Consider the following 57,671-nt stretch of genomic DNA (forward strand, 5'->3'; position numbering starts at 1 on the left):
TCTGGCTCATAGGCGGCTCGGATCAGGTGGTCAGGCGTATTTCAGCACATTTGAAAACTTGTTCGGAGATTCCTTAGCGGAGCGAACGCCATGCAGTTATTCAAAAAGCTGTTGAATATTTTGGGGCAGGCTGAGCGCAGCCGTGCTCACGTGGATAACCCTTTTCTGGTACCGCTTGAATTTGAAAGCCTCAAGCGTGAGCTGAATATCGTCGAGCAAGCCCGGCGCCATGGCGAGCAGGGCTATCCCCCCGTGGAAGCCACCCGGCTGACGGCCATTGAAGAACAGATCCGCACGACCCTTGAGTCAGAACGGCACAAGGTGCTGGCCTGGGCCGAGGCGCGCATCGCCCTGGTGCAAACCCGCCTGACAGCACTGGATATTGTTGGCACGGTAAAACGTTGCGGCGAATTTGATCAGGCGTTCGAGCGGGCGGCACAGGACCTGCTGAACAATTACGCCGTACGCCTGCAACGTCTGGAATACCGCGCACGGGAGCGCGAGGCTGAATTGTGCGCCTTGCGTGCGCAAAATCACGCCGGGTATGGCAAACAGCAGAAGCGTCGCAACGAAGCACTGGGTGTGTACCAGGACGAAATTGCAGATGTACGCAACGAACTGATGGCACTCAAGCATGAGTTCCTTGAACAGTTGGAGTCCGATGTGCTGGCCTGCAATGAGCAACTGGTGAGGTATCAGTCAGTTCTGGACGAAAAACGCAATCTGAAACCGCGCCTGGCCAGTGGCCTGAACAAGGCCGAAATGGTCATGGCGGGGCTTGTGCAATGCTATCGCGCCGAAAACCAGCTGCACCGTAATGGTCGGCGGGTGCCGGCTTACTTCAGTGACAGTATTGTGTTGCAGTCGCTGGCACTGCCCGACAGCAATACGGCCGAGGATGAAGTGAACCTGGCTTTGCAACAGCAGGCACTGACGCAGCTGATTGAGCAGCTTGAGCCGATTCGCGGGCGGATCCAGTCCTCGTTCTTTCAAAAGTACAATCAGCTGATGCCCCTGTCCTGGCTGCCTGAATACCCTCCGGCCATGGAAAACCGCATCGCCGCAGAGCCGGTTTGACACCCCGCAGGCTGGTTGTCTAGGACCAGCCCAGGGTTGCCGCGGTCAGTAGCAGGTACCGGGTACCTTTGGCCAGGGTGACGATCAGCACGAAACTCCACAGCGGTTCGCGCATGACCCCGGCGATCATGGTCAGCGGATCGCCGATAATCGGCATCCAACTCAGCAGCAGTGACCAGCGCCCGTAACGCAGATAGAACTGCTGGGCCCTGTCGAGCTTTTGCTCGCTGACCGGAAACCAGCGCTTGTGCCGAAAGCGTTCCACCGAGCGGCCCAACAGCCAATTCAGTACCGAGCCCAGCACATTGCCCAGGGTGGCGACAGCCAGCAGGGTCAGGGCTGCATATTTGCCTGACAGCAGCATGCCGACCAACACGGCTTCCGACTGCATGGGCAGCAGCGATGCTGCGCCAAAGGCGGCGAGGAACAGACCCAGATAGCTGGTTAATTCAAACACGTAAACTTCCAGGGTAGATGGACACCGCCGCATACCTTGTGGGAGCGGGCTTGCTCGCGATACAGGCGCTGCAGTCTGCCAGACCAACCGAGGCGCTGCCATCGCGAGCAAGCCCGCTCCCGCAAAAGTTGGCTGGGCTGGCAGCGGCTAAAAGTTTTGCAATACCCGCCGCAGCGAAGCCGGCAGGGTTTCGCCGTGGCTCATGCCGTCGAATGTCTGATAGTCAACCGCCAGTCCCGGGATATCACTCAGTTCACCCGCCAGTTGGCGGATCAGTCTGTCTGGCTCGCCGTCGCTCGGGCCGCGCGGGTTAGCGGGTTCGGCCGTGCCGCGCATCAACAGCAAATCGGCCTTGTGCCCGTTCATGCGTTGCTTGAAGTCCGCGCCGGGGTGGATGTCGGCCCACCACAGCGACGGGCTGGCCGCTGCGTAACGGGCAAATTCGCCGGGGCGGGTGAGCAGGGCGTGCAGCACCAGCAGGCCGCCATAGGAATGGCCCCACAAGGTTTGCTCCTGCAGGTTGATCGGTGCCTTGGCCGCCACCGCCGGGCGCATGCGCTCGCGCAACAGGTCCAGGAAGACATCCGCACCGCCACTGGGCAGCCCGCTCAGCGGGTCGGTTTGCACGGTCAGGCCAGGCCTGTTCGGGGTGTAGTCGTAAGTGCGGGCAGTGCGCTCGATGCGCAGTGGTGTCTGGTAGCCGATGGCGACCAGTAATGGTGCCTTGCCACGGGCAAGATCCCGCAGCAGGTCGGCATCCAGTGCGCCGATGGCGGCATTGCCGTCGAGCATCCACAGCACCGGGAAACCGTTTTTCGGCGGCGCGGCATTGGGTCGACCGATCCATAGCTGATAATGGCGCTGGCCATCGGCGGAGTCGATCAGCAAGCGGCTGAAGCGGTAGTCCATATCTGTACGCTGCAGCAGGCGGGTGTCCATCAGTTGGTCAGGCGCGGGCCGGGCCTGGGCAGCTTGCCCGGGGAGGGCCAGGGCAAGCAGCAGCGTCAATGGCAGGGTCAGGTTTCTCATCAGGCGATCTCGTTATGCTTTAAAACGACGCGGTCAGGCTGGTGTAGAGCGTACGCCCCGGCTCGTTGTAAGTCGCCGCCCCGGCCCCGGCGATATTGGTCACACCTTGGGCGTTGCCCTCACGGAACAGGCGCTTGTCGAACAGGTTATCGATACCCGTGGTCAGGCTCAGGTTGGCGGTAATGGCGTAGGTACCGCTGATGCCGGCAATGGCATAAGGCGAAAGCTGGTTGTTGGCGGTGCCGGTGACGCGGTCGCCGTGGTAGTCGAATTTTTTCGGTGTCTGTTTGCCGTACCAGGCCACGCTCGCTTGCAGCGACAGGTCATCGGTTGCCTGCCAGTCCAGCATGGAGTTAAGGGTGTAGCGCGGGGTGACGGACAGGGCGTCACCGGTCTGCTTGTTTTTCGATTGCAGCATATAGGTGAAGTTGTTGGTCCAGGTCAGTTGCGGCGCCAGGGGCAGGGTAAGGGTGCCTTCAAGGCCTTCGACCAGTGCCTTGGGTACGTTTTCCCACTGGTAGATCGCGGCATTGGCATAGGTGCCTGTTCCGCCCACGGCATTGCCGATGGGGCTCATGCCGGATTCGATCTTGTTTTTGTAATCGTTGCGAAAGTAAGTCAGGCCCGCGACGACGCCGTTTTCCTTGTACTCGATGCCCAGTTCCTTGTTGACGCTGGTTTCGGCTTTCAGGTCGGCGTTGCCTTGCAGGTAGCAACTGGTGCTCTGGCCATAGCAACCCTGGCCGCGGCTGTAGAGCAGGTAATCGGGGTTGAGCTGGTACAGGTTAGGCGCTTTATAGGCGCGGGCGATGCCGGCCTTGAGGGTGACTGTTTCGGTCAGGGCATGGGACAGGTTAAGCGACGGGCTCCAGTTGTTGCCGACCACGCTGTGGTGGTCCAGACGCAGGCCGGGGGTGAGCATGGTGCCGGGTAGCAGCTCGATATTGTCGGCGGCAAACAACGAGAAAATCTGCGCCGAGGAGGTGGTGCTGCGATTGCTGCTGCTCAGGCCGCTGACCGAACCGCCTTCGCTGGTGGACTGGGTGTTGGCGCTGGGGTCGTCGAGCTTTTGCTGGGTCCATTCGCTGCCCAGGGTCAGTGTCTGGTCGAAACCTGCGTGCAGCGGCAGATTGACCTCGCCGTGGGCGGTCAGGTCGCGCAATACCGCAGTATAGAAATCACCACTGCTGAAAATGCCTTCGGTGCCGCCTGCCAGGCCTTCGTTGATCCGCGTATTGCGGGTTTTTTCGTATTGCAGGTAGGCCATGCTGTTACCAAAGTCCCATTCACCACGGTGGGTCAGGGCATAGGTTTCGCGGTAGGTACGGTTGGTCTCGTGGCCCAGCAGGCTTTTGACGTAGGCGTTGCTGTTGGTGTTTTGCGTATCGCCGGTATAGAGGTTGCCCTGACGGCTGTAACCAGCCTCGAAGTCGAGGGTCTGCTGCGGGGTCATGCGCCAGCTGAGCAGGCCGTTGACATCCTTGTTGCGCACGCCTTCGCGGCCAGCGGGCAGCGGGCAGGGTGCCGGACTGGTTGCCGGTGCGCTCTGATTCATGGCCTGAGTTGATGTCCCAGTCATCCGGGTCGGTCTTGGCGATATTGCCGTATACGCGATAGCTCAGGTTGTCGGTGAGCGGGCCGTTGAGGCCGAAACTCACGCGCTTGCTGGCGCCTTCGTCCTTGTGGGTCGGGAAGTTGGAATAGACCGTGACGTCGCCGTGGGTTTCGGCCCCGGCCTGCTTGGTGATGATATTCACCACGCCGCCAGCCGCGCCGTTGCCGTAGAGGGCGGCGGCCGGACCGCGCAGCACTTCGATGCTCTCTACCTGATCGGCAGGTACCCAGTTGGTATCGCCACGGCTGTCACGCTCGCCGCGCCAGCCGTAGCGCACCGAATTGCGGCTGTTGACCGGTTTGCCGTCGACCAGGATCAGGGTGTTTTCCGGGCCCATGCCGCGGATGTCGATCTGACGGTTGTTGCCGCGCTGGCCGCTGGTGGAGTTGCCCGTGAGATTGACCCCGGGCATGGTGCGGATGATCTGCGACAGATCGTTGGACGGTGGGCGTTTCTTGATGTCCTCTGCGGTGATCACCGAGACCCCGGGTGCCTGTTTGGTTTCTTCCAGGGCGGTGGCAACCACGTTGGTGTTTTCCAGCTCCAGCGCGGCAGCGGCATGCACGGAGCTGGCCAGCAAGCAGCAGCCGGACAGAACGAAGGGAGCGATAGGGCGCAGCGCATGTTGCAACATCGGGTGATCTCCGGGACAGCCTGATACAGGAAGATCACGAATGATAATGACTGCTAATTGAGAGTAAAGCGCATTAACTTTCTAAACACTTCACTGTGGGAGCGGGCTTGCCCGCGATGGGATCGCCGCTGTTTGTCTGTTGAACCGAGTTGGCGGCATCGCGGGCAAGCCCACAGGGTTTTCTGTTTCAGTCAGGAGGACGCGCCACCGGCAACAGCACATGCATGTACAGCCCCGGCTGGCCATTGCTGGCCCACAACCGGCCCTGTTGCAGTTCAATGGCACGTTGGGCGATGGCCAGGCCCAGGCCGAAGCCTTCGCCTATCGAACCCTTCAGGCGCTGGTAAGGCACGAACAGGCTGGCCAGGTCCTGCGGATCGACGCCGGGGCCTTGGTCGCTCAGGCACAGGTGCCAGGCATCACCTTCACGCCAGCCGCTCAAAGTCACTTTGCCTGCAGGCGGTGAATAACGTATTGCATTGCGCAGCAGGTTTTCCAGGGCCTGGGCCAGGCTGTCGAGATGCACTTGCACGTAACAGTCTTCGCCCAGCAGACAGGGCAGTCGCTCGACCGGCCAACCGCTTTCAAAGCAGGCGTCTTCACACAGGGCTTCCCATACGGACAGTACCAGCACCGGCTCGCTTGCCAGTTGCGGGCGCTCGGTGTCCATCCAGGCGAGGTTGAGGGTGTCTTCCAGCAGGCGCTGCATATCGTCGATCTCGCGATCGAGTCGCTGGCGCATGTGCTCAGCCGGTAAATGGCTGTCGTGGGCGATGCGCAATCGTGCCAGGGGGGTACGCAGTTCATGGGACAGGGTGCGCAATAACAGGCGTTGCTGGTTGAGGCTCTGGCGCAGGCGGCTGGCCATGTGTTCGAAGGCCTGGGCCAGTTCCCCCAGTTCATCCCTGCGTTTGATCAGCGGCAGCGGTGCTTCACTGTCCAGGTCATCGGCACGCAAGGCGTCGGCGCGGTCACGCAAACGGTTGAGTGGCAGCACCAGGTGGCGGTAGATCAGCAGCCCGAGGAGCGCGGCCAGCAGCGTTGGCATCACGCCGTGACTGAGCACATGGGTCCAGGGTGTCAGGCCTCCGGGCAACAACCGCTCGGGAAGCTGGATCACCAGCTGGCCTTGTTGCGGCTGCCCGGGAAAGGGGATGCTGACATAGGGCAGCTCGTCCTGCAGACGTCGGCTCATGGGCCAGTTCAGTTGGCGCATAAAGGTCAACTGGCGATAGTTGTGGGCGGTGAGAGGGGTATTGCTCAGGCTTTGCAGGTTTGGCCCCAGTACCGTTACCCAGGTGTCCTCCCTCGCCATCAGCTCTTCGCTAAAACGTGCCAACCCGGCCGGGCCCTGGTTGTGCCAGATGCCTTCAGCCTGCTGTGCGTAGTCGGCCAGGTACTGCTGGTCGGCGGCCGAAAGAAAATAGGTGCGACGTTCGGCCGACACTCCCCAGATCCAGATGATCCAGGTCAGCAGCAGGCAGAAAGCGATTTGCAGCAGGGCCAGTTTCCATAGCAAGGGATGGCGGCGCATCAGGGGTTATCCATGCTGACCAGGATATAACCCTGGCCACGCACGGCCTGGATCTGCACATGCCGCACGCCAATGGCCGCCAGCTTGCGTCGCACATTGCACACATGTACATCCAGGCCGCGGTCCAGCCGGGTGTAGATGCGGTGAAGCACCTGCTGGTAGAGAAACGCCTTGCTCAAGGCCTCGCCGTCATGTTCGTGCAGGATGCTCAGCAGGCGGAATTCGGAGTGGGTCAGGCCTGCACTCTGGCCGTTGTGCACCACGTCCAGAGCCTCTTCATCAAAGCTCAGCCGCGGGTGGTGCGGCAGCCCCGGCGGGCGCTGGAACATGGCCATGCGCCGCAGCAGGGCATCGGTGCGGGCGTCCAGCTCGGCGAGGCTGAAGGGTTTGGGTAAATAGTCGTCGGCACCTCGGGTAAACCCGGTGATTCGGTCTTGCTCGTTGCCCAAGGCCGACATCAGCATCACCGGGACGTTTTGTTGCAGGCGCAGGGCTTCCAGCAGCGCCAGACCGTCCATGCCGGGCAGCATGATATCGAGCAGCACCAGGTCGAAACACTGCGACTGCAAAGCGCTCAGGCCCTGAATGCCGTCGATGCAGGATGTCACGGCAAAGCCGCGTTGCAGCAGATGTCGCTCCAGATCGTGGCGCAGCCTGAAGTCGTCTTCTACCAGAAGTAGCCGGGGGGATGTGTGCATAGGGGTTCTAATGAGAATATTTCACATTTGCGAATATCCCATCATTGGCCATGCTGCGCAAATGCTATCAAGGAAAGAGGGCAAGATTGCACAGCGGATCTGATCAACTACAGGTCGGATTCGCACAAAAAAGCCGTACCTGTATCTGTTCGAATGTTCCTCAACGACCCGCCTGCCGGCGGCTCCTGACGATCGATCAATGACAGGGACATATGCCATGCAAATGCCGAAAACCATCCAGATAAAGAACGGCGAAAAGGTCACTCCGACGTTCTCGGCCCAGGAGTACGCCAACCGCCAGGGAAAGCTGCGGGCCTATATGGCGCAGAACAATATCGATGCTGCTGTATTCACCTCGTACCACAACCTCAACTACTACAGCGATTTCCTGTATTGCTCATTTGGCCGCAACTACGCGCTGGTGGTGACCCAGGACAGCGCGGTGACCATCAGCGCCAATATTGACGGCGGGCAGCCGTGGCGCCGGACCATGGGCACCGACAACATCGTGTATACCGACTGGCAGCGCGACAACTACTTTGTGGCGATCCAGCAGGCGCTGCCCAAGGCGGGGCGCATCGGTATCGAGTTCGACCACATGAACCTGCTCAATCGCGACAAGCTCGCCAGCCGCTATCCCCAGGCCGAGCTGGTGGACATCGCCGCGCCGTGCATGCGTATGCGCATGATCAAGTCGGCGGAAGAACACGCCATCATTCGCCACGGCGCACGGATTGCCGATATTGGTGGCGCGGCCATCGTCGAGGCCTTGCGCGATCAGGTGCCGGAATATGAAGTGGCGCTGCATGCCACCCAGGCGATGGTGCGTGAAATTGCCCGTACCTTTCCCGATTCGGAGTTGATGGATACCTGGACCTGGTTCCAGTCGGGGATCAACACCGACGGCGCCCATAACCCGGTCACCAGCCGCAAGGTGAACAAGGGCGATATCCTCAGCCTCAACTGCTTCCCGATGATTGCCGGTTACTACACGGCGCTGGAACGCACCCTGTTTCTGGACCATTGCTCCGGCGAGCACCTGCGCCTGTGGGAGGTCAACGTCAAGGTACACGAGGCCGGCCTGAAGCTGATCAGGCCCGGCATGAAGTGTTCGGACATTGCTCTGCAGCTCAATGAAATTTTCATGGAACACGACCTGCTGCAATACCGCACCTTCGGGTATGGTCACTCCTTTGGCACCCTCAGTCATTACTATGGCCGCGAGGCCGGGCTGGAGTTGCGTGAAGATATCGACACGGTGCTGGAGCCGGGCATGGTGGTGTCGATCGAGCCAATGATCATGATCCCTGAAGGTCGTCCGGGAGCAGGCGGGTATCGCGAGCACGATATCCTGATCGTCAACGAACAGGGCGGGGAGAACATCACCTACTTCCCGTATGGCCCACAGCACAACATCATCAAAAAATAGTCATTGCGCTGCATTGTGGGAGCAGGCTCGCTCCCACTCCGAGCTCGATACCAACGTATGCGCACACAGATTGCGCAGCGTTTTCTGACCTGTTTACCCCTGCCAAAAAGAACACAATGAGGGTATCTGTCATGTCCCATGTCGCGACGTTGCTTGCCATTTTTCCATCACGCATCTCTTTCTCAGGAGGTGCTCAATGAGTATCCCCAGCGCAACTATCGCTTTGCCCCTGACCCCCGAACAGCAGATCGAGCGCCTCAGTGAGCGCAAGGCATTGCGCCGTGCCGCCACAGCCAGCTTTATGGGCAACTTTGTCGAGTGGTTTGACTACGCTGCCTATGGTTACCTGGCGACGGTGATCGCCCTGACGTTCTTCCCGCAAACCGATACCACCACCGGGCTGCTGGCCACTTTCGCGGTGTTCGCCCTGTCGTTTATCGTGCGCCCGTTCGGTGGTCTGGTCTGGGGGCATTTTGGCGACAAGTACGGGCGGCGCAGCGCCTTGTCCTGGTCGATCCTGATCATGACCGTGGCGACTTTTTGCATCGGCATGCTGCCCACCTATAACCAGATCGGTCTCTGGGCACCGGTGTTGCTGTTGTTGATTCGTCTGGTGCAGGGCTTTTCGGCCTCAGGGGAATACGCGGGCGCTTCGGCGTTTCTGGCCGAGTATGCACCTGAGGGCAAGCGCGGTTTTTATACCAGCATCGTACCGGCGAGCACGGCGGCCGGCCTGTTGTTTGGCGCGGTATTTGTCGCGGGCATGCATGCCTTGATGACGGTTGAAAACCTCCACGACTGGGGCTGGCGCCTGCCTTTCCTGCTGGCGGCACCCTTTGGCCTGGTGGGGCGCTATATCCGTGTGCATTTGCAGGACTCACCCAAGTTCCTGGAGATGGAAAAGCGTCTGGAAGCCAAGGAGTGTGCGACCCATGCCCCGGTTCGCGAGTTGCTCACGGTGCATCGTCGACCAGTGTTGATCGGCATTGGCGTGACCTGCCTGAATGCGGTGGCCTTCTACCTGTTGCTCAGTTACATGCCGACCTACCTGTCGACGGAAATGGGCATGAGCGAGAGTGATTCCTTTATCGCGTCCACGGTATCGCTGGCGACTTACATCGGCCTGATCTTTTTGATGGGCAAGCTGTCGGACCGCTATGGCCGCAAGACCATGCTGGTCAGTGCCTCGGTGATGTTCCTGCTGCTGACCTTTCCGCTGTTCGGGATGCTGGGCAACCCGTCACTGCTGGTGATCCTGATGATCCAGATTGCCTTCGGTGCCATCCTGGCAATGAACGACGGCACCTTGCCGTGCTTTCTGGCCGAGATCTTCCCGACCCGGGTGCGCTTCAGCGGTTTTGCCTTCAGCTTTAACGTGGCCAATGCCGTGTTCGGCGGGACTGCGCCGTTTATTGCCACCTGGCTGATTCAGATGACCGGCAACAAAATGGCTCCGGCCTGGTACCTGCTGGCCGCCGCGGCAGTGGCACTGGTGGCGATGCTGGCCAGCCGCGAGACGGCGTACAAGGCGTTGCAGGATTAACCTGCCGCCTCCTACCTCCGTAGCAGCCGGACGCAGCCTCGCTCCGCTCCTCAGCTGCTACGGGTGATGTTTTAGTGCAACGCCACCTGCTTGCGCTCACCAATGGGCGATACACCAAACAGGCGGCTATAGCACTTGGAAAAATGCGCCGCCGAGACAAAGCCACAGGCCAGGGCGATATCCCGCACTTGTGATTCGCTGCGCAGCAACAGGCTCCGGGCCCTGGCCAGGCGTAACTCCAGGTAGTACTGGCTGGGTGTGCGTTGCAGGTGTTTGTGGAACAGGCGTTCTAGCTGACGTACCGACACTTCGTTCAACCGCGCCAGGTCTTCCAGGCTGACCGGCTCTTCCAGATTGGCCTCCATGATTGCCACCACCTGACTCAGTTTGGGCTGCGATGTACCCAGCTTCTGGCGCAGCGGTACCCGCTGTTGCTCTTGCGGCCCGCGGGCTCGGTCACACAGCAGCAACTCGGCAGCGTGGGCCGCAATCTCGCGGCCACCCGGTTCGCGGGCAATCAATTGCAAGGTCATGTCCATCGACGCCACGCCACCCGAGCAGGTATAGCGGTCGCGATCCAGTTCGAATAACTGATTGGAAATAATGATCCCCGGGAAATGGTCCTTGAGGGTTTCGATATCTTCCCAGTGGATGGTGCAGCGATAACCCTTGAGCAGCCCGGCGCGGGCCAGCCAGTAGCTGCCGGTGCAGATCCCGCCCAGCGCCACTTGTTCGTGGGCCAGTTTGCGCAGCCAGTTGAGCACCGGGCGGCTGCTGAGGTGGGAGACGATCGGGTTTGAACCCACCACCAGCAAAATGTCCAGTTTTGGTGCATCGCCGATCACATAGTCGGGCAGGATGCGCATGCCGTTGCTGGCCATGACCGGATCAAGGGTGGGGGCAATGATAACGCTGAGAAACATTTCACAACGCGCTGCCATATTGGCCATGCGCAAGGTTTCGATGGCCGAGGCAAAACCGATGGTGGTGAAGTTTGGTATCACCAGAAAGCCCACGGTCTTCACGGCAGGCATATTTATCGGTGACGCTGTAACAGGCGTTGCCATCCTTACGCTCCTTATTATGATCCGGGACGCGTCTGGCGTCGGGGTTCACCCAGGTTGTTGCAGCGCCAGAGCGGAGCCGGCGGTGCAAGGCACTGTGTTGTAGGGCGTAACGAAGCATTTGTTGTGCCAGTGGCTAACAGCTTGTTATTGCGGCAAAAATTTATCGCTGACAAAGGCTGAATAGTCGGGCAGAACGGTTTCGATCTTGCCCTGCTCCTTGAGGAACAGGGCCGTCCCGGCGATATCTTTGGCCGTGCCACCCCCCAGCAACTGCGCCGACTTTTGCTCGGCTGCCGAAGGGAAGTGCGCGCCGTGCAGCAACTCGGGGATGTCTTCGGGGCTGGCGCCGGTCAGCCGGGCGATTGTCTGCACCTGCGGCGAATCGGTAGTCCAGGCGGTCTGGTGGGCGTTGTAGTCGGCGATGGCATCGAGGCTGACTTTGGCGAATTTAGCGACGATTTCCGGATGTTTGTCCGCGAAATCCTTGCGTGCGACCCAGACTTCAAAAGTCGGTGCGCCCCATTCGCTGACCTGGCCGGCGTCGGTGAGGATTTTCCCGGTCTTGCGAATTTCCCCCAGGGCAGGTGACCAGGTGAACGCGCCGTCGATATCGCCACGCTTCCAGGCTGCGGTGATTTGCGCAGGGCTGAGGTTGACCACCTTGACCTGCTGCGGGGTCAGGTTCCAGTGTTTCAGCGCGCCTAGCAGGCTGTAGTGCGACGTCGAGACAAAGGGCGTGGCGATGGTCTTGCCGATCAGGTCCTGCGGGCCGTTGATACCACTGCCGTTACGCACCACCAGGGCTTCGGAACCCTTGATCTGCGCGGTGACGATAAAAGTCACCAGCGGCACATTGCGCGAGGCCGCGGCAGCCAGCGGGCTTGAACCCAGGTTGCCGATCTGCAGGTCTCCGGAGGCCAGTGCCGACACCACCGCCGGACCCGAATCAAAGCGGCGCCAGTCAATCTTTTCACCGATGGCTTTCTCGTAACTGCCCTCGGCCTGGGCCAGTTTGGTGGGGTCGATGCCGGTGATATAGCCGATGGTCAAATCAGCTGCCTGCGCGCCGAAGCTGAGGCCTGCGAGGGAAAGAGCAATCAGGAGTGTGCGCACGGACATGGCTTGGACCTTGTTGTAAGAAGATAAAAAGGAGGTGTCCGGCGGTCCGGTGCAGCGAATCTAAGTGCTTTAAATCAAAGGGGAAAATACCGTTTTGGAACTAGCTTAGAGCGCCCGGCCACACACCCTGGTTGCGGCGTGCATGATCCGGGTCAAACGTCGTGGCGGTAAAAGCCGGTACAAGCGTCCTGTGAGGAGTCCATAACAAAACCAGCACGGCCCGTTTCGAGGGGACCACCCCAGATCGACGCCTTAAAGGAATAACGCGATGCTTTCTACCTTTCCACGTCTGGCATTAGCCGGCTTGACGTTGCTGTGTACCCTTGGGGTGCAGGCCAGCGAGCCGACCCCGGCAGCCAACCCCGAGAAAAACCTGATTGAACGCGGCCACTATGTGGCCCGGCTCGGTGACTGCATTGCCTGCCATACCGCCATGGGCGGGGCCGAGATGGCGGGCGGGCTCGAGCTGAAAACGCCAATGGGCACGATTTACTCGAGCAATATCACCCCGGATCCCGAGACAGGTATCGGCCAGTACAGCTTTGAACAGTTCGACAAGGCCATGCGCCAGGGCGTGACACCTGCGGGGAAAAACCTCTATCCGGCGATGCCGTATCCGTCTTACGCGAAGATGAGCGAAGACGATATGCGCGCCCTGTATGCCTACCTGATGCACGACGTGGCCCCGGTAAAAATGGCTAATCTGGAAGCCGATATGGGCTTCCCGTTCAACCAACGCTGGGGGCTGGCGCTGTGGAACTGGGCGTTTGTCGATAATCAGCCGTTTGTCCCCGACCCGGACAAAAGCGTCGAACTGAACCGTGGCGCCTATCTGGTGCAGGGCTTGGGGCATTGCGGCTCGTGCCATACGCCGCGTGGTATCGCCTTTCAGGAAAAGGCCATGAGCGATGACGGCAGTGCCGGCAAGCACTATCTGGCGGGGGAAACCGTCGAGCACTGGCGCGCCTTGAGTCTGCGCAACCTGTGGACGGTGGGGGACACCGTGCAGTTGCTCAAGACCGGACAAAACCGTTTTGCTACGGTGTCGGGCAATATGGCTGATGTGATCCACCACAGTACCCAGCACTTTACCGATGCAGACTTGACTGCCATCGCCAGCTATTTGAAATCGCTACCTGCAGGCAAGGATGATTTACCGATGCCAGCCGTGGCGATCACACCCGCCAAGGCACCGGATACGCTGTACAGCAGCCGTGGCGGGTTGGGTTACACGCAGTTCTGCGCTGATTGCCATCGCCCGGATGGCGGCGGGGTCAAAGGCATGTTCCCGCCGTTGAACGGCAACCCGGGGATCGTTGCGGCCAACCCGACGACACTCCTGCATATCACCCTGACCGGCTGGAAAACCCCGCAAACAGCAACGCATCCGCGGGTGTACACCATGCCTGGCTTCGCCCGGCTGGGCGATGATGAAATTGCCGAGATCCTCAGCTTTGTGCGCAGCAGCTGGGGCAACGCGGCTCCAGCGATCAAGCCAGGGCAAGTCGCGAAGATGCGCAAGCAGTTGAACCCCGAGACTGTCGACGAGACCGCCTTTGTCACCCCGCGCCTGGCCAATCTGCTCAGTGCCGCCAATGCCGATCAGGTGGTGCGCGGCATGCGCCTGCATCTGCAAACCAAGGCGCTGTTACCGGATAACGTCGGCAATGCCCTGAACTGTACCAGTTGCCACTTGAACGCAGGCACCGTGGCCGATGGCTCGCCTTTTGTCGGGGTCTCGGCGTTCTTCCCCGGCTATGCGCCACGGGCGGGCAAGGAAGTGACACTGGAGGAGCGGATCAATGGTTGTTTCCGTCGCTCGATGAATGGCCAACCCTTGCCCGTAGCCTCGCCGGATATGCAGGCGATGGTGGCGTATTTTGACTGGATGAAAATGAACACGGTAGCGGGGGACAAGGTTGCGGGCCGTGGCGTGGGCAAGGTCGATCCGAAAATCGTCCCCGATCCGGAAAACGGCAAACTGATCTATGCGCAGCAATGTGCGGTGTGCCACGGTGACGACGGCCAGGGCCTGAAACAGGCCGATGGCAGCTTTGTGTACCCGCCGTTGTGGGGCAACGAGTCGTTCAATATCGGCGCGGGCATGGCGCGCACTTACACGGCGGCGGCGTTTGTGAAACGCAATATGCCGATCGGCTTCCACGAGAAATTCCCGTTAGGGCAGGGTGGATTATCGGATCAGGAGGCAGTGGATGTGGCTGAGTACTTCTCCCATCAACCACGACCTGATTTTGTCGACAAGGCCAAGGACTGGCCCAAGGGTGGCAAACCGGTGGATGCGCGGTATTAAGGGCAAGCACTCCTTACCTCAAAACAGCGTTCGTGTTTGTGTGTTTGCCGGGCTTCAGCGAAGCAAAAAAAAGCCCCGCGACCGAATGTACGCGGGGCCAAAAAATGGTTGGTTGCGGCCAACCAAAGGAGCTCGTTGAATCAGTGCGCGCTGGCGACAGTCTCGGCTTGCCAGCCGCCGCCCAATGCTTTGTAAATAGCCACTACGCCGCGATACAGCTCAACCTCGGCCTGGGCCTGGCTGTCTTCTGCCGCAAGACGCTCGCGCTGGGCATCGAGCAGCACCAGAAAGTCCACCGTGCCTTCGCGATAGCGAATGGCTGCGAGGTCAGCTGCTGTACGACTTGACTCACTTTGACGTATTAACGACAGCAAGCGCTGTTGGCGTTTGCCGTAGTCACTGAAGGCGTTTTCCGACTCTTCCAGCGCCAGCAGTACTTGCTGCTCGTAACTGGCCAGGGCGCCATCGGCCTCTGCATCGGCACCGCGCAGTCGTGCCCGCACGCTGCCCAGGTCAAATGCAGGCCAGGTAATGCGTGGGCCCAGTGCCCAGGCATTGGCTGCTGCTGAACCGATTTGCGAGCCACGCCCGGCAGTAAAACCGAGGAAACCGCTAAGGCTGACCCGCGGGAACAGGTCGGCCTTGGCCACGCCGATACGGGCCGTCGCCGCTGCCAGCTTGCGCTCGGCACTCATGATGTCCGGGCGTCGTTGCAGCAGGTCGCCGGGATTGCCGATATTCAGCGCCTTGGCAATGGCCGGTAGCTGTTTGGGGCTCAGATCCACGCTCAATTGCTCAGGTCGCTGGCCCAGCAAGGTGGCGATACGATTGCGCTCGCGCACCTGCTCGGCCTGCAATTGCGGCACGCTGGCTTCAACCGAGGCAAGGCGGGCGTCAGCGCGCACCACGTCCAGCTGATCGCCAACTCCGGCGTCACGCAGGCTTTCAGTGATGGCCTTGGAGTCCTGCTGGTTTTTCAGGTTATCCAGGGCGATGCGCTCGCGCAGCTGTGCACCCCGTAGTTCACCATAGGCATCCACCAGTTCGGCAATCATGGTCACTTGCAGTTGATACAGATCGGCCGCAGCCGCCTGCTCGTCGGCATCGCTGGCCTCCAGCTCGCGCTGGATACGGCCAAACAAGTCGATTTCCCAGGCCATGTCCAGGCCCAGGTCGTAGCGCTCACTGTTGACGCGCTTCTCGGTGGTGCCCGGAATCTGGCCCTTGCCCACATCGCTGCTGGCGCGGCTGGTGATGGTCGGCATGATGTCGTTGCTGACATCATCGCGAATCGCCCGGGCCGCCCGCAGGCGGGCAAATGCCACGCGCAGCTCGCGGTTGCCAGCCAGAGACTGGGTCACCAGCTGGTTGAGGGTCGGATCGTCAAACTGTTGCCACCAGATCCCTTCAAAATGTGCCCGGTCAAAGCCCTTGAGGGTGTCGGCACTGATCTGTGCCGGGGCCGTGGCCGGGGTCTTGTAGTCCGGGCCCACGGCGCAAGCGCTCAGGGCCAGCACCAACAGGCTCGGCAGAAAAACTTTCACGCTCATTGTTGCGACTCCAACGTGAGGTGCTTGGCCGCTTTGCGCGCTTCACTGCGCTCTACATAGCGGCGAATCAATACATAGAACACCGGCGTCAGCAGCAGGCCGAAGAAGGTCACCCCGAGCATCCCGGAGAACACCGCAACACCCATCGCATGGCGCATCTCTGCACCGGCACCGCTGGACAGCACCAGAGGCACCACACCCATGATGAAGGCGAAGGAGGTCATCAGAATCGGCCGCAGACGCAGACGGCAGGCTTCCAGCACCGCTGCCAGCGGGTCGAGGCCTTCTTCCTGTTTGTCCTTGGCAAACTCGACGATCAGAATCGCGTTCTTGCACGCCAGCCCCACCAGTACGATCAGGCCGATCTGGGTGAAGATGTTGTTGTCACCCCCCGAGATAATCACCCCGGTAATGGCTGAAAGCAGGGTCATGGGCACGATCAGGATCACCGCCAATGGCAGGCTCCAGCTTTCGTACTGGGCAGCCAGTACCAGGAATGCCAGCAGTACACAGAGCGGGAACACGAACAACGCGGTATTGCCTGAGAGGATTTGCTGATAGGTCAGCTCAGTCCATTCGTAGGTCATGCCGTTGGGCAGTTCTTCCTTGAGCAGTTTTTCCATCGCCGCCTCGGCCTGGCCCGAGCTGTAACCCGGTGCTGCGCCGCCGTTGATTTCAGCGGTGACAAAGCCGTTGTAGTGCATCACGCGGTCAGGACCTGCGGTGTCGCTGACCTTGATAAAGGTCGCCAGCGGGATCATTTCGCCCTTGTTGTTACGCACCTTCAGCTGGCCGATCTGCTCGGGTTCGAGACGGAACTGCTGCTCGGCCTGCACATTCACCTGATAAGTCCGACCGAAGCGGTTGAAATCGTTGGCATACAGCGAACCCAGGTAGATCTGCAGGGTATCGAAGATGTCGCTGATGGCAACGCCGTGGGTCTTGGCCTTTTCGCGGTCGATAGCGGCATCGACTTGCGGCACGTTGACCTGATAGCTGGTGAACAACCCGGCCAGTTCCGGCACGTTATGGCTCTTGGCAATCACGTTCTGCACTTCTTTGTACAGCTCGTCATAGCCCAGACCACTGCGGTCTTCGACTTGCAGGCGGAAACCGCCAATGGTGCCCAGCCCCTGTACCGGCGGCGGCGGGAAGATGGCGATATAGGCGTCCTGAATGTCGGCAAACTGTGCGTTCAACGCGGCGGCAATCGCCGCTGCCGACTGACTTGGGTCCTTGCGTTCATCAAACGGCTTGAGCGGGGTGAACACGATGCCGCTGTTCGGGCTGTTGGTAAAACCGTTGATCGACAGGCCGGGGAAGGCCACCGAGTTGGCAACGCCAGGTTGCTTGAGAGCAATTTCGGACATGCGTTTTATCACCGCTTCTGTGCGGTCCAGGCTCGCGGCGTCCGGCAGTTGGGCGAAGGCCACCAGGTATTGCTTGTCTTGCGGTGGTACAAAGCCGGTGGGCGTGTGGGCAAAGCCAGCCCAGGTCAGCACCATCAAACCTGCGTAAACCAGCATGGCGATGCCGCTGCCACGGATGATCCGTCGCACGGTACCGACATAGCCGTTACTGGCCTTGACGAAGAAGCGGTTGAACGGGCCGAACAACCAGCCACCGAACATACGGTCCAGCAGACGAGTGAAGCGGTCTTTCGGCGCATGATGGCCTTTAAGCAATACTGCTGCCAGTGCAGGGGACAGGGTCAGCGAGTTGAAAGCCGAGATCACCGTCGAAATGGCAATGGTCAGGGCAAATTGCTTGTAAAACTGGCCGGTCAGGCCCGAAATGAATGCGGCCGGGATAAACACCGCACACAGTACCAGCGCGGTGGCAATGATCGGTCCGGTTACTTCGCGCATGGCCCGCTTGGTTGCATCGACGGGGTTAAGCCCCAGCTCGATATTTCGCTCGACGTTCTCCACCACCACAATCGCATCGTCCACCACGATACCGATGGCCAGCACCAGTCCGAACAGGGACAAAGCGTTGAGCGAGAAGCCAAACATATGCATCACTGCAAACGTACCGATCAGCGATACGGGCACAGCGACCAGCGGGATAATCGAAGCGCGCCAGGTTTGCAGGAACAGGATTACAACCAGTACTACCAGGATCAGGGCTTCAAACAGGGTGTGGACTACCGCTTCAATCGAACCACGAACAAAGATGGTCGGGTCGTAAACGATGTCGAAATCCATGCCCTCCGGGAAGTTCTTTTTCAGCTCGGCCATCTTGGCGCGAACGTCATTGGAGATCTGGATGGCGTTGGAACCCGGACGCTGGAAGATCGGGATCGCCACCGCCGGCTGGTTGTTCAGCAAGGAACGCAAGGCGTACTGGCTGGAGCCCAGCTCAACCCGGGCAATGTCCTTGAGGCGGGTGATCTGGCCATCATCACCGGAGCGGATGATGATGTTCTCGAACTCCTCCTCAGTGACCAGGCGGCCCTGGGTGTTGACCGACAGCTGGAAGCTGGTGGCATTGGGGGCGGGCGGGGCACCGAGGGCACCGGCAGCCACCTGGCGGTTTTGCTCGCGAATGGCGGTCACTACATCAGTGGCTGTCAGGTTGCGCGAGGCAGTTTTGTTTGGATCGAGCCATACCCGCAGCGAGTAATCGCCCATGCCGAACATCTGCACATCGCCAATACCGTTGAGGCGCGCCAGCTCATCCTTGATATTGAGGATGGCGTAGTTGGACAGGTAGAGCATGTCGTAGCGCTTGTCCGGCGAGGTCAAGTGCACAACCATGGTCAGGTCTGGCGAGGCTTTGTCCACCGTGATGCCGATGCGCGTCACTTCTTCCGGCAGTTTGGGCTGGGTGCGCGTCACCCGGTTTTGCACCTGCACCTGGGCGTTGTCCAGGTCCGTGCCCAGGGCAAAGGTGATGGTCAGGGTGATCTTGCCGTCAGCGGTGGACTGCGAAGACATATACAGCATGTTCTCGACACCGGTGATGGCCTGCTCCAGTGGTGCGGCCACGGTGTCACCGATCACCTTGGGGTTGGCACCGGGGAAGTTGGCGCGCACCACAACGGTAGGCGGAACCACTTCAGGGTATTCGCTGATCGGTAACTGGAACAGCGAAATGCCGCCCGCAATCAGGATAAGCAAGGAAAGCACAGCGGCGAAAATCGGCCGCTGAATAAAGAACTGGGAAAAATTCATCGGAGTTATCGTCCCTTAACCGCGAGGAGTCGCGACGCTGGCCAACTTCGGCGCGCCAGTGGCGGGCTTGATTTGTGGCAGGTTGCTGGCTTCCAGGGCTTGTCGTTGTTGTGCCAGGGCGGCGAGGGTCTGTTCGTTGGCCATCGGGATCACTTCAGGCGTTACCGGCGAGCCGGGGCGCACTTTCTGCAGGCCCTTGACGATAATGGTGTCGCCCTTGTTCAAACCGCTGCGAACAATGCGCAGGCCTTCGATTTTCGGGCCCAGGTCCACGGCGCGGTAGGTCGACTTGTTGTCGGCGTCCATCACCAGCACGAATTTCTTGCCCAGGTCGGTGCCCACGGCTTCTTCATTGATCAACACGGCGGAGTAGGTGGCGCTACCGACCAGTTTCAGGCGTGCATACAGGCCGGGGGTAAAGCTGCCGTCGGCGTTGTCGAACACGGCGCGGCCACGGATGGTGCCGGTTTGCGGGTTGACCCGGTTGTCGACGAAGTTCATCTGGCCCAGATGCGGGTTGCCGTCTTCGTTGGACAGGCCCAGGTACACCGGTGTGGTCTGGCCGCGTTGACCCTGACGGGCAAGCTGGTTGTACTTGAGGAACACACGCTCGTCAGCGTCGAAGTAGGCGTACACCTTGTCAGTGGACACCAGGCTGGTCAGCGGCGTGACATCGGCGGTGACGATGTTGCCCGCAGTGATTTCGGCACGGCTGACGCGGCCACTGATCGGTGCAGTGACGCGGGTAAAGCTCAGGTTGAGTTTGGCCAGGTCCAGTTCTGCCTGGATGGCCGCGACGCCGGCACGGGCTTGCTGGGCAGCGGTGGTGCGCGAGTCGGCCAGCTCTGCCGAAATGGCATTGCTCTGGCGCAGACGTTCGCCGCGCTGGGCTTCGTTGTCGGTACGGCTGGCATTGGCGCGGGCCTGTTGCACCTGGGCTTCAAGCTGACGCACGGTGGCCTGGAACGGGCGCGGGTCGATCTGGAACAGCAAGTCGCCCTTTTTCACCAGGGCGCCCTCGGTAAAGGCGACCTGATCAATCTGGCCCGACACGCGTGGACGAATTTCTACAGTCTCTGGAGCTTCCAGGCGACCGGTGAATTCATCCCATTCGTTGACCGGCTGTTCAAGCACCTTGGCCACACTGACTTTTGCAGCTGGAGCCGGAGCAGTCGCTTGGGGAGTTTTGCCGCATGCGCTCATCACCACAATGGCCAGGGCCGCAAGTGGGAAGCGCAAATGTTTAAGTGACTGTTCCATGAGGGGAGTCCGCCGATCTATTGAGATGGGCGGATAATGCTGGCGCGAGTGCTGGCGCACGAATCGAACCCAGCGAAGATCAATATCATCCGGAATGATACAAAGCGTTACCAAGCTCTCTAGCCTGCGCTTTTTGTTAGGAAACTATCAATTAAATTCTGTGTTATTGCCAGCGTAGGGTGTGTTGCACGACGGGTAATAATAACCAATATGTACCACCTGCCACGCTGATTGCTTGCCTAGCTGCGTGCGTCTTTGTGCCAGTCAGGTCACGCATCCATGTCTTCCCTTCATCGATTCACACCCTTACTCACGGCCTTCGATTCCCGGGGCTCAACTGTGCGCACGCTGGCATACCACCGGCAGCGTGCTGGGGACGAACCCCAGGCGCGGCTCCATGCGGTTGATGTTTCGCCACCTTGGCGGGCCGCGCTATCTGGTGGTCGGGGTGCGTAACCCGCACTGATGATGCCCTCGCGTGCAAGCCTGGAGGATGACTATTGTGCTCCGGGCCCGGGCTTGCATCGCGATGTGGTTTGTTCAGCTTGAACCAGGCTCCCAGGTGTCGTTTTCATCTTCGCTGATGCTGTACCAGGTGCAATGGGTCTGGCGGCTTAGATGCCCCCTGGCGTTGAGCTTGCTCGTCATACGGCCCAACGGGTCATAGAACAGCTGATCGCAGTAGCCATCCTTGCGCCGGGCTTCATCATCGATAAAGCGATAGTGATCGGCGAAGTAAGGCCGATAGTTTCGAATGGCCAGGCCCTTGTTGTTGTATTCGACCCTGCCGCTGACCCGCCAGCGATGTTCGCTGAACGCACGCAGGGGCTTGCCGTCACTGTCAAGGCTCAGTCGCCCCGACGGGGCAACCACATACGCTTCACCCGCCGAGGTTTTCTGCTTGGTTTGCAGCTCACGTCCAAAGCCATCGGTGAACGTCAGGCTGATCCGGATTTGCCGGTTAACGCTGTCGTCGCTCGACGGGTAGTTATCGGCTTGCAGCACAGCGGCATAGACCGGTTCGCGGCGTGCCTGGAGGATCTGTTCGTTCAGTTGGCGATTCGCCGTGATGCTCATGTCCAGTGTTGCCAGGCGCATGCGGCCGCTGGCACGAATATATCCGTCCGGAGTCAGATATCCCTGCGTTACCCATTGTGTGCCCGGGGGGGCTGCCGGGATGTGGCCCATCCAGTTGAAAGGGGCGTGGAAGCAGGCGCTGGCAGCATCGAGCAGCGCTGTTTGAGGGTTGTCGATGGCAAAAGCGGGGCTGTCATTGGCTGGGCGCCTGTAGTCCGTCAGCGGGGCGAACCCTGTTGGTTTGCCATTTTCCTGGCCGTAAACACTGGTTACTTGCAACTGGCCGAATGCATCGTAGCGCGCTTGCCGAACAGTCCCCTGGGGGTCGGTGATTTCGATGGGCAACATTAACCGGTAGTCATAGACGGCTTGGGTGCTGCAACCGTCCACGGCCGTTACTGCGGCGATATGGCAACCGTAACGGTCATGGGTGAGTGTGGTCGCTGAGTGGCTTTCAGAGGCTCGCAACTGATTGGCCCGGTAGAAACCATGCACGTCGGTGTAACGGGTAAAGCCCTGTTTGAGTGACCACAGGGCTGGCGCTGCGTGGGTGTCTGTTGGCTCAGGCAGGAACAGTCTCATGGGATGGTAATGCTCCTGGACGAGGGTGCTGGCCAGGTCGAACGGGGTTCCTCCGGGCAGTGCAGGTACATCGTCGTAGGCGGCAAGTGCCTGGTCGTCGAGTTCGGCCGACTCTTTGAAGGCCGTCAGCGCCTGAAAGCTGGCCTGGCCCGCCGGTAACGGGGCGTCACTCTGCGCCAGGCAGTAATATTGCACGGACAACCCCCCCAGAGTGCGCTGTGCCTGCGGTCGCACAGGGTTGTCAGCGGTGTTGCCGATTAACAGTTCATAGCTGGTATGCGCGCTGTTGAGGGCTTCTTTTTCAAGCACCAGTGCATTGCTGCGTTGCCGGTAAGGCAGTTGCAGGCGCCAGCGTTGAGGATTGTCCAGATGAATGAACTGCGCCCGGATTTCACTGATGTAGTGCATCTGCTGGGCCGGATCGTGGGTATCGCGCCACCAGGTCTGGTGATGGTGCTCATCGAATGGCGGCAGGTCGGATGCGCGCTTGCGCCGGGCGTAATTTATGGTTACCCCGTGTGTCAGGCTGCCATAACGATCCCGGCGCAGATTGATGATGTGCTGGCAGGCGGGGTCGGTTGCCTCGCGCTCGTGGCGGTAGACCCGTGACTCCAGGGCAAGTACCAGCAGGGATTCGGGCGTCTGCAATTGACGCAGCATATAGCGGTACTGGCTGACGGTAAAAGGCACTCGTGACGATTCCGGGTCATCGGCCGCAAACACTTCTTCACGCAGTACCAGCCCGCTCAGTGCCAGAGCCATCCTGCGCCCGGAAGCAGGCGGTGGCAGTACGCTGTCTTGCTCCTTATCGGCTTCCAGGCGGGTCAGCAGTGTGTTGCCTGGCGCAAGGGCCAACCTGTCGCCCGCCCAGTATTGGTCCTGCGGCATATCAAGGGCTTTTCCGGTGTGAAACCAGGTCTTGCGCAGCAAGGGTGCGGTTGCTGCCTTGTCGAGTTTCTGGCCGGCAGGGCCCTCGGTGTCGGTTGCCATCAGCAAACCGAAGCCCTGGAACTTGCGTTCGAGACTGTCGTAGAAACCTTCCCTGTAAGTGAAGCGTTGGGTCAGTTGATTGCCGCTGATCTGATCCAGCTGTTGCTGCTCGCTGACCAGATGCAGCGCAAATGGCAGGCCACCGGTGCGCTGTGTCCGTTGCGGTTTTTCGTCCAGCCACTCCTGGGCACTGCTGCGGTAGGTAACCCGGCCTGAGGCTCCCATATTGTTGTCGGTACCGATCAACAAATAGGGTTTTTGCCGAACAAATTCGTATCGCCAGTGACGGGCTGAAGGGAGAAGGACGGAGAGGATCAGGCTGGTACAGCCCAGCCCTTGCAGGTCGGCCACACTGACCTGGCAAAAGCGGTCATGCCTGACCCCCTCGGGCCAGGGCAGCGCTGTCGGCACGGCTTGCAGGCCGTTGCCGCAGAGGTTCATGAAAATCAGTGCCCGATCGGGCTGAAGGTAGATCAGGTCACTGGCGCCGGAGCCATCCAGATCGGCCAGCAGTACTCGCGAGGCCTCGAATTCGGCGTAGGTGAAGGGCAGGGTGGCGAATACGAACCCTTTGCCAAATCGGCCCCGGCCCAGATTTGGCCAGCACTTGATTTCATCATGACGAATGCGCACCAGGTGTTGCTGGCCACTGCCCAGCAGATCGCTGAACGCCATCAGTTCAGTTTCGCTATTGCCGGGCAGTGGCAGATCGTTATCGGGATGCGGCATGTCCGCGGCAGGGGCAAAACCCTGCGAGCCCTTGTTGCGATAGAGCCGCACACTGTTGCGGCCAATCAGCGCCAGGTCGTCAATACCGTTACCCATCAGGTCGGCGAGCTGGGCTGTCGGCTGGAAGAACTCCTGCGGCAATGCTGCAAAAGGCGCGAAGTTTGCCCAGCTCCGGTCGTTTTCCAGGGTGAAAAAGCCACTCATGCCCGGCTGGGCGATGATCCACTCCAGCTGGCCGTCGCCATTGAGGTCCGCCAGGGACTGGTACAGCGCACCGGTCTGCTGTGCCACCGGGATACGCTCCAGCATTTGCAGCGGGCCATAGGCGACGTCATCAGGCTCGACCGGGTTGGCAGCCCGGACGGGTTCGCGGTAGTACCAGCTTTTGTCAGAGCGCCAGAGCACTCCCGGCAAGCCGTCGTTGTAGAGGTCAACCAGTTGATAGCGCTGGTTGTCGTTGATACCGTCCAAAGCGTCAAAGCGTTGATAGCCTGAAGGCATGCCAGTTAACTGGAAGTCGCTGTAAGTCAGCTCCAGGGGCGGCCAGTGGCAGATCTTTGCGCTGGCATCGCAGGCCTGGCTGTGCAGGGCCTGCAACAGGCTGCCTGCGGTTGCGGTGGTCATGTACTCCAGCAGCAGCCGGCGGGTCAACACCGGTTCGCGGCCCATTGCAGGCTCTTCAGGAAAGTAGTGGAACATCAGGACTTGCCGGCAAAGACGCCGGCTCGCCAGTTCAAAGCCATAGGCATAGTTACACATTGGATCACTGCGTTCCGGCCATGGTTGTTGCACCCCATAGGAAGGGAGGCGAGTCAGATCAGTTGTGCGTTCGCCGTAGTCAAAGAGCAATTCAAAATGCCATTGTTTTTGCGCCGGGGTTTCAACTGTCCACAGTTCCAGATGCTCCCTGGGCACGATATTGGTGTAGCCGATACGGGCAAGGTAGCGCTGGGCGCTGTAGTCTCGAGGGCCACTGCCCCGGGTGTCAGCCTTGTACTGATAGTAGATCTGCTCGCCGTGGGGGTTGAGGCTTTCCTCAAGCAGCCATTGGGCAACATGGGCAGGCGCCTGTGGATCGGCGATGCGGGCCGCGTGCGTTTTGCCAAACAGGTGCAGGTTGCCGTCTGCGCCCTGGACCAGCCAGAACCCTGCGGTGTCTGACGTCGATGACCAGTGTTCAATGCGATCGAAAGTGGTTTCGTGGCGTGGCAGGTAGCGCACCACAGTGTAGGTGGTGTTCAGTTGAAGTCCGTTGAAACGGCTGCTGGAACGGGTTTGCAGCATGCCTTGGGCTGTCCGTTCGGGGAGCAGTTCCGTACCTGACGGACCGATAAATACATCCTCACTGTCATAGGCGGGTACGCCCTTGAGCGTGCTGCGTGCAATCGAGCCAGCGAAGGCTGCCCAACCGATTCCGAACGGGCCATTACCCAGGGCACTGTTGTAAGTCAGGCTGATGGCCGGGTCGAAACCCCGGCCCGGCGACAGTGGCAGGGGAACCTCGAACGAGGCCGCACCGGTCATACCGACGGCTCCCCATGTGGTGCCGATACTGTGTATTGCGCCTCCGCCCTTGGGCAAGGACGGTGTTTGCACCTCGCCTGTGCCGTGTTGTTGAGTCGTCATCCCTGACCTCCTGCGCTTCTCGCGGTGTAGCGCACATGTACGATGATGTCGCTGAGGGAATTGAGCATGGATGACTGGGCTGCAGGGTTGGGAAACGCCAGTCGCCATCTGGACACTGCCCCGGTGTACTCGAAGGGCAGATAGCGTTCGTCATTATCGAAGTTGAGGGTGAACAGGCCGCTGTCATTGAGCCCTGTGGACAGTGCGACCTGCTCCCTGACCCGCATGTTGTCGAGCATATCGTCGTCTTTTGCAGACAGGTGGGTTCGGTTCCAGGTCTGGGTCAGGGTCGCGCAAATGTCTTCATAAGGTCCGAGCGTGGCAGGCAGCGAGACGCTGACGCTTTTTATCCGGCGCAGGTAATGACCGGGGTAGTCGTCGTCGAACAGCGCCTTGCTCAACTCAAAATCCACGGTGCCATTGACGATCATTTCGTGCTTCAGCGACGCCCAGTCCTTGTTCAGCGTGGGCACCCGATCCTTGCCATGCAACAGGCGCAAGGACAGGGTTTTGCTGATTTCCAGTTCACGCTGGTTACGTTGCATATAGGCAGTATTCATGTTCTGCAGGTCGAGCTTGAGCGACTCGCCTGCGGTCAGCCCCTTGAATTGATTGTGCCAGTGGCTGCTTTGGATAAAACGAGTGCTCCAGTCCGCACGTTCAAATTGCCAGCATGCCTGTGCGCTCAAGCACAACGAATGGGCTGCGTCGTAGGCCTGATAGTAGAAAGAAGCCAGATGACTATTGAGCCACTGATACAACTGTGCGCTGGAAAAATGCTTGCTGAGCACCTCGTAGGTGAATCTGGCCTGCTCCATAGCTGTTTCCGTGTGTCTGAGTTGCAAGCGCAGCACCGTGTTCTGCTGTTCGTGGGCCTGCAGTTGCAAGTCGGCCTGAATGAGCTCCTGACGGCACTGCTCCAGGGCCTGGGACCACTCCTGGACGCGGCGGTTGAACAGCGCTGTACGATCCAGATGACCGGCATTGGCGCGTTTCTCATTAGCCATATTTCGGGCCGCAGCCTGAATCGCATAAAAGGCGCCTTCATAGCGCATCCCGCCGTTGGAGGTGCCGAAAATATTGGGTGCCAGCATCGCCAGCCCTGCAGCAGCCTCGGCTACGGATGCTTTGGTTTCCCACTGTGCGCTTTCAAGATATTGCTGGCTGGCCTGTGCTTCGGCTGGAGAGATACCCTCATTGAGCAGTTTTTCGAAATACTGCTGGCGGCTTACCAGTACCTGGCGACCGGCCAGCAGCGCCTCGCGGTTGGCTTCGTCAGCCCGCATGCCCTGACGTTGTTGATCGACGGCGATTCTGGCGAGGTCCCAGGCATGTTGTTGCTGTAACTGAAGGTGCTCGTTCTGCTCTTTGCGCTCGAACAGCACAAGCAGGGTATTACCGAGCTGGATGACATTCTCGACCAGGGTCGCGGCATGGGCATGGACAACCTGGTAGCGATAATGGCCGATTTCCCTGGTTTGTTGGCGGGTCGCAGACAATGGGTCAGAGCTGGCATTGTGGGCGTAGTGGCTCAACAGCAGGTGCGGAGCCAGCGCGGGTGCGAACAGTGCCTGTTGCAAGGGTTTTGCGCTGATACTGAGGTGATGTCGAAGGTTGTAGAGACGACTTTCAAGTTTGTCCCAGCGTGACACCAGATCCGGATTCAGGGGCAGGTACAGGGTGCTCTGGCTTGATGCGCCCAGATCCTGCAGGGTTAAGGGTTGCCAGGGATCGGCTCGGCTGATTTGCGGCCTTGGCCCCAGCAGGCTACTGGCCCGAACGTACCAGAGCTTGGCCTCTGCCAGGCGATCGGCACTGGCTTGACGATAAGCGGCATCGCCGCGATTGAGCAGGATGTCCAGGTACAACATATATAACGCTTGGCGGAAACAGGACGGGCTACTGAGGGCTATCTGGTGCGGATCGTCCGGGTTGTCCTGCTGGTAACCCGGCTCTGATTTGTCCTGGGTCAGGGCCGGCACTTTCCAATATCTTGAGTGTTGCTGCGGTTCAGTTGCCCTGCTTTCTGGATCGAAGATGTATTTGAGCCAGGATTGGGCCTCGGCATAACGCTGCTCCATGTTCAATCGGCAGGCCACCAGCCAAGGAAGGAAGAGGAACAACTCCCGGAAATACTTGCCATGGGCGCCATGAAAATCCAGGGAGTGGGGCTTGGCATTGCTGGTAAGCGCCGGTTCGTGCGATTGATTTGTGGCTATCGTAAACAGCCGGTCGAGACTGACATTGGCGGCGGCGCTCAGGTGTCTGCCAATAGTGGTGTTCATGTGGATCGGCGCACGAAGGGTTCTCGGTGAAGCCACATCGCTGTACTTGAGAAGGGAGCCGCTGAAGTCGATAAACTCGGCTGTTCCTTCAGGCTGCGCCGGGCTGCGTGAGATTCTGGGCGCCAGAGGTGTAATGGGGGTGGCGTTATTGGGATCCAGTTTCAGTCTCAGTGACTTCAGTGCATAACCTCGCAGGCTGCGGCTGTTATGGCGTGTGTCCGTGTCGTAAATCAATACTCCGTGAAGGATCGTGATTGGCCGGGTACCCGTGCTTGCAATGCTGCTCACTTCCTCTTCAGGCCGGAGCGTTTCAGGATTGAGTTGAATATGGGCGCTGAACAGATGGGCCGGGGTCAGGCTTGTAAATACGCCGTTGAGTGCGCGGCGGGAGGTATTGGGTTCACCGACGATATAGCTGTTGTTGCGATGGATGTTGTAAGGGTGCGGTGTGTTTTCGTCCCGTGGAGTCATGATCACGGGCTTGTAGTGGCGGGTATATAACGTGGCAATGACACTATCAAATAACCAGTCGTTCTGACTGTTCACTTGCTCATTGAGTGTGGCGTAAAAATGAAGAGTAATGCGGTGGTCGGAATGAGCGTTTTCAAACAAGGTATTGAAAGCGTCGTATTCGATGTATCTGCCTTCCAGCGAAACGTTCCAGTCTTTGCGTACGGCACTTAACCTTTGCGGTTTTACGACGCTGAGGGCGTCGTCGGGAAATTTATATATCAGGCTGGAATAGGTAACGCCGGTTTTGTGACTGGTCATGGAGACCGATACCCAGCTGCAGGGTGGGATCAGTTCGGTCTTGAGAGTCAGCAGCGAGCTAGGTTCCAGCTTGAGTTTGCCGCTGCTACCGGGAAGCGGCCGCAGAAGGGCAAGATGGAGAGTAAGTTCGGCCCGGTTGGTACTCGCCCTGAAGGTGACCGACTGCTGTTCGGGGAATGCTTTTTCAAGCCTGGCGTTGACTTCCAGCGCACAGGATGTGGTGTTGAAGACAATATCGCTGTGGTAGTGCTGGTCACTTATATAAGCCTGTTTGTTCTCGAAGTTCCAACCTGTAAATGCCGGGGTCGGGGTACTGCTGACGATGTCTGTTATTGCGACGGTTTCGCTGGTCGGGGCGTGGAAATTGAAATTTCGCGAATTGTTGTAGATGAACAGGGATAAATAACGTTTTGCCAGTTTTTCGTGTTCAGCGTTGGGTTTAAGGTCTGCCACTGTGCCCCTTGAGAATAACCGCTCACTGCTTAAGTCCTGGTCGAGTCTCACGGCCTGGAAAAAGTCGCTGCGGGTGTGATCCCTGCCGGCGACGGGCTTTTGCGGAGCATGGGCGTTCAGCCCTAAAAACAAGGATGCCGGGCTAGTACTGGTGTCCAGCACTGCCACTGTTTCAGTCGCCTGCATCAAGGCGTTCTGGTCCAGTTTGTTAAGCTCTTTCATCACGCAGTATTCATCACTGCACACCCGTGGCACGCTCCAGCTGCCATCGTATTTCATGTAGGAGAAGTAAAGGCGGAACTGAATGAAACGACTTTTCAGGTAGTTTTCCAGGCGTGCTTTATAGTTTTTTTCCGATTCGTCAGGCTCTGACCAGAAATAATCAGCGCTGTAACTGGCCGCTGCCGGGGATATGCATTGAGCCCAGACAACAAACAGGCGGTTGTTAAAGCAAATCGGACGGACGCTGTGCTCCGGGATGTTTTCCGAGGCAGGCAGAGGTATTTTTTTCCAGTCAGACCAGGCGCCGGGCTGTGGTGCGTCCTGCTTGAGGGCAGGGGCACCCCCTGTGGCGGGATGCAAGTAGCGCCTGGACATATCCAGCGAGCGCCAGTAGTAAGTGTTCTCGACAGTTGATCGGGCAACAAAGTAGTAAGTGCTCTCGGCGAACCTGTCTTTTTCACCATCAATGTAACCATTCAGGGTCTTGAGGCTGCAGATCTCTTCAAATCGGGCCAAGTAGCGTTGAATGGCAGGCAGTATATTGTCCGAGTTAATTCGACATTGATTTATGTCGTTCTCAAGCTGCTGGAAACTTTCGGTTTTATCACGGCGTAACATCGGGTTCAGATAGTTGGCCGGAAAGCTGCGTAACTGTTGAATCGCACGCCAAACCGAATAGGCATGCAGATTGTTGCGCCAGGTGTTTTGTTGTTTGGTTGTCATGCCAAGTTTGTCGTAGCCAGGCTCCAGCCCCACTGAAATGGCGTTGATATATTGCTGCAGGCTGGCAATGGCGCTGGCCACACGACTGGTAGGCACTGCCTGACTGACTTGCACATCCAGCAGCCAGTAGGTGTACAGGTCGTTGGCGTTGTTGATTGTGTGCTTGCGAGCCGGGGTTTGCAGGGTGGTGTCTTCAGGCAGCACGTAGGTGAGGTAGAACGCGAGCAAGGCATCGCGCAGCTGCTCATTGAGTTGCCGGTGGCGTTGGTCAGACATGGACATTCCTCGGAAAGATGTATGAGCGTTGCGCTCATGGGGCGGTGGCGAAGACGGCGCTGCCGACCTGCTGCCAGTCATCGGAACTGAAGGTGGCGGTCAAGCCTGTCGCCATCAGCAACATGCTTGCCGAAAGACCTGTCTGCCTGGCGGTCTCATGGCAGCGCATCAGCCAGTCCAGTTCAGTCATCGAGCGCACGCGTTTTTCCAGCAGGGGCTTTATCAATACCTCTATCTCGCTGGCGTTCCACCCCAGCATCTGGGCCAGCAATTCGCTGGTTTGCGAGTTCAGACCGGTTTGTTCGCCGTTCTGTTTTTGAGGGTTGGCCTGGTTCAGATAATTGAGCAGTGTGGCGTGGTTAATCCCGTAAACGTCGCTGAAATGACTGAACCTCTGGAACAGATACAGGGTGCTCAGGGTTAACTTGAGGGTTGAATGTGCCGATTGCTCGGACTCCAGCCAACCGGGGTCAAGCAGAAAAGCCTGCAGGGCTTCACGGCTGATGGGCAGTTGCAGCTCGGTTTCTGCATGGGGAAAGAACAGCAGCAGGTGTTTGAGGGATTCATTGGGTTTATCACTGCCAAGGGCACTGGCGAAAATACGCGAAGCTTGCCTGAAGGCCTGTTTCATAAGCTCGGGGACCTCGCTGGCCAGGGAGGTATCCTTGAGTAATTGATCTATTTCTTTCTTGAAAGGATGCAATTGTGAGTAGGCTGCGGACAGCTGCGTATTGAGTATCTGCTTGACCCGGGCCTTGAGTGCCTGGTTGCGCCCCGCATCGGGGCTCAGGTTGACATATTTGTCGACCATGTAGGCCACGCCTTTTTCCAGGCTGTCCGCTTTGGGTTGCGCGGGCAGCATGGACTGGACCCGGAGCAGTCCTTTGGCCAGCAGCACATTCCAGGTGTAGGCAAGGGGTTTGCTACCGGCTTCCGGTTGCGGCAAGTCCAGCTCATCGAGTGTGGATTGCGCCAGCAGATATTGGGGCATGCGTTGCAACACCGCCTCGACCTGCGTGAGCCGCTGCTGTACGGAGGAGGGCAGCAACGTGGTCTCGAGTAACAACTGCTGGCGTAACTGTTGAACGCTTTTACCGCTGTCATTGAGCCAGCTAACCGCCCAGTCCAGTTGCATCAACACATCGAGAAAGTCCGCCGGCGAGTTGCTGCCTGACTGACGCAAGCCCGGCTTGACCAGTTGCTGGTGGTAGGTTTTGCCCCCCAGCAACTGGCACAGTTGATCGCAGTCCAGGACTGACAGTCCGAACATTGCGGGTAATGTGGCCTGTCGGTAAAAGCTGGAAAACGTCTCGATATTCCGGCGAGGCGTGGCGAAATATTGCTTGGTACGGGTTTTCAGCAACCCCAGGGACTGTGGTGTGTCTTCGAGGCCCAGAGCGCCACAGGCCCGATACAGAACCCCTTGTGTCGTACCGAGATCCAGCGGCTGGTTGTCGAGAGTCAGGGGGGAGTTGAGCCAGTGCGGCGGGTTGAATACCTGGTCGAATAGCGATGTGTGTTGCCCGACCCCATGAACGGGCATGTGGTAAAGCCATGCCGAAAATGTTCCGGGCGTCAGGCCATAGCGTTGGTTCAGGTAGCGAAAGACACCCATTGCACGCAGGCTGTTGTCGTTGATGGCAAGGTGTTCAGGGCTGCTGCCTTCACAACCGGCGATGCTATAGAGCAAGGTATCCAGATCTGCGAAAGGCATATTGAGCCAGCGTTGCAGGCGGATCATCCGTTGCAAACGGTCATGACGCTGTGGAGTTGTGTCTTGCAGGTGGTTTTTTTTTGATGAGTCGATGCTCAGGCCCAGTTTCTTTTGCCCTGTTCTGTAGGGGCCATTGATAAAGCGAGCGCCTGCAGTGTGATCCCGGGCAATCTGATCTGCCGTCTGCACGACGTTGCCAGACAAGCGCGGCTGATAGCTGGCGTGGGCAAGCAGTTCATGGAACTGCTCGGTGCTCAGACCGGTGTGCTGCATGAACTGTTGTTGGTCAGTGATGGGCTGGCTGTGGCCATAGTGTTTTTTGTAAAAGGTGTCTGTGCCCTGTTCTTCAAAGTCCTCGGTCAACAGGTTTTGTTGTGCAGGGCTGAGCAGGGTGAGCAGACGCCGCGCCTCATAGGCTTGCTGCTGCACCGTGCCGTACTTGTTCTCCGGCTGCTGGTCATAGGGCAGTTTCAGGCTGATGCGATAATTCAATGCACCAAGCCCCGGCTTGTTGCCCGCAAGCCCCAGCACGCATTGCTGATGGGCCAGGTCGAAAGGCAATTCAAAGGGGTAGCGTAATTCGGCCAGCACCTGATGCACCGTGCGGTCGCCGTAAATGTCGCGATGCGTGTCCAGGTAGGTTTTGACCGGTGCGTTCAGGGCCTCGTTGACCAGCGTCAGCAGTGGCAACTGACGGGAAGTGTTTTCAGCATTGATCACCAGTTCCTTGAGCGCAGGTACACGTTGGGCGAGGGTGATTTTGTCTTGAGTGCCTTTGCCGGTTTGCTCCACTTCCAGGGCAAACCGGTAGAGCGCCTGCAGATACGCCGCGGGCGAGTCGACTGCGGCGAGGGAAGTCGGTGAGCAAAAGGTATCCCAGTCGTCTTTGAACAGGGCTGACCAGGTGGGGCCCGAGTCGGGAGAGGCTGTGTCCGTTGGCATGGTAAATCTCCTGTGCACACAGTGGGTGATCCACGGCGCGTGCAGAAAATTAGCATTGCCATACCTGGCTTCTCGGCCAGCTGAAAGCACTGAAAAGCTTGGGAATTGTCGCTGAATGACAAGCGTTCGTGTGTTCCGGACGCAGGCCTTTTATGCAAGAGGGTGAAGGCAGGAGGCTACATGCCCCCTGCAATGCAGCATGATCAGAAGTTGATCGAGGCACTCAACCTTGCCGTCAGCGGCGCCCCCTGGAAGACATAGTTATCGCCCATGTATTCGCCCACATCGCGCCAGTAGCGCTTGTCGAACAGGTTATCGACGGTCAGGCGAAACACGGTGTCGTAACCTTCGATACGGGTGCTGTAGCGGCTGCCGATGTTGAAGATGGCGTAGGCGTCGGCCTGTACCGTACCCACCTGGCTGGCGTATTTCTTGCCGCTGTACTGCACGCCGCCCAGCAGGGCCAGGCCGTCGATCCAGGGCAGGGCGTAGTCGCCGTAGAGGCTGGCGCGCAGGGTGGGTACGTTGAAGGTCTGGTGGCCTTCATATTCGGGCGTGCCGCTACCGCTGACCCGGGAGCGGATCGCCGCGACGCTGGCCGCAATCTGCAGCCGGTCAGTGGCCCAACCGTTGGCCGCCAGCTCAATGCCGGTGTTTTTCTGCTGGCCCTGTTGGACGTAAGTGAACTCGCCATTTTCGGGGCGAGCATACTGGTACGCCTGGCGGATCTGGAACAGTGTGGCGCTCAGGCTCATGCGCTGCCAGTCGTATTTGATCCCGGCCTCTATTTGGCGCGACACGGTGGGTGGCAGGATGTCGAAGTTATTGCTGGCAAACCACGGCGCTGTGCCACCCAGGGACAGGCCCTTGCTGTAGCGGGTGTATAGCGTCATATTTTGCACCGGTTTGTAGATCAGCGCGGCCTGGGGCAGGAATTCATAGCGTTGGGTGTGGCGGGTGGTGTCGCCCTGATTGTCGAAGGTCTTTTCATCCAGACGCACTTCGCGCCCGCCGATCATGGTCTGCCATTGCTCGTTGAAGCTGATCAGGTCATTGAAAAACACCCCGTACTGGCGGCTGTCCAGGCGGCGATGGCTGTCGTTGAGGGCGCCGTTGTAGCGCTCGAGGTTTTCAGGCTCGCTGTCGATATTGCCACTGCCGAGACTATGGTTGATGGCTACACGATTATTCACCACGCGCCGGAATGCACTGCTGCCCACGGTCAGCTCATGACCGATTGCGCCGGTATGGAAGCGACCGCTGAGGGCTGCCTGTACCTCATCATTGCGCCGGGTATCGTCAGGGCTGCGGAAGTCATAGATATCGTAGCCGCCCTCGGGGGTGAAGTAGTTGCCGACATTGGGTGTAACGCAGCCGACAGTACAACCGCCCCAGGCAAACGAGCTGTAGTCGTCGATCACCACCTTGCTGCGTGAGGCGCTCAGACTGCCTTTCCAGCTGTCGTTGAAGCGGTATTCGAAGTTGCCGTTGATATTCAGAGAATCAATGGTCACAGGTTTCGAGCCGCTCTGGTGCGCCAGCAGCTTTTTCGGCGAGGCGTGATGCGGCAGTTCGCTGCCGCCGAGCAACTGATAGCCCGGCACCGAACGCTGCTCCTTGTTCTGATACTCCACGTCCAGTTGCAGCAGGGCATCGGGGTTGATGTTCCAGTCGAACGCCACAGAGGCGAAGTCACGCTGGCCGTTGGCGTGATCGACATAAGAGTGAATATCTTCATGGGCAACGTTGGCACGCAGGCCGAACTGCTGTTCGCTGCCGAACCAGCCTCCCACATCGGTGGCGATGTAACCGCTGCCGCGATCGTCGGTAGACACCGTAACAGAGCGCACATCGGCTGCCCGCTTGGTCACATAGTTGACCGCGCCTCCGGGCTCGGAAACGCCGCTTTGCAGGCCTGAAAGCCCCTTGAGCAGCTCTACCTGCTGCTTGTTTTCCAGCCCGACATTTTGCTCGCCGGTGATGGTGCGGCCATTGATCTTGTAGCTGCTGGCCGAGTTCAGCGAAAAGCCGCGCACTACAAAATTCTCGTAGTAGCCGACGGGCGCGTAGCTTTCGCCGACCGATGCGTCGTTTTTCAGCACATCGCTGAGCAGGCGGGCTTGCTGGTCTTCAATCAGGGCATCGGTAAACACCGCAATGGCGGCCGGCGTATCGAGCAAGGGCGCCGCGTCGAAACCACCGACCCAGGCGTTGTCGGCCTGATAATCGCCGTTGCCCGTGGCCGTCACGGACGTCGCCGGCAGTTCGGTCCCGGCTGCATGTGCCGCAGGCATGGCGCTGCCCAGCAGCAGGCCGAGGCTAAGCAAACTGAGAGAGAATCGCGGGGCGGACTCTCCCTGGCTGAAAGTCCGGTAAAGCATGTTCATGCACAGCTCCTGAACGGTGGGCAGGCTTGAGACCCGAGCCTGTTTCTCAAGCGCGCCATCATACAGTCGCATGCCGGGTTGCGCTTGGCGCTTCGCCATCAGGGAGCCTGCCATGACGGCCTGTCAGGGCCTGGCCCGACGGGTTTTTTGCGCAGCCGTTACAGCCTGTGGCTCAAGGCAATCCTTGATTTAGACGTGTTGCATGGGTTATAGCTAAAAAGGTCAGTCGTAGTATTACAGGAAATTAAAACGCCCTTATGGATGGAATCACACGTATCAATCGCCAGTTGGGCTCACACTTCGCATCCCTGATTGCAAGCTGTGGGCCTCACGTCAAATGCTGCATCAGTGCAGTCACAGGGTTTGTTTCCCGCTTTCTCGCAAACTTCGCTATCCCCCACCTGAGACCCTGCTTCTCGGGCAGCTGCGCCAACTGGCGCCATTGTTACGTCCCTCCGCCTGATTATTTCTGACCGCCAGCCGTTCCGGTGCACTCACGCCCCGCTGTCAATGGTGCGTTCTGCTGCCCGGGATTTGTATTTGAAACCACGTTTTTGATCCAAAGCGTTTCCGCGGGCAGCCAATAATTGCTCGCGCTACAAGGAGCTGTGTTGATGATTTATTTTCAGGGTAAAAGAATTTTCAGTGCCATCTTCGATATGGACGGCACCATGTTCGACACCGAGCGCTTGCGCTTCAAAACGCTCAAGCAGGCCGCCGAGGAGATTTACGGCACGCCACTGAGTGAAGAAACACTGATCGGCTCATTAGGCCTGAGTGCCAAAAAAGCCGAGGCCCTGGCCAGGGCCAACCACGGCGAAGACTTCCCCTATGCCCAGGTTCGCCAGCGTGCCGACGAGCTGGAGCTGGCCCATGTGCGTGACCACGGCGTGCCGATCAAGGATGGCCTGCTGGAAGTGCTGGAGCGCTTGCGCAAATACGGCCTGACCATGGCGGTGGCTACGTCGAGCCGTCGCGCCATCGCCGAGGAATACCTGATCAATGCCAATGTGCTGAAGTATTTCGACGTTACCGTGTGCGGTGATGAGGTGACCCAGGGCAAGCCCCACCCGGAGATTTTCCTCAAGGCGGCCAGCGCGCTCAATTGCCTGCCAGAGCATTGCCTTATGCTGGAGGACTCGCAAAACGGTCTGTTGTCGGCCATTCGTGCCGACGGCCAGCCGATCCTGATTGAGGATATCAAGCCGCCAGCGCCTGAAGTCGCGGACTGCGCCCTCAAGGCCTACACCAGCATGCACGGTTTTTTGGGTGACCTGAACGAATGCATGCCCGATCTCGGTCCTCCCGCGCTGACCGACAGTTTCCCGCCCACCCTCAATCAGTTCAGCGCCGGTATTCATGGTTTTGGCGCAATGGGCGGCGGTTACCTGACGCAGATTTTCTCGCACTGGGACGGCTACACCCGACCCTGCGAGATCATCGCCGCCACCCGCTCACGCATGCTGCGCGAGACCATTCAGGCGTTTGGCCGCTTCAGTGTGCGCTACAGCGCCACGTCCTTCGATCAGACCATCGATAACCTGCGCATGATCGACATGGACGACGCCGAAGCAGTGATCCGCATGTATGACGTGGCGGAAATCATCGGCCTGAGCCTGCCTGAAACGGCAATTCGCAAGCAGGCCGGGGTGATTGCCCGGGGCCTGGTGCGCCGCTACGAGCGCCGGGGGCGTGAGCTGACCATTTTGATTGTGCTGAACAAGGTCGGCGGTGCCGACTTTGTGCGTCGCCATGTGCAGGCGCAACTGGAGTTGCTGGTGTCTGCCGAGCTGTGCCGCAAGATTCTGGATAACACCCACTTTGTAGAAACGGTGGTCAGCCGCATCGTCTCAAAGTTGTCCAACGAAGCGCTGGTGCGCCAGTTGCGGATCAAGTCGAAGATGTTCCAGAACAGCCTCGATGACGAGCCTGACGCACCTCGCGCCGCACCGCGCACTCCGGTGCCCGAGTACGAGCGCCTGATCAGCCGCTTTCGACCTTTTACCCAGTCCAGCAACGCCTTGAGCCAATTGCATCTGATCCTGTTCAACAGCGAGCCGGACATGCCCCTGTACGCCCAGCGCTGCAGCAATCTGCTTGAGCGCTTGCGCCAGGTGAAGACGGTCGACGACATCACCCAGCCACAAGTCATCAAGAACCTGCTGTGGAATGGCCCGCACGCGATCATTGCCTGGTATGCGAGCCTGCTGGGGTACTCCTGGCTGGGGCAGGGCATGGGCGACCCGCGCGTCAGTGAGCTGGCGCAGCGCTTGATCGGTGAGGCAGTCGGCCCGGCACTGGTGGCCGAAAACCCGCAGATGGAAGATGCCGTGGCAGCATTTTCAGCCACCTTTCTGGAGCGCTGCAATACCTCCTTCAAGGACCCCTGTGCCCGTGTCGGACGTGATCCACTACGCAAACTGCAACGTAACGAACGGATCTTTCGCAGTATCGATCTGGCCAGAAAGCACGGGATTGACAGCAGTGCCCTGCAGTTCGGCGCGGCGCTGGCGTTGCACTATGCGCTGCGCAGCACTGACAGCAAGGATCTGGAGTGCCAGCAGATGCGTAGTCTGTATCAGGACAATGGCAGCATCGAGGCGGTCCTGACGTTTACCGGCAGCTATAACGGCCAGCCGTATCCGGGGTTGGACCCGGTCACGGATGCGGCGTTGATTGAGGCAATTGCCGGGTATTTTCATGGCCCGCTCTGTGCTGAATTCGTCATGCGAACGGCCTGAACCGATCAAGCCGTGAGCCTGAGGATGGTCCAGTCTGGAAGGTCTGTTCAAGGAGCTGACCATGAAACGACTGACCCTGGCCCAGGCTTACGAGCTTGCCGAATCGATCCTGTTGCATAACGGTTTCAACCAGGCCCATGCCCGCGCGGTGAGCGCCACGGTGCTGGCCGGGGAGCGCGATGGTTGCGCGTCCCACGGTTTGTACCGGGTGCTGGGCTGTGTCAATTCACTGCGCGCGGGCAAGGTCTCGGCCGATGCCGCGCCGCGGGTGATCGACCAGGCGCCGTCGATAGTGCGGGTGGATGCAGCCGGCGGGTTTTCCCAGCTGGCGTTCCAGGCGGGTTTGCCGCTGTTACAGGAAAAAACCCGGGCCAACGGCATTGCAGCCCTGGCGATCAATCGTTGTGTGCATTTTTCCGCACTCTGGGTGGAAATCGAGCAGTTGACCGCGACGGGGCTGGTAGCGCTGGCCTGTAACCCGAGCCATGCCTGGGTGGCCCCGGCGGGCGGCTGCCAGCCGGTGTTCGGTACCAACCCCATTGCCTTTGGCTGGCCACGGGCGGGGCGTGACCCGTTTGTCTTTGACTTTGCCACCAGTGCCATTGCCCGTGGCGACATCGAGTTGCATCGTCGGGCTGGCAAGGCTATTCCTGAGGGCTGGGGGGTTGACGCTCAAGGACTGCCGAGCACCGATGCCAATGTGGTGCTTGATACCGGCGCGATGCTGACCTTTGGCGGGCATAAAGGCTCGGCACTGGCGGCAATGGTGGAGTTGATTGCCGGGCCCCTGATTGGCGATTTGACCAGCGCCGAGTCCCTGGCTTACGACGCGGGGAGCAAGTCATCGCCTTATCATGGCGAGTTGATTATCGCGTTTGATCCGCAGCGCTTTCTGGGTGCGGCAACCGAAGAGCATCTGGCCCGGGCCGAGGGTTTGTTTGCCGGTATCGAAGGGCAGGGCGCGCGCTTGCCGTCGCAACGCCGGTATGAGGCGCGGGCGCGCAGCGAGGCGGAGGGGGTGCAGATTCCGTTAGCCTTGTTCAATGACCTGCAGGCGCTGCTGAAGGGATAGATTTGCCAGGGTGGCGCTTGTTGTGGGAGCGGGCAAGCCCGCTCCCACAAGGGGGGAGGCGGCAACAGAGTATCTACAGTAAGCCGTTGATCAAAGACCGACATCAGGTAAGTGCGGGCGGTTTGCCAGAGCTTTGGCCATGATTCGTTCGACAAATTCACGATCTTCCCGTGGCAGGGCCAGGCGCGGGGGGCGGGTCAAGGCGCTGCCGCGACCGGCAATGGCTTCGCATAGCTTGATGCACTGCACCAGGTCGGCACGGGCGTCCAGATGCAGGATCGGCATCAACCATTCATAGATCGGCATGGCTTCGGCGAAACGCCCGGCCCTGGCCAGGCGGAAGATGGTTTCGCCTTCCCTGGGGAACACATTGGACATGCCCGAAACCCAGCCTTCGGCACCCACGGCAATGCTCTCCAGCACCACGTCGTCGAGGCCGGCAAACAGCACGAAACGGTCGCCTACTTCATTGCGGATATCGATAAAGCGGCGGGTGTCGCCCGAGGAGTCCTTGAAGCACACCACGTTGTCGCAATCGGCCAGAGAAATCAGGATGTCGGGGGTGACATCGTTTTTGTAGATGGGCGGGTTGTTGTAGACCATCAGTGGCACGTCGGCGTGCTTGGCTACATAGCGGTAGTGTTCGGCGGTTTCGAAAGGCTTGGAACCGTAGACCAGCGCGGGCATCAGCATCACCCCATCGACGCCGACCTTGCGCACGGCATTGGCCACCTTGGCGGCTTGCACGCTGGTGAACTCGGCCACGCCGCAGATGACCGGCACCCGGCCGCCGGAGGCTGCCACAGCGACTTCGGTCACGGCGATTTTTTCTTCGGCGGTCAGGGAGGTGTTTTCCCCCACCGAGCCACAGACTACCAGGCCCGACACGCCGTCACGGATGACGTTGGAAATCACCTGGTGGGTCTTGTCCAGGTTGATGCTGAAGTCATGGTTGAATTGAGTGGTCACCGCAGGGAAGACGCCACTCCAGTTGATGCGCTTGCTCATGTTTGTTGCCTCCGGTCGCTAAGATAGTATTTCGTATACGTTTAATTGCGGTTTTATGTAGATACTCTGTTGCAGGTCAAGCCCTATTGTGGGAGCGAGCCTGCTCGCGAACGATCTTCGCGAGCAGGCTCGCTCCCACAGTTGCAGTGTTCCTGTAGCTGACGAACGCAGCCTCGCTGCGCTCGTCAGCTGCTACGGGTATTGCGTAAATGCTCTGGTCAGTTGGCACCCGGCCAGGTATCGGACAGGCGATAGCCCTGTGGCCACGGGTCGCTCGGGTCTAGAAGGTGTTGATGGGTACCGGTAATCCACGCCCGTCCGGAGATGCACGGGTAGATCGCGACGCGCCCGGCCACTTCGGTCATGGAGTCGATGCGGCAATGAAATTCAGAGCCGATTATCGAACGGCCAATAAAGCGCTCGCCCACCTTGAGCAGCCCCTTGGCCTGCAGCACCGCCATGCGCGCCGAGCAACCGGTGCCGCAGGGCGAGCGGTCGATCTTGCCCGGGCGGATCACGACCGCGTTGGCGCCGCTGGCAATACCGTTCTCATACACCACAGGCGCAGCGATCTGGCAAAACGAGATATGCGACCAGTCCGGGTTCAACGGGTGGGTGAAGCCCAGTTGCTCGTTGGCGGCGCGAGTGATTTTCAAACCGGTCTCAACGATGTCCCTGGCTTCATCCGGGCTGATGGCAAAGCCCAGTTCCTTGGCATCGGCGAGTACGAAGCTGTCGCCGCCATAGGCGGTGTCGACCTTGAGCGATCCCAGGCCCTCGACTTCGATCCAGGCATCCAGGCGGTCGGCGAAGGAGGGCACGTTTTTGATCTCGACCCGTTGTACCTTGCCGTCTCGACAGTCGGCTACGGCCTCGATCAGGCCACCGGGAGCTTCGAGCACCAGTCGGGTTTGCGGTTCGGTCATCGGCAGGATGCCGCTATCGAGCAAGACCGTGGACACGCAGATCGAGTTGGAACCCGACATGGGCGGAGTGTCGGCCGGTTCCATAATGATCCAGGCCATTTGCGCCCGTGGATCCTTGGCCGGCACCAGCAGGTTGACGTGCCGGAACACCCCGCCGCGAGGCTCGTTGAGCACAAAATTGCGCAGGGTCTCGTCCCGGGCGATCCAGCGCGACTGCTCCCATACGGTAGCCCCGGGCGGCGGCGCCACACCGCCGACGATCACGTCACCGACCTCGCCCTCGGCGTGACAGCTGACCACATGAATGACTTTCGATGAACGCATGTTCTGCTCCTATTTGACCGACTTGAGGAAGGCCGCGGTTTCCGCGTGCACAGGGTTGCCGATGACTTGATCGGGGGTACCGATTTCGTGCACCAGGCCATTGCGAAAGAACGCCACGCGGTCGGATACATCCCGCGCAAAGCGGATTTCGTGGGTGACCAGCACCATGGTCATGCCGTCTTCGGCGAGCATGCGCATGGTGTCGAGCACCTCGCCCACCAATTGCGGGTCGAGGGCCGAGGTGGCTTCGTCGAACAACATGTAGTCCGGTGACATGGCCAGGGCGCGGGCAATGGCCATGCGCTGTTGCTGGCCGCCGGACAGTTTGCCGGGGAAGGCCTTGAGCTTGTCGCCCAGGCCCACATGGGTCAGTTGCTGCACCGCCAGGGCCTCGGCTTCGGCCTTGCTTTTGCCCAGCACCTTGCGCGGCGCCAGCATCACGTTTTCCAGCACGGTGAGGTGTGGAAAGGCGTTCCATTGCTGGAACACGATGCCGATTTTCTGGCGCAGGTGGTTAAGGTTGGTGGCCCGGTCGTGGACTGCAATGCCGTCGACGCGGATATGGCCTTTCTGGATCGGTTCCAGGCCGTTGATGCACATCAGCAGGGTCGACTTGCCGGAGCCGGAGCCGCCGATAATCGAGACCACCTCACCCTTGTTCACGGTCAAGCTGACGCCCTTGACCACTTCGAGGTCGCCGAAGGATTTGTAGACGTTGTCGATCTCAATCATTTTCTTGCCACCTTTTTTCCAGGCGAGCACCAAGGCGCGCAACCACCAGGCTCATGACGTAATAGATAAGGCCCGCGATGCACAGCACCAGCATCGGTTCCTGGATGCGGGTGACGATGGTTTGCGAGGCGCGCAGCAGTTCGACGATGCCGATCCACATCACCAGTGCGGTATCTTTCATCACGCTGAGCACCAGGTTGAGCCAACCGGGGAAGGCCACGCGCATGGCAATGGGCAACACGATGTAGCGCAGGTCCTGCAGGTAGCTCAGGCCCAGCGAACGGCTGGCCCGGCGCACGGTAAACGGCACTGCCAGCACGCCGCTGCGCACGATCTCGGTGAAGTACGCGGCTGCGTAGACCCCCAGCACGATGCAGCCGACGCTGAAAGCGCTGATGTTCAGGCCGACGATGCTCTTGAGCGAGTTGAACAGTACGAACTGAATGAGCAAAGGCACGCTGCGAAACACATCCAGCACCCAGGCCAGCGGCAGGCTGGCCCGTGGCAGCAAGGCACGCATCAGGCCGAAAAGCAGGCCGGCAACGGTGCCGAGCAAAATCGCCCAGCTGGTCAGTTGCAGGGTGACCCATGCCCCCTGCAGCAAAAACAGAAAATCGTTCCAGGTAAAGCTGGTGGAAAACATGGGCAGTCCTCAGTAACGGAACAGTCGCCAGGCCATGAGCCGGGCTGCTGCAACGATCGCCTTGGCAATCAGGTAATACAGCACCGCGGCAATGGCGAAGTATTCAAAGGTGCGGAACGTTTTGACGTTGTAGTCCTGGGTCACACCGGTGAGGTCGTTGTTCAGGCCCACGATCACCCCCAGCGAGGTCATCAGCACCGCCCAGACCATCTGGTTGGTCAGCGGGTAAAACACGATGCGCAGCAGCTGCGGTACGACGATCATGCGGTAGGTCTGGAAGGCGCTCATGCCCAGCGAGCGAGCTGCACGTACCTGGGTTTCGGGTACTGCCTTGAGCCCGCCGCGAAAGTTCTCGGCCAGGTAACCTGCGTTGTTGAAGGTGATCCCGGCCAGCAGGGCGACCCATGAACTGACATGCAGGCCCAGGGAGCCGAGCCCGAAGTACAGGACATAAATCTGGAACAACGAGGGCGTGTTACGGGCAATGGACACCCAGGCATTACCGGCGCCGCGCAGCAGCGGGTTTTTGCTTTCGCGCATCACCGTCAGGGCCAGGGCGATCAGTACACCGAAGATCATCGACAGGGCAGCGGTCTCGAAGGTCACCAGGGCGCCTGCGAGCATGTCCGGCAAGGCGCGCAGGGCAGAGCGCCATTGGAAGGTATAGTCAAACATGGGGTGCGTTCTCCAGTGAGGCAGCAGCTTGCAGCCACTGCGGCAAGCGCCCGCTGGCCGTGGCGCTGCACGCCGCATCCACACACTCGGCGAGACTGGCGAAGTGAACCTTGCGGCCCACCAGGCCGGGGGCGTAATGGGCGTATTTGCCCGAGTTGGTCATCAGGTTTCTGGCGGCTGGCGGAATCACCGGTTCACCGAGCATGCACCAGCAGGTATCGCTGATAATCACCGCACCAAAGGCTTCGATCACGGCGATATGCCCGGCGACGCGGGCCTGCTCCAGCACGGTGCGACCACAGGTGATCGCCAGTACCACGTCGGGATGACGGTGGCGGCCCTGGCACAGGCTTGCCAAACGGGCGAACTCGCTGAGGGAAAAGTGCGGGTTGCCCAATGACACCACATCCACCCTGGCATCGCGGGCGCTGTTGAGCTCCTGCCAACTGAGCCGCAATTCCTCCAGGCTGAGTTTGAGCACCGGCAGCGGCCCATCGATCACCCGTGTCGGGTCGAGAGCTTCGGGGGTAACCCCGGCGATATGAAACAGCGCAGCGGCGCTGGTGGTGGCGAAGGCCGCACCGAATGCCTTGAGATCGTCCAGGTTCGGATGCTGCTGGAGCCCGGAAACCAGCGGGATCCGGCTGCCGGCCAGGGCACCGATGTGGTAGCCGAGCAGCGGGTAGAAAGAGTCGTCAAGGTTGGACAGGGGCGGCACTTCTATGTGCAAACGGGCCTTGCGCTGATCTTCCAGATGACAGCCAATCAGCGGTGCCCGGCCGGTGAGGGCGATACAGATATCCAGATAGTCGGGGTACTTGAGGGTGCGTGCGCCGAGCACGCTGTTGGCGTAAACCACCGCGTTGGATTCGGCCCAGACAATCTGCTCGCCGGCCTTGGGCGCACTGTCGAGCAGATAAGGCGCGCAGGTGAAACTCAATTGTGCGCCCATGGCCATATAAGCATCGCCCAGCGCGCTGGCGGGTACACCGAGCGCCGGGTCGATACCCAGTTCGCGCCAACGGCGCTGATCCACGGAAATCGAATTGAGGGTGGTGGGTACCCGCACCTTGGCACCCCATGTCACCAGTTGTTGCGCAAAGCGCAAACTCGCCGGCCCGGTATAGATGCAGCCGTCGATATGGGCCTGGGTGATGTCCACCAGATATTTGGCGCCCTGGATATGCGCCATGCGCAAAACGATCTGCATGGCCACCTGAGCGGCCTTGCCTTGGCTGCCGTCGAGCAGTGCACGGTCGTGTGCGGTCAGCTCGATCGAGCTGTGTGCATCTTCGGTTGGCCTGTCGTTGCGTGGTGCCGGAGTATCGTCAGGCGTTGAATCGTAAAGGCTCAAACCGTTGCCATCGACCCTGGCGAACGCCTTGCCGCGCAATTGGCCAAAGGCTTCCTTGCCGATGCACAGCACCGGCAGGGAACGTTGGAACAGGGTCTGTGCCACCAGCACGCCAAGGGTCAGGATCTCGTCGGCCTCGGCCAGCACCAGCGCAGCAGGAGCATGGCCATTGCTGATCAGTTCCATCAGCACACTGCTGCCGGTACAGGAGCCGCGCCCGCTGGGGATTGCCAGCACACGGCCGGCCAGGCATTCGCCGCTGAGCGGGTGATGGCGGTCGATCACCTCGCCGCTGAACGGGTCGACGCCGCCCCAGAAACTCAGGCCGACCTCGGCGTACAGCAGCGGGGCGGATGCATAACCATCAACCAGGCTGCGGCCTTCAAGAGAACTTATCCCGGACATGCTGGATACCTCAGTAATAAACGTGAGGTACGGTCAGATCAGCCGGTGGAATCTCGGTCCCGACCCATTTGGTCCACAGCTCCTTGTAGCGTCCGGTGCGTACTTGCTGGTTGACGAACAGGTTCAGGTAGTTGAGCAGGCCGTACTCGTTGCGCTTGGCGCCCAGGGACACGTAATCGACCACATAAGGCGCGTTACCGGCGACCTTGAGGTTTTTGTACTTGCCTGATTTAAGGGTAGCCGCAGCCACGGTGTTGGTGACCACGGTCGCCTCGATATGGCCCTGGGCAACGGCCAGCAGGGTGTCGTTCTGCGACTGATAGGCGCGGAATGAACCGCTGCCCCAGTTTTTCACGTCTTTTTCCAGGGCGATGGCTTCATAGGTGCCGCTGGTGTTGCCCAGGGCCTTGCCCTTGAGATCTTCAAAGCTGTTGATACCGGTGTTGTCGCGGGTCAGCACCACCATCTGGAAGGCAAAGTAAGGAATGCTCAGGCCAACGGTCTTGGCCCGTTCCAGGGTGTCGGAAGTGGAGGCCACAATGACATCGGCGCGACCGGAGACCAACGCCGGAATCCGGTCAGGGAAGGGGGTTTCAACGATTTCGGCATCGACACCGAGCACTTTTGCCAGATCGTTGCAGTAGTCCACATCAAAGCCGACGGGCTTGTTGGCCTCGTCACGGGAGCCCATGGGCGGGAAGTCCAGGGTGACGGCGCAGCGCAACTTGCCCGAACCGATAATATCGTCGAGCTTGTCGGCCTGCGCCGTGGCAATAAAGGAGGTACTGAGAACAGCGCTGAGAGCTACGGCAAGTACGGGGTTTTTCATGGAAGCCTCGGAGTCGTTGAAGGGCTGTTGATTAACGGTCTTTGGATTTCGTATACGATATTTGTTTTGCAAGGCGTGTGCCGATTTTTGCCGCAGGCCGCAATAAGTGAGCGAGCGCGGTATTTGCAGGCTTGCGTGATGGCACTCTGGTACTGGAGGGGTTGAGCGGTAGCAGGGGGGTGTTACAGAAGGGAGCATTACTGTGGGAAATGCCCCACAAAGGAACACTTGCTGGCTTTTTGGCGGTATTGGCTATTTTTTGCCCTGCGGGCAGTATGGGCTAGGTACTTTTTTTGGGAGTGTGAAGCCTGTGCCTATCGATGATGACTGCTGGGTGTACTACATCAATACAGACCTGATGCTCACGGCTCCGGTGAATCTGGCGCCCTTGGCACAAGCCATGGCGCCTGGAGATCTGCCCGAGGAATCAATCAGTTGCCTGCATGACAGTCAGGCTGACGGCGACCTCTATCGTTCTGTTTTCGAAGCCTTTGGCCCGCAAGGCAGTTACCCCACCCCTGATGAAAGCATCAGGGCCTTGCTCGATGCCATTGAGCAATTGCCGCAAGCACTGCAGCCGTTATGGCAAGCCTGTACAAAAAAGACCCTGGATATTGGCTACAACAGCGGAGTTACACCACGTTCCGTCAGCCACCCGATCCCGATCGATACCTTGCTGCGCATGCAGTCATTGGGGATCGACCTGTGTATTACGGTGTACTCGGTGGGGGAGTGAAGAACACGAAATCTTGTCGCCGCGGAGGAGCGCAGCGAGGCTGCGATCGATCGCGAAGCGGTCGTAAACCCTGAGCCCCGGATGTACTTGGCCCAACGCATTAACCGATTTTACGACTGCTGTGTCGCAGTGGCGCACCAAACCGATCGCAGCCTCGCTGCGCTCCTCAGCGACTACAAGCTAAAGCGTTGCGCACAGGCTCAATGGCTTTGCGGCAAATGCTCGAACAGGGTTTTGCACACGCCGGCAATATGCTCATCCAGCAACTTGACGGCCAGCTCAACATCGCCAGCGCGGCAGGCGTCAAGGATCTCCCGGTGTTCGTGATCGGCACGGTGTTTACCTGCCGACAAACTCATTTGCATACGCAGGTAGCGTTCCAGTTTGTCATTGACTGAGCGGATCAGGCTGATCATGAACGGTCGCTGCGCCGGCTCGTACAGGCAGGCGTGCAGTTCCCAGTTAAGCTCGGCCCAGCGGCCCACGTCATCTTCCCCGACAAACTCCTGGCAAATGCGTTCGGCACGGGCAAAGGTGTCTGCGGTCATGTTGGGAATGGCCAGGCGCAGCAGTTTGTCTTCAAGGAGCATGCGCACTTCGAACATCTGCGCCAGTTCGGCCTCGGAAATGCGCGTGACCATGGCGCCGCGGTTGCGCTGGAACATCACCAGCCCTTCAGCTTCAAGTCGCTTGAGGGCTTCGCGCACGGGGATTTTGCTGACATTGAACTGGCGGGCGATATCATCCTGGCGAATCGGTTCATCTTCAGCGAAATGCCCGGCGACAATCGCATCGCGCAAATGCAGGGTGATGATTTCCGATGTGGAAGGCGAATTGCCGAGGTCGGGTGCATTGAGTTTTGGATGGGCCACGGTGGTCATCATTCGCTTGTAAAAGATATATGGTATACGAAACTCAGCGGGTAAGCCTTGTGCCAGTCGCCCTGCGGCCTGTTACCTGGCACGGGTCAGCCTGCAAATGCCAGCACATTACAGGCTAGCCTGAGCCCGACTGAAGGCTGGCGACGTAGTCGGGTTAATCCTTAACCTGCTTGATGTCCTTGCGCAGGGGTTCCCCTGCAAGGTGTCAAAAAAACACCTGATCAGGCACCGGGTCATTGCGACCTGATATGCGCTTCCAGCCCCTGTCCATTGCTGCTTTCCTGAGTCATGAGCTTGACAGCGAAGCTGTAGGCATCCGTAATAGGAGAAAATGTTAACGTTAACTTAAATAAGAACAAGAGGGACACCCATGCAACGGACGGTCAAGCGTGATTACTGGCTTATCAGCGGTTTGCTGTTTTTTTTCTTTTTTTCATGGTCTTCCAGTTACTCGCTTTTTTCCATCTGGTTGCATCAGGTCATCGGCCTCAATGGCGCGCAGACCGGCTATGTATTTGCCGCGAATGCAATCGCAGCACTGCTGATCCAGCCGTTCTACGGGGCATTGCAGGACAAGCTCGGTCTGTCCCGCAAGCTGCTGGTATGGATTGGCCTGCTGCTGTGCGCCGCCGCACCTTTCGCGATTTATGTCTATAGCCACTTGCTGGCTCAGAACGTAGTGCTCGGCTCAGTGGTGGGGGCGGTTTTCCTGGCCTTTGCCATGCTGGCCGGGGTTGGCGTGATCGAAAGTTATACCGAACGGTTGTCACGGCACGTGGGTTTCGAGTTCGGCACCAGCAGGATGTGGGGTTCCCTGGGCTGGGCTGCGGCCACCTGCATTGTGGGTGTGGTGTTCAACATCAACCCCAATATTGCCTTCTACATGAGCAGTGCTGCCGGCGTGGCGTTTTTGCTCATTCTGTTTCGACTGGACCTGAGCCGGTTCAACCAACCCGGCTGCGCCAGCGGCGCAAGTGGCGCTGCACCCGTATCTGTCGGTGATCTATGGCAATTGCTCAAGTTGCCGCGGTTCTGGGCCTTCAGTGTCTATCTGACCGGGGTGTGCGGAATTTACATGATCTACGAGCAGCAGTTTCCGGTGTATTTCTCGTCGTTTTTTGCGACCCCGGAACAGGGCATTCAGGCCTATGGTTACCTGAACTCATCCCAGGTCCTGCTGGAGGCCGGCTTGCTCCTGGTTGCCCCTTGGGTGGTTGGCCGTACCGGTGCGAAATACGGGCTGATCCTGGCGGGCAGCATCATGTTTTTTCGCATTCTGGGTTCCGGCCTGGCTACAGAAACCTGGGCCATCGCCGTGTTCAAGATGCTGCATGCGGTTGAGGTGCCGATCCTGCTGGTCTCGGTGTTCAAATATATCGCGTTCAATTTCGACCCGCGCCTGTCTGCCTCGATCTATCTGGTGGGCTTTCACTTCGCCCAGCAACTCACCGCCATGCTGCTGTCGCCCTTGGTTGGCTACGGTTATGACCAATACGGATTTGCCGATGTTTACCTGGCCATGTCCGCTCTGGCTGGCGCCTGCCTGCTGCTGTCCTGGACCCTGCTGCGCAACGATCCACGGCAACCACCGGGCAAAAACGCTGTTGCCGAAGCGCTGGCATTACCCGCCATCACTCAATCAGTTACCCGTTATGAACCCTGACAAGGACCACCCCATGCACGCTGCACGGCTGGACATGGCCCATCGCGCCATTGAACAAACATTGCCCGAACGCGGCAACGACTATCGCCTCGCCTATCACCTGGCCCCGGCAGCCGGGTGGATGAACGACCCTAACGGCCTGGTGTTCTTTCGCGGCCAATACCACATGTTTTATCAGCATCATCCTTTTTCTGCACAATGGGGCCCCATGCACTGGGGGCACGCCAGCAGCGACGACCTGGTGCATTGGCAGCATTTGCCCATCGCCCTGGCACCGGGTGACAGTTATGACCGTGATGGCTGCTTCTCAGGCTCGGCAGTGGTACTCGATGACACCCTGTACCTGATCTATACCGGTCACATCTGGTTGCAAGAGCCGGGTGATGACCAGCACATCCGTCAGGTCCAGTGCCTGGCCAGCAGCACCGATGGCATTACCTTTATCAAGCACGGGCCGGTCATCGACACACCGCCTGACCCGGCCATCATGCATGTTCGTGACCCAAAGGTGTGGCAGCGCCACGGGGCCTGGTGGATGGCGCTGGGGGCACGCCTTGGGGATGACCCGCAGTTGCTGCTCTATCGTTCAGATGACCTGTTGCACTGGGACTTTCTGGGCTGTGCGCTGCAGGGGCAACGTGAACTTGATGGGTATATGTGGGAGTGCCCGGATATTTTCGAGCTGGAGGGGCGCGATGTGTTGCTGTACTCGCCCCAGGGCTTGAAGCCCTGCGGATATGACAATTGGAACCTGTATCAGAACAGCTACCGCATGGGGCAACTGGACGACAAGGGTGTGTTCAAACCCGGTGGGCCGCTCCATGAACTCGATCATGGCCACGATTTCTATGCTGCCCAGACCTTGCTCGCACCAGATGGCCGTCGCTTGTTATGGGCCTGGATGGACATGTGGGAAAGCCCGATGCCCAGCCAGTCCGAGCACTGGTGCGGGGCGCTGACATTACCCCGTGAAGTCAGTCGCGACGGTGCCCGGCTGCTGATGCGTCCGGCCCGCGAGCTGATTGCATTGAGGCAGGCGGGGCAGGTGCTGCAGATAGGTGCGCTGAAGTCTGCCAATCAGTTGCTGGATACCTGGGGTGCGCTGCTGGAGATTGAACTTGAGCTGGATATTGCCGCCAGCAGCGCTGAACATTTTGGTCTGGCATTGCGCTGCAGCAATGATCAGCAGGAGCGTACCTTGCTGTATTTTGATGCCATGGCCCGGCGCCTGGTGCTCGACAGGCAACATTCCGGCGCCGGGGTGAGCGGAGTTCGCAGTGTACCGATCGCGGCAGGGCAGACACGCATTGGCCTGCGAATTTTTCTCGATCGTTCATCCATCGAAGTGTTCGTCGACGATGGCGCCTGGAGCCTGAGCAGCCGAATTTACCCAAAGACTGACAGCCTTGCGCTGCGGGCTTATGCCGTCAATGGCACAGGCCATTTTGGCAAGGCCCTGGTGTGGGGGCTGGCGGATCTGAAGCTATGAAGTCAGGCCTTTTGGCGCAGGGCGCGCCGTCCTTGCTCATGCTGTTCTGACGCTATCAGGCATGACATCATGCCCGGTCAGACACGTATGGCGCGTACCCATGGCTTCAGTAAAAGATGTTGCACGGCTGGCGGGGGTTTCCCTGATGACCGTTTCCAGGGCCCTCAACACCCCGGGAAAGTTGAATCAGGAGACCCTGGCCAAAGTGCTGCAGGCCGTCGAGACCCTGGGTTATGTGCCCAGTCTTTCTGCGCGCAAGACCCGCGGCGGCCACTCCAGTGGCAAGACCATCGGCATCTTTGCCCTGGATACGGCCACCACTCCTTTTGCCGTTGAAATGCTGCTCTCGATGGAGCGTACGTCCCGCGAGCATGGCTGGAACGTGTTTATCCTCAACGTGTTTGAAGCCCCGCCCTGCCAGAAGGCCATCGAGTTGATGCTCTCCCATCAACCGGACGGCATCATCTTCAGCGCCATGCAGCTTCGCCGGGTGGACATTCCTCAGGTACTGCGCAGCGTGCCGCTGGTTCTGGGCAATTGCGTCAGCACCGAAACCGGCATTGCTTGTTATATATCAGACGATGAAGACGGACAGTATCAGGCGGTACGCCAAGCGCTGCGACAGGGCTACCGCCGTCCGCTCTGCATAAACCTGCCGCAAAGCAGTATGGCCTGGGGGTTGCGCCAACGCGGACTGGCCCGCGCTCTGGACGAGGCCGGGATCAGTGCCGCGCAACTGCCTCAGTTCGACCTGCCCGACGATGACGGCTATCAGCACACCCTTGTGGTGCTGGAGCAACAGCTGCTAGCGGGTAATGGAACTCCGCCCTTTGACCTGCTGATTTGCGGCAACGACCGGATTGCCCTGGTGGCGTATCAGTATCTGCTCAGTCGCGGCTTGCGTATTCCGCACGATGTGGCGGTACTGGGGTTTGACAATATGGTGGGGGTTGCCGAGCTGTTTTACCCACCCTTGAGCACCGTGCAGTTGCCGTATTACGAAATGGGTCGCCGCGCGGCACTGCATCTGATCGAAGGCCGGGACGACTGCGCCATCCACAAGATTGCCTGCCCGCTGGTTGAGCGCGACTCCTGCTGACCCGTTCGGTGGGTAAATCCAGGCATGGAATCTGGTAAGGCCAATTTATTAAAAAAATAATTGGTCTTGCCAATATTTTTTCCTCCGTGTAGTTTTCGAGCCGCACCCATTGTGGTCTCGCCAATACCCGGTAGCCCTTGCGCTATCGACGGAGAATAAAAAATGCTGACTGTGATCTGTAACGAACCCCGCTTGCTCACCACCCTCGAAAGCCCTGTTCCCGAGCGTCGCCCCGGTGAAACCCTGATCAGGATCAAACGCGTGGGTGTGTGCGGTACCGACTTGCACATCTTTACCGGTAACCAGCCGTATCTGGAGTACCCGCGGGTGATGGGCCACGAATTTTCCGGCATCGTCGAGGCCAGCGAAGAGGGCAGCGCCCTGGTGCCGGGCGATGTGGTCTACGTGATGCCTTACATTTCGTGTGGTACGTGCATCGCCTGTCGGCAGGGCAAGACCAACTGCTGCTCGCGCATCCAGGTGCTGGGTGTGCACTGTGACGGTGCCTTTACCGAGTACCTGAGTGTCGCCCATCAGTTCATCCACAAGGCCGTCGGGGTGACCCTGGACCAGGCCGCAATGATCGAATTCCTGTCCATTGGCGCCCATGCGGTGCGCCGTTCGAACCTTCAGGCCGGGCAACGCACGCTGGTAGTCGGTACCGGTCCGATCGGCATGGCCGCGGCGATTTTTGCCGGCTTGCGCGGAGCGCAGGTCACGGTGCTGGATACCCGTGACGACCGTCTGGATTTTTGCCGCAAACATCTGAATATTCACGCCGCGGTGAAGATTGGCGACGGCGATAAAGATGCGCTCGCCGACCTTACCGATGGCGATTTTTATGATGTGGTTTTCGATGCTACCGGCAACGCCCGGGCCATGGAGCGTGGCTTTGAATTTATCGCCCACGGTGGCACCTACGTGATGATCTCGGTGGTGCGTGACACGATCACCTTCTCCGATCCCGAGTTCCACAAGCGCGAAGCCACCCTGATGGGCAGCCGCAATGCCACCGTCGAAGATTTCCGCTATGTGGAGCAATGCCTGCGCGACGGCCTGATCCCCGATCAGGCGCTCAACACCCACCGTATTCCCCTCAACGAAGTGGCCAGCCGTTTCTCCACGCTGCTGGATCCGCAGCAGGGCGTGGTCAAGGCCATTATCGAGTGCTAGGAGCGCACCCTAACCGTTGAGGAAGCAGCATGAAAATGACCAACCCTGGATTACTTGTACTGACTGGCGGTGATGATGTGGCGGTGGCGCGCGGCGACATTGCCAAGGGTCAGCAACTGTTTGCCGATGGCCTGAGCGTGACTGCGCTGGCCGATATCCCTGCGGGGCACAAAATCGCCCTGCGTGCCGTTGCCCAAGGGCAGTTGGTGCGCAAATACGGGCAGTCCATCGGCCAGGCGAGTACAGCCCTGCACCCTGGTGATCATGTTCACGTGCACAACCTGCAGATGCCGCAGACCAGCACGAACCACACGCTGGCCAACGTGTACCAACCCACCGTCCAGGATGGCGGCGGTGCCCGCTTTGCCGGGTATATCCGTGCAGACGGGCGTGTCGGTACGCGCAACTACATCGGGGTGATTTCCAGCGTCAACTGCTCGGCAACCGTATGCAAGCAGATTGCCGCGGCATTTGATGCGGGCTACCTGCGCGACTATCCCAATGTGGACGGCGTAGTGGCAATCACCCATGACAGCGGCTGCGGTATGGGCGCCAAGGGCGAGGGCATCGAGATTCTCAAGCGCACCCTGCGTGGCTATGCCGATCATGTCAATTTCGCCGGTGTACTGGTGATCGGCCTGGGTTGTGAAGTCAATCAACTGGCCCCGCTCATGGAACAATTGGCCGAGCGCAACGCGGTGCTCAAAGCAGGCCTGGTGATCCAGGACGCCGGCGGTACCCGCGAAACGGTGCAACGCGGCAAAGAGCTGGTCAACGCCATGCTCGATCAGGTCAACAGCCAGCAACGCAGCAGCGTGTCGGCCAGCCACCTCACCGTAGGCCTGCAATGCGGTGGCTCGGACGGTTATTCGGGGATTACCGCCAACCCGGCGCTGGGTGCGGCGGTCGACCTGTTGGTGCGCCACGGCGGTACCGCCATTCTCTCCGAAACACCGGAGATCTATGGGGCAGAGCATCTGCTGACGGCCCGCGCAGCGTCAGCGCAGATTGCCGACAAACTGATGGGCCGTATCCACTGGTGGGAGGCCTATGTACGCCAGCATGACGGCGACATGAACAACAACCCTTCACCGGGCAACAAGGCCGGAGGCATAACCACCATCCTCGAGAAGTCCCTGGGTGCAGTGGCCAAGGCGGGGTCTACCGGCTTGATGGCGGTCTATGAATATGGCGAGACAGTCCAGCGAAAAGGTCTGGTGTTTATGGACACGCCCGGCTATGACCCGGTGTCTGCCACTGGCCAGGTGGCGGGTGGTGCGAATCTGATCTGCTTTACCACTGGTCGTGGTTCTACCTATGGCTGTAAACCGACGCCATCGCTGAAAGTTGCCACTAATACCCGCCTGTTTGAGCGCATGGCGCTGGACATGGATTTCAATGCCGGAACGATTGTCGATGGCGAGGAATCGGTGATCGAGGCGGGCGCACGCCTGTTCGCACTGATGCTCACAACCGCGTCAGGCGGCAAAACCTGCAGCGAGGAAAACGGTCTTGGCGACAACGAATTTGTGCCCTGGCAAATTGGCGCGGTGATGTAACACCCACACGTCCAAGGGCTGGCTCCAAGCTTTGTGCAGCGCACCCGGGCCTGTGTGGTAGCCTTTGGCATCATTTTTTGGACGCTACCTCGATGGTCTCCACCTTTGCTCCTTCAGAGCGCAAGCTCTATCAGAAAATCGCCGACCGATTGCGCGACTACATCGTCCAGGGTGACTTCAAGGTGGGCTCGCGCCTGCCTCCCGAGCGCGATTTGACCCAGTTGCTGGGCGTCTCGCGCCCGTCGTTGCGCGAGGCCCTGATTGCCCTGGAAATCGAAGGCAGCATCGAGATCAGAATGGGCTCGGGGGTCTATGTGGCTGCCCGACCGAGCGAAGGCGGCGCCCGTACCGGCACTCATGGCGAGAGCCCGACTGAACTGATGCAGGCCCGCGCGCTGATCGAGGGCGAAGCGGTGGTGCTGGCCTGCATGCACGGGAAAAAGAGCGACTACCGTTACCTGAAGGAGTGCATTGATGCCATGCGCGCGAGCATCGAAGCGAACCGTCCGCCGCTGGAAGACGACCGAAAGTTTCATCATCGCCTGGCAAAGATGACCGGCAATGGTGCGTTGGTGCGCATCATTACTGCGCTGTTCGATGAGCGTCACAGCCCGATTTCTGCGCAGTTGAGCGAGCGTTCGGAAAACCACGGCACCTGGGATGCCGCGGTGGTCGAGCACGAGGCCATTTTGCAGGCCCTGGAATGCAAGGATGTGATTGCTGCCCAGACTGCCATGCGCCAGCATTTGCTGTGTTCCCAGGCGCGCTGGCTGGGAACGCTGGAAGCCCGGACAGGGGATTAGAGACAGACCGCAAAGCCGTGTAGAACCCAGGCGCGCAGTTTTACTGAAACACCGCAAAGCTCTTCAGCGACTACAACGTCTTAGTCCGGTAATGCATAGGCAATGATGTAGTCACCCACATCAGGCGAGTGGCTCATGCCGCCCGCCGAGATCAGCACATATTGCTTGCCCGTGGCCGGCGACTTGTAGATCAACGGCGCTGCAACCGCACCCACCGGCAAACGTGCCTTCCACACTTGCTCACCAGTTTCTGCGTATTGAGATCAATCGCACTCATGCTGCCGAACGTTCGGATGTTTTTTGGGAGAAATCCTCAGGCCTGAGAAACATTGTTGGTAAAGCAGCAATAATCCGGTGTGGCTACAAGGCTATCGACGAACATGAAATTTCGTCCGAGTGCGCAATCGGCCACAGAAAATATCCTCTGCAGGCCTTAATCTTGACGTTTTTGTCGTGTACGCGGATTGCTCATGTCTTCAGTTGTCGATGGTTTGCCCAGTAACAAACGCCTGCCTGCCGTGATCGCGATCTCCCTGGGGATTGGCATGGCGACCCTCGATACCGCCATCATCAACACCGCCTTGCCAACCCTGGCCGAAGGCATCGGCACTGACTCCGCCTCGGTCATCTGGGTAGTCAACGCTTACCAACTGGCGACCATTGCCGCGGTGTTGCCGTTTGCTTCCCTCAGTGACGTGTTGGGCCATCGCCGGGTTTTTCTCGGCGGCCTGCTGGTGTTTATCCTGGCCTCCCTGTTCTGCGGCCTGGCGTGGTCGCTGCCCACGCTGACTGCCGCGCGGGTGGTGCAAGGGCTGGGCGCTGCGGCGATCATGAGTGTGAATATCGCGTTGTTGCGCCACATCTATCCGGCAAAAATTCTGGGCAGGGGGCTGGGCTATAACTCGCTGGTGGTGGGGCTGGCTTTCACTCTGGGGCCAACGGCTGCATCGGCCATCCTGTCGGTGACGACCTGGCATTGGCTGTACCTGATCAATGTACCGTTGGGACTGCTGGCCGTTGTACTGGGCTTGCGCTCGCTGCCGGAAATTCCCAGAAGCGGACACGCGTTTGACCGGCTGGCCGTGATTTTGTGTGCCGGGCTGTTTGCCTTGCTGGTGCTGGGGCTGGGTTCGGCGGTACATGGCGCCGAGGGCGATTTAAGCCTGGGGCTGATCGGCGTGGCGCTGGTGTGCGGGGTATGGCTGATGCGCCGTCAGGCTGCGCATCCGGCACCGATGCTGGCGATTGATCTGTTCAAGCGGCCACTGTTTGCCTTGTCCTCTCTGACCGCGATCTGTGCGTTCAGCGCCCAGGGGCTGGCGTTTGTTTCGTTGCCTTTTCTGTTGCAGACGGCGCTTGGCCACAGCCAGGTGGCTACCGGTTTTTTGATGACGCCGTGGCCCGCGGTGGTAGCGGTTATGGCGCTGATTGCCGGGCGTCTGGCGGACCGCGTATCGCTGGCACTGCTGTGCGGCATCGGTCTGTTGATGTTGAGCGCAGGCATGGCAGCGCTGGCGTTATTGAGCGAAGGCGCTTCGACCTTTGATATTGGCTGGCGCATGGCGTTGTGTGGCGCCGGTTTCGGGTTTTTCCAGTCGCCCAACCTCAAGGCGATCATGACCAGTGCGCCGCTGGCCCGTAGTGGTGGTGCCAGCGGCATTGTCGCCACGTCGCGGTTGCTGGGGCAGACACTGGGCGCGTCACTGGTGGCGCTGTGCTTTCACTTGTCTGCGGTCAGCGGCCCGTACCATGCATTGTGGCTGGGCTGCGCTTTTGCCCTGGCGGGTGCGTTGGCCAGTGGCCTGCGTTTGATGCAGCAGCCCGGACAGGCTTGAGGTGCGGGAGAGTCAAAAGTAGGACTCTCGCGGTGGGCTATTGATCCGGCAAGCTTTCTCAGCCGTCAGAGCGCCATGACCATTTCATGCCAGGCCATGCCGCCATGCCCGGAGGGCGATGGCTGGACGTACTGATAGTCCATGCGGGTATAGAGAGGCACATGCTGTTGTTTGCACATCAGATGGATCGAGTGCTTGCCCTGGTTGCTCATCTGCCTGACAAACTCATTCATGAGCAGCCTGGCAAAGCCCTTGCCCTGGTGTGCGGGGGCAACCACTACGGACATGATTACCACATTGGGTGCAACAGGGTCGTGGCCGATCAGCTCCTTGAAAGCCTCATCCGACATCACGACGTTGTAGGCACAGCCGCTATTGATAAACCCGACGATTTCCCCAGCCTGCTCAAGCACAAGAAACCCTTGGGGATACTGGGCGATTCGCGTTC

At 59.4% G+C, this 57,671-nt stretch carries 37 protein-coding genes and 1 pseudogene (1 of these 38 running past the window's edge); 14 read left to right on the forward strand and 24 right to left on the reverse strand.

The genetic code is table 11. The annotated features are described in order from the left end of the window. Positions 1–90: 90 nt before the first annotated feature. Positions 91–1,077 (forward strand): hypothetical protein, encoded by a 987-nt coding sequence (locus GHN92_RS18890; RefSeq protein WP_095018007.1) that lies wholly within the window; start codon positions 91–93, stop codon positions 1,075–1,077. Between the two features lie 19 nt (positions 1,078–1,096). Here GHN92_RS18890 and GHN92_RS18895 read toward each other — a convergent pair whose 3' ends face one another. The 5 genes and pseudogenes from GHN92_RS18895 to GHN92_RS18915 all read right to left on the reverse strand — a co-directional run bounded on the left by GHN92_RS18895 (position 1,097) and on the right by GHN92_RS18915 (position 7,044). Further along, positions 1,097–1,534: a YqaA family protein gene (locus GHN92_RS18895; protein ID WP_095031618.1), complete on the reverse strand. Its 438-nt coding sequence runs from the start codon at positions 1,532–1,534 to the stop codon at positions 1,097–1,099. Positions 1,535–1,681: 147 nt separating this feature from the next. Then, complete coding sequence (locus tag GHN92_RS18900) at positions 1,682–2,563, reverse strand: alpha/beta hydrolase (RefSeq protein WP_153326215.1); 882 nt, start codon at positions 2,561–2,563, stop codon at positions 1,682–1,684. 19 nt (positions 2,564–2,582) lie between these two features. After that, positions 2,583–4,812, reverse strand: a pseudogene (locus tag GHN92_RS18905) (TonB-dependent siderophore receptor). Positions 4,813–4,999: 187 nt separating this feature from the next. Continuing rightward, entirely contained in the window at positions 5,000–6,346 is a 1,347-nt protein-coding gene (locus GHN92_RS18910) for a sensor histidine kinase (protein WP_153380799.1), read from the reverse strand. Next, a complete protein-coding gene (locus GHN92_RS18915) occupies positions 6,346–7,044 on the reverse strand; it encodes a response regulator transcription factor (RefSeq protein ID WP_095023846.1) in 699 nt (232 codons plus the stop codon). The genes GHN92_RS18910 and GHN92_RS18915 overlap by 1 nt, the downstream gene beginning before the upstream one ends. Before the next feature lie 217 nt (positions 7,045–7,261). Here GHN92_RS18915 and GHN92_RS18920 point away from each other — a divergent pair, with 217 nt between their 5' ends. Together GHN92_RS18920 and GHN92_RS18925 are read left to right on the forward strand one after the other, a co-directional pair. Further along, positions 7,262–8,473: a M24 family metallopeptidase gene (locus tag GHN92_RS18920; protein ID WP_153380801.1), complete on the forward strand. Its 1,212-nt coding sequence runs from the start codon at positions 7,262–7,264 to the stop codon at positions 8,471–8,473. A 301-nt stretch (positions 8,474–8,774) separates the two neighbouring features. Next, positions 8,775–10,016 carry an MFS transporter gene (locus GHN92_RS18925; RefSeq protein ID WP_371926129.1) on the forward strand — a complete coding sequence of 414 codons (1,242 nt, stop codon included), beginning with the start codon at positions 8,775–8,777 and terminating at the stop codon, positions 10,014–10,016. A 71-nt stretch (positions 10,017–10,087) separates the two neighbouring features. On the opposite strand, the gene GHN92_RS18930 is transcribed toward GHN92_RS18925, so the two are convergent. Together GHN92_RS18930 and tauA are read right to left on the reverse strand one after the other, a co-directional pair. Next, positions 10,088–11,083 (reverse strand): GlxA family transcriptional regulator, encoded by a 996-nt coding sequence (locus tag GHN92_RS18930; RefSeq protein WP_153380803.1) that lies wholly within the window; start codon positions 11,081–11,083, stop codon positions 10,088–10,090. Between the two features lie 144 nt (positions 11,084–11,227). Next, a complete protein-coding gene (gene tauA, locus GHN92_RS18935; protein WP_153380806.1) occupies positions 11,228–12,202 on the reverse strand; it encodes a taurine ABC transporter substrate-binding protein in 975 nt (324 codons plus the stop codon). A 268-nt stretch (positions 12,203–12,470) separates the two neighbouring features. Here tauA and GHN92_RS18940 point away from each other — a divergent pair, with 268 nt between their 5' ends. Beyond that, positions 12,471–14,513, forward strand: a complete 2,043-nt coding sequence (locus tag GHN92_RS18940) for a c-type cytochrome (RefSeq protein WP_133144557.1) — start codon at positions 12,471–12,473, stop codon at positions 14,511–14,513. 140 nt (positions 14,514–14,653) lie between these two features. Here GHN92_RS18940 and GHN92_RS18945 read toward each other — a convergent pair whose 3' ends face one another. The 7 genes from GHN92_RS18945 to GHN92_RS18975 form a co-directional block, all read right to left on the reverse strand. Continuing rightward, positions 14,654–16,063 (reverse strand): efflux transporter outer membrane subunit, encoded by a 1,410-nt coding sequence (locus tag GHN92_RS18945; protein ID WP_133144558.1) that lies wholly within the window; start codon positions 16,061–16,063, stop codon positions 14,654–14,656. Beyond that, a complete protein-coding gene (locus GHN92_RS18950; RefSeq protein ID WP_095000341.1) occupies positions 16,060–19,239 on the reverse strand; it encodes an efflux RND transporter permease subunit in 3,180 nt (1,059 codons plus the stop codon). Before GHN92_RS18950 ends, GHN92_RS18945 begins: the two co-directional genes overlap by 4 nt. 15 nt (positions 19,240–19,254) lie before the next feature. Further along, complete coding sequence (mexE, locus tag GHN92_RS18955) at positions 19,255–20,499, reverse strand: multidrug efflux RND transporter periplasmic adaptor subunit MexE (protein WP_095000340.1); 1,245 nt, start codon at positions 20,497–20,499, stop codon at positions 19,255–19,257. Between the two features lie 540 nt (positions 20,500–21,039). Beyond that, the gene (locus tag GHN92_RS18960; protein WP_153380808.1) at positions 21,040–25,503 is read right to left on the reverse strand and encodes a SpvB/TcaC N-terminal domain-containing protein; all 4,464 of its coding nucleotides are present in this window, start codon (positions 25,501–25,503) and stop codon (positions 21,040–21,042) included. After that, a complete protein-coding gene (locus GHN92_RS18965) occupies positions 25,500–30,233 on the reverse strand; it encodes a neuraminidase-like domain-containing protein (RefSeq protein WP_153380810.1) in 4,734 nt (1,577 codons plus the stop codon). The genes GHN92_RS18960 and GHN92_RS18965 overlap by 4 nt, the downstream gene beginning before the upstream one ends. Positions 30,234–30,267: 34 nt before the next feature. After that, positions 30,268–32,889 (reverse strand): Tc toxin subunit A, encoded by a 2,622-nt coding sequence (locus tag GHN92_RS18970; protein WP_153380812.1) that lies wholly within the window; start codon positions 32,887–32,889, stop codon positions 30,268–30,270. A 203-nt stretch (positions 32,890–33,092) separates the two neighbouring features. Beyond that, the gene (locus tag GHN92_RS18975; RefSeq protein WP_153380814.1) at positions 33,093–35,276 is read right to left on the reverse strand and encodes a TonB-dependent siderophore receptor; all 2,184 of its coding nucleotides are present in this window, start codon (positions 35,274–35,276) and stop codon (positions 33,093–33,095) included. 614 nt (positions 35,277–35,890) lie between these two features. Here GHN92_RS18975 and mtlD point away from each other — a divergent pair. Beyond that, on the forward strand, positions 35,891–38,017 hold the full coding sequence (gene mtlD, locus GHN92_RS18980) for a bifunctional mannitol-1-phosphate dehydrogenase/phosphatase (RefSeq protein ID WP_095031606.1): 2,127 nt from the start codon (positions 35,891–35,893) through the stop codon (positions 38,015–38,017). A gap of 61 nt (positions 38,018–38,078) precedes the next feature. Then, entirely contained in the window at positions 38,079–39,089 is a 1,011-nt protein-coding gene (locus GHN92_RS18985; protein WP_153380816.1) for an Ldh family oxidoreductase, read from the forward strand. 90 nt (positions 39,090–39,179) lie between these two features. Here GHN92_RS18985 and GHN92_RS18990 read toward each other — a convergent pair whose 3' ends face one another. From GHN92_RS18990 to GHN92_RS19020, 7 genes are all read right to left on the reverse strand, one after another. Beyond that, entirely contained in the window at positions 39,180–40,097 is a 918-nt protein-coding gene (locus GHN92_RS18990; protein WP_153380818.1) for a dihydrodipicolinate synthase family protein, read from the reverse strand. Between the two features lie 218 nt (positions 40,098–40,315). Next, the gene (locus GHN92_RS18995) at positions 40,316–41,347 is read right to left on the reverse strand and encodes a proline racemase family protein (protein ID WP_095017990.1); all 1,032 of its coding nucleotides are present in this window, start codon (positions 41,345–41,347) and stop codon (positions 40,316–40,318) included. A 9-nt stretch (positions 41,348–41,356) separates the two neighbouring features. Continuing rightward, positions 41,357–42,079, reverse strand: coding sequence for an amino acid ABC transporter ATP-binding protein (locus tag GHN92_RS19000; RefSeq protein WP_095017989.1), 723 nt, complete (start codon positions 42,077–42,079; stop codon positions 41,357–41,359). After that, positions 42,072–42,722: an amino acid ABC transporter permease gene (locus GHN92_RS19005; protein ID WP_095000330.1), complete on the reverse strand. Its 651-nt coding sequence runs from the start codon at positions 42,720–42,722 to the stop codon at positions 42,072–42,074. Before GHN92_RS19005 ends, GHN92_RS19000 begins: the two co-directional genes overlap by 8 nt. Before the next feature lie 9 nt (positions 42,723–42,731). Then, the gene (locus GHN92_RS19010; protein WP_095000329.1) at positions 42,732–43,397 is read right to left on the reverse strand and encodes an amino acid ABC transporter permease; all 666 of its coding nucleotides are present in this window, start codon (positions 43,395–43,397) and stop codon (positions 42,732–42,734) included. After that, the gene (locus tag GHN92_RS19015; protein ID WP_153380820.1) at positions 43,390–45,156 is read right to left on the reverse strand and encodes an aconitase X; all 1,767 of its coding nucleotides are present in this window, start codon (positions 45,154–45,156) and stop codon (positions 43,390–43,392) included. Before GHN92_RS19015 ends, GHN92_RS19010 begins: the two co-directional genes overlap by 8 nt. 10 nt (positions 45,157–45,166) lie before the next feature. After that, the gene (locus GHN92_RS19020) at positions 45,167–45,985 is read right to left on the reverse strand and encodes a transporter substrate-binding domain-containing protein (protein ID WP_095026449.1); all 819 of its coding nucleotides are present in this window, start codon (positions 45,983–45,985) and stop codon (positions 45,167–45,169) included. Between the two features lie 310 nt (positions 45,986–46,295). On the opposite strand from GHN92_RS19020, the gene GHN92_RS19025 reads away from it, so the two are divergent. Beyond that, positions 46,296–46,721 (forward strand): hypothetical protein, encoded by a 426-nt coding sequence (locus GHN92_RS19025; RefSeq protein WP_178102646.1) that lies wholly within the window; start codon positions 46,296–46,298, stop codon positions 46,719–46,721. 200 nt (positions 46,722–46,921) lie between these two features. On the opposite strand, the gene GHN92_RS19030 is transcribed toward GHN92_RS19025, so the two are convergent. Further along, positions 46,922–47,593: a GntR family transcriptional regulator gene (locus GHN92_RS19030; protein ID WP_231386332.1), complete on the reverse strand. Its 672-nt coding sequence runs from the start codon at positions 47,591–47,593 to the stop codon at positions 46,922–46,924. A 379-nt stretch (positions 47,594–47,972) separates the two neighbouring features. Between GHN92_RS19030 and GHN92_RS19035 the strand changes: the two genes are divergently transcribed. The 6 genes from GHN92_RS19035 (at position 47,973) to GHN92_RS19060 (ending at position 55,388) form a co-directional block, all read left to right on the forward strand. Then, positions 47,973–49,265: an MFS transporter gene (locus GHN92_RS19035; RefSeq protein WP_153380822.1), complete on the forward strand. Its 1,293-nt coding sequence runs from the start codon at positions 47,973–47,975 to the stop codon at positions 49,263–49,265. 13 nt (positions 49,266–49,278) lie between these two features. Further along, positions 49,279–50,754 carry a sucrose-6-phosphate hydrolase gene (locus GHN92_RS19040; RefSeq protein WP_133144565.1) on the forward strand — a complete coding sequence of 492 codons (1,476 nt, stop codon included), beginning with the start codon at positions 49,279–49,281 and terminating at the stop codon, positions 50,752–50,754. Positions 50,755–50,854: 100 nt separating this feature from the next. Further along, positions 50,855–51,853, forward strand: a complete 999-nt coding sequence (locus tag GHN92_RS19045) for a LacI family DNA-binding transcriptional regulator (RefSeq protein ID WP_095000324.1) — start codon at positions 50,855–50,857, stop codon at positions 51,851–51,853. Positions 51,854–52,015: 162 nt separating this feature from the next. Further along, positions 52,016–53,026, forward strand: coding sequence for a zinc-binding alcohol dehydrogenase family protein (locus GHN92_RS19050; protein WP_095026445.1), 1,011 nt, complete (start codon positions 52,016–52,018; stop codon positions 53,024–53,026). 29 nt (positions 53,027–53,055) lie between these two features. Further along, positions 53,056–54,585 (forward strand): UxaA family hydrolase, encoded by a 1,530-nt coding sequence (locus GHN92_RS19055; protein WP_153326231.1) that lies wholly within the window; start codon positions 53,056–53,058, stop codon positions 54,583–54,585. A gap of 92 nt (positions 54,586–54,677) precedes the next feature. Next, positions 54,678–55,388, forward strand: coding sequence for a FadR/GntR family transcriptional regulator (locus GHN92_RS19060; RefSeq protein WP_095019978.1), 711 nt, complete (start codon positions 54,678–54,680; stop codon positions 55,386–55,388). Between the two features lie 80 nt (positions 55,389–55,468). Here GHN92_RS19060 and GHN92_RS19065 read toward each other — a convergent pair whose 3' ends face one another. Further along, a complete protein-coding gene (locus GHN92_RS19065; RefSeq protein ID WP_153326233.1) occupies positions 55,469–55,624 on the reverse strand; it encodes a hypothetical protein in 156 nt (51 codons plus the stop codon). Positions 55,625–55,858: 234 nt separating this feature from the next. Between GHN92_RS19065 and GHN92_RS19070 the strand changes: the two genes are divergently transcribed. Further along, positions 55,859–57,223, forward strand: coding sequence for an MFS transporter (locus GHN92_RS19070; RefSeq protein ID WP_133144568.1), 1,365 nt, complete (start codon positions 55,859–55,861; stop codon positions 57,221–57,223). 65 nt (positions 57,224–57,288) lie between these two features. Here the strand turns inward: GHN92_RS19070 and GHN92_RS19075 are convergent, their stop codons facing one another. Then, a protein-coding gene (locus tag GHN92_RS19075) for a GNAT family N-acetyltransferase (RefSeq protein ID WP_323165882.1) crosses the window boundary here: on the reverse strand, positions 57,289–57,671 show its 3' portion. 109 nt of this gene lie beyond the right edge of the window; the window shows 383 of its 492 coding nt (coding positions 110–492); its start codon lies off the right edge, out of view; its stop codon occupies positions 57,289–57,291.

This window comes from Pseudomonas sp. FSL R10-2964 (assembly GCF_009600035.1).
GTDB classification, from domain to species: domain Bacteria; phylum Pseudomonadota; class Gammaproteobacteria; order Pseudomonadales; family Pseudomonadaceae; genus Aquipseudomonas; species Aquipseudomonas bubulae.

What these genes read in the sequence shown, in the direction of transcription:
- GHN92_RS18890 (WP_095018007.1), top strand. Translation starts at nt 91, where the DNA reads ATGCAGTTATTCAAAAAGCTGTTGAATATTTTGGGGCAGGCTGAGCGC.
- GHN92_RS18900 (WP_153326215.1), bottom strand. Translation starts at nt 2,563, where the DNA reads ATGAGAAACCTGACCCTGCCATTGACGCTGCTGCTTGCCCTGGCCCTC.
- GHN92_RS18910 (WP_153380799.1), bottom strand. Translation starts at nt 6,346, where the DNA reads ATGCGCCGCCATCCCTTGCTATGGAAACTGGCCCTGCTGCAAATCGCT.
- GHN92_RS18915 (WP_095023846.1), bottom strand. Translation starts at nt 7,044, where the DNA reads ATGCACACATCCCCCCGGCTACTTCTGGTAGAAGACGACTTCAGGCTG.
- GHN92_RS18920 (WP_153380801.1), top strand. Translation starts at nt 7,262, where the DNA reads ATGCAAATGCCGAAAACCATCCAGATAAAGAACGGCGAAAAGGTCACT.
- GHN92_RS18925 (WP_371926129.1), top strand. Translation starts at nt 8,775, where the DNA reads ATGGGCAACTTTGTCGAGTGGTTTGACTACGCTGCCTATGGTTACCTG.
- GHN92_RS18930 (WP_153380803.1), bottom strand. Translation starts at nt 11,083, where the DNA reads ATGGCAACGCCTGTTACAGCGTCACCGATAAATATGCCTGCCGTGAAG.
- tauA (WP_153380806.1), bottom strand. Translation starts at nt 12,202, where the DNA reads ATGTCCGTGCGCACACTCCTGATTGCTCTTTCCCTCGCAGGCCTCAGC.
- GHN92_RS18940 (WP_133144557.1), top strand. Translation starts at nt 12,471, where the DNA reads ATGCTTTCTACCTTTCCACGTCTGGCATTAGCCGGCTTGACGTTGCTG.
- GHN92_RS18945 (WP_133144558.1), bottom strand. Translation starts at nt 16,063, where the DNA reads ATGAGCGTGAAAGTTTTTCTGCCGAGCCTGTTGGTGCTGGCCCTGAGC.
- GHN92_RS18950 (WP_095000341.1), bottom strand. Translation starts at nt 19,239, where the DNA reads ATGAATTTTTCCCAGTTCTTTATTCAGCGGCCGATTTTCGCCGCTGTG.
- mexE (WP_095000340.1), bottom strand. Translation starts at nt 20,499, where the DNA reads ATGGAACAGTCACTTAAACATTTGCGCTTCCCACTTGCGGCCCTGGCC.
- GHN92_RS18960 (WP_153380808.1), bottom strand. Translation starts at nt 25,503, where the DNA reads ATGACGACTCAACAACACGGCACAGGCGAGGTGCAAACACCGTCCTTG.
- GHN92_RS18965 (WP_153380810.1), bottom strand. Translation starts at nt 30,233, where the DNA reads ATGTCTGACCAACGCCACCGGCAACTCAATGAGCAGCTGCGCGATGCC.
- GHN92_RS18970 (WP_153380812.1), bottom strand. Translation starts at nt 32,889, where the DNA reads ATGCCAACGGACACAGCCTCTCCCGACTCGGGCCCCACCTGGTCAGCC.
- GHN92_RS18975 (WP_153380814.1), bottom strand. Translation starts at nt 35,276, where the DNA reads ATGAACATGCTTTACCGGACTTTCAGCCAGGGAGAGTCCGCCCCGCGA.
- mtlD (WP_095031606.1), top strand. Translation starts at nt 35,891, where the DNA reads ATGATTTATTTTCAGGGTAAAAGAATTTTCAGTGCCATCTTCGATATG.
- GHN92_RS18985 (WP_153380816.1), top strand. Translation starts at nt 38,079, where the DNA reads ATGAAACGACTGACCCTGGCCCAGGCTTACGAGCTTGCCGAATCGATC.
- GHN92_RS18990 (WP_153380818.1), bottom strand. Translation starts at nt 40,097, where the DNA reads ATGAGCAAGCGCATCAACTGGAGTGGCGTCTTCCCTGCGGTGACCACT.
- GHN92_RS18995 (WP_095017990.1), bottom strand. Translation starts at nt 41,347, where the DNA reads ATGCGTTCATCGAAAGTCATTCATGTGGTCAGCTGTCACGCCGAGGGC.
- GHN92_RS19000 (WP_095017989.1), bottom strand. Translation starts at nt 42,079, where the DNA reads ATGATTGAGATCGACAACGTCTACAAATCCTTCGGCGACCTCGAAGTG.
- GHN92_RS19005 (WP_095000330.1), bottom strand. Translation starts at nt 42,722, where the DNA reads ATGTTTTCCACCAGCTTTACCTGGAACGATTTTCTGTTTTTGCTGCAG.
- GHN92_RS19010 (WP_095000329.1), bottom strand. Translation starts at nt 43,397, where the DNA reads ATGTTTGACTATACCTTCCAATGGCGCTCTGCCCTGCGCGCCTTGCCG.
- GHN92_RS19015 (WP_153380820.1), bottom strand. Translation starts at nt 45,156, where the DNA reads ATGTCCGGGATAAGTTCTCTTGAAGGCCGCAGCCTGGTTGATGGTTAT.
- GHN92_RS19020 (WP_095026449.1), bottom strand. Translation starts at nt 45,985, where the DNA reads ATGAAAAACCCCGTACTTGCCGTAGCTCTCAGCGCTGTTCTCAGTACC.
- GHN92_RS19035 (WP_153380822.1), top strand. Translation starts at nt 47,973, where the DNA reads ATGCAACGGACGGTCAAGCGTGATTACTGGCTTATCAGCGGTTTGCTG.
- GHN92_RS19040 (WP_133144565.1), top strand. Translation starts at nt 49,279, where the DNA reads ATGCACGCTGCACGGCTGGACATGGCCCATCGCGCCATTGAACAAACA.
- GHN92_RS19045 (WP_095000324.1), top strand. Translation starts at nt 50,855, where the DNA reads ATGGCTTCAGTAAAAGATGTTGCACGGCTGGCGGGGGTTTCCCTGATG.
- GHN92_RS19050 (WP_095026445.1), top strand. Translation starts at nt 52,016, where the DNA reads ATGCTGACTGTGATCTGTAACGAACCCCGCTTGCTCACCACCCTCGAA.
- GHN92_RS19055 (WP_153326231.1), top strand. Translation starts at nt 53,056, where the DNA reads ATGAAAATGACCAACCCTGGATTACTTGTACTGACTGGCGGTGATGAT.
- GHN92_RS19060 (WP_095019978.1), top strand. Translation starts at nt 54,678, where the DNA reads ATGGTCTCCACCTTTGCTCCTTCAGAGCGCAAGCTCTATCAGAAAATC.
- GHN92_RS19070 (WP_133144568.1), top strand. Translation starts at nt 55,859, where the DNA reads ATGTCTTCAGTTGTCGATGGTTTGCCCAGTAACAAACGCCTGCCTGCC.